This window comes from Geodermatophilus africanus, assembly GCF_900107105.1.
GTDB lineage: Bacteria > Actinomycetota > Actinomycetes > Mycobacteriales > Geodermatophilaceae > Geodermatophilus > Geodermatophilus africanus.
The window spans coordinates 228,831-285,398 of sequence record NZ_FNOT01000001.1; the positions used below are offsets into that span (position 1 = coordinate 228,831).

The 56,568-nt window shown below is 75.8% G+C and carries 54 protein-coding genes and 2 pseudogenes (2 of these 56 running past the window's edge); 28 read left to right on the forward strand and 28 right to left on the reverse strand.

Features of this window, described 5'->3' with window-relative positions; translation table 11 throughout:
• Positions 1-27, reverse strand: partial view of an MFS transporter gene (locus BLW63_RS00990; RefSeq protein ID WP_091150528.1) — the 5' portion only. 1,206 nt of this gene lie to the left of the window's left edge; the window shows 27 of its 1,233 coding nt (coding positions 1-27); it begins with the start codon at positions 25-27; its stop codon lies off the left edge, out of view.
• A 68-nt stretch (positions 28-95) separates the two neighbouring features.
• A complete protein-coding gene (locus BLW63_RS00995) occupies positions 96-707 on the reverse strand; it encodes a hypothetical protein (RefSeq protein WP_139263449.1) in 612 nt (203 codons plus the stop codon).
• 132 nt (positions 708-839) lie between these two features.
• On the opposite strand from BLW63_RS00995, the pseudogene BLW63_RS28825 reads away from it, so the two are divergent.
• Positions 840-1,247: pseudogene (locus BLW63_RS28825) on the forward strand (CG0192-related protein); the annotation flags it as partial.
• A 224-nt stretch (positions 1,248-1,471) separates the two neighbouring features.
• On the opposite strand, the gene BLW63_RS01005 reads toward BLW63_RS28825, so the two are convergent.
• Entirely contained in the window at positions 1,472-2,497 is a 1,026-nt protein-coding gene (locus tag BLW63_RS01005) for an Atu2307/SP_0267 family LLM class monooxygenase (protein WP_091150535.1), read from the reverse strand.
• A 412-nt stretch (positions 2,498-2,909) separates the two neighbouring features.
• Here BLW63_RS01005 and BLW63_RS27200 point away from each other — a divergent pair, with 412 nt between their 5' ends.
• Positions 2,910-5,579, forward strand: coding sequence for an MDR family MFS transporter (locus BLW63_RS27200; RefSeq protein WP_211516953.1), 2,670 nt, complete (start codon positions 2,910-2,912; stop codon positions 5,577-5,579).
• A 207-nt stretch (positions 5,580-5,786) separates the two neighbouring features.
• Entirely contained in the window at positions 5,787-6,719 is a 933-nt protein-coding gene (locus BLW63_RS01020; RefSeq protein ID WP_091150537.1) for an alpha/beta hydrolase, read from the forward strand.
• A gap of 25 nt (positions 6,720-6,744) precedes the next feature.
• Here BLW63_RS01020 and BLW63_RS01025 read toward each other — a convergent pair whose 3' ends face one another.
• Both BLW63_RS01025 and BLW63_RS01030 read right to left on the reverse strand, forming a co-directional pair.
• On the reverse strand, positions 6,745-7,305 hold the full coding sequence (locus BLW63_RS01025; protein ID WP_091150539.1) for a dihydrofolate reductase family protein: 561 nt from the start codon (positions 7,303-7,305) through the stop codon (positions 6,745-6,747).
• A gap of 64 nt (positions 7,306-7,369) precedes the next feature.
• On the reverse strand, positions 7,370-7,765 hold the full coding sequence (locus BLW63_RS01030) for a DUF6221 family protein (protein WP_091150541.1): 396 nt from the start codon (positions 7,763-7,765) through the stop codon (positions 7,370-7,372).
• A 73-nt stretch (positions 7,766-7,838) separates the two neighbouring features.
• Here BLW63_RS01030 and BLW63_RS01035 point away from each other — a divergent pair, with 73 nt between their 5' ends.
• Both BLW63_RS01035 and BLW63_RS01040 read left to right on the forward strand, forming a co-directional pair.
• Positions 7,839-8,534: an ABC transporter ATP-binding protein gene (locus tag BLW63_RS01035; RefSeq protein WP_091150543.1), complete on the forward strand. Its 696-nt coding sequence runs from the start codon at positions 7,839-7,841 to the stop codon at positions 8,532-8,534.
• Between the two features lie 3 nt (positions 8,535-8,537).
• Positions 8,538-10,094 carry a DUF6297 family protein gene (locus BLW63_RS01040; protein WP_091150544.1) on the forward strand — a complete coding sequence of 519 codons (1,557 nt, stop codon included), beginning with the start codon at positions 8,538-8,540 and terminating at the stop codon, positions 10,092-10,094.
• Between the two features lie 10 nt (positions 10,095-10,104).
• On the opposite strand, the gene ggt is transcribed toward BLW63_RS01040, so the two are convergent.
• The gene (ggt, locus tag BLW63_RS01045; RefSeq protein ID WP_091150546.1) at positions 10,105-11,916 is read right to left on the reverse strand and encodes a gamma-glutamyltransferase; all 1,812 of its coding nucleotides are present in this window, start codon (positions 11,914-11,916) and stop codon (positions 10,105-10,107) included.
• Positions 11,917-12,029: 113 nt separating this feature from the next.
• Between ggt and BLW63_RS28420 the strand changes: the two genes are divergently transcribed.
• From BLW63_RS28420 to BLW63_RS01060, 3 genes are read left to right on the forward strand one after another with little or no spacing between them, the layout of a single operon-like run.
• Positions 12,030-12,332 carry an SH3-like domain-containing protein gene (locus tag BLW63_RS28420; protein WP_091150548.1) on the forward strand — a complete coding sequence of 101 codons (303 nt, stop codon included), beginning with the start codon at positions 12,030-12,032 and terminating at the stop codon, positions 12,330-12,332.
• On the forward strand, positions 12,325-12,615 hold the full coding sequence (locus BLW63_RS28425; RefSeq protein WP_091150550.1) for an SH3-like domain-containing protein: 291 nt from the start codon (positions 12,325-12,327) through the stop codon (positions 12,613-12,615). The genes BLW63_RS28420 and BLW63_RS28425 overlap by 8 nt, the downstream gene beginning before the upstream one ends.
• Entirely contained in the window at positions 12,612-13,205 is a 594-nt protein-coding gene (locus BLW63_RS01060) for a nitrile hydratase subunit alpha (protein WP_091150552.1), read from the forward strand. Before BLW63_RS28425 ends, BLW63_RS01060 begins: the two co-directional genes overlap by 4 nt.
• Before the next feature lie 7 nt (positions 13,206-13,212).
• Here the strand turns inward: BLW63_RS01060 and BLW63_RS01065 are convergent, their stop codons facing one another.
• A complete protein-coding gene (locus BLW63_RS01065) occupies positions 13,213-14,769 on the reverse strand; it encodes an acyl--CoA ligase family protein (RefSeq protein WP_091150555.1) in 1,557 nt (518 codons plus the stop codon).
• Positions 14,770-14,913: 144 nt separating this feature from the next.
• Here BLW63_RS01065 and BLW63_RS01070 point away from each other — a divergent pair, with 144 nt between their 5' ends.
• The 3 genes from BLW63_RS01070 to BLW63_RS01080 are packed head-to-tail and all read left to right on the forward strand — an operon-like array spanning position 14,914 to position 17,270.
• On the forward strand, positions 14,914-15,876 hold the full coding sequence (locus BLW63_RS01070; RefSeq protein WP_091150557.1) for an asparaginase: 963 nt from the start codon (positions 14,914-14,916) through the stop codon (positions 15,874-15,876).
• 25 nt (positions 15,877-15,901) lie between these two features.
• On the forward strand, positions 15,902-16,783 hold the full coding sequence (locus BLW63_RS01075; RefSeq protein WP_091150560.1) for a polysaccharide deacetylase family protein: 882 nt from the start codon (positions 15,902-15,904) through the stop codon (positions 16,781-16,783).
• A gap of 4 nt (positions 16,784-16,787) precedes the next feature.
• Positions 16,788-17,270, forward strand: a complete 483-nt coding sequence (locus BLW63_RS01080; protein ID WP_091150562.1) for a hypothetical protein — start codon at positions 16,788-16,790, stop codon at positions 17,268-17,270.
• Positions 17,271-17,353: 83 nt separating this feature from the next.
• Here BLW63_RS01080 and BLW63_RS01085 read toward each other — a convergent pair whose 3' ends face one another.
• Positions 17,354-18,847 carry an HNH endonuclease signature motif containing protein gene (locus BLW63_RS01085; protein WP_091150564.1) on the reverse strand — a complete coding sequence of 498 codons (1,494 nt, stop codon included), beginning with the start codon at positions 18,845-18,847 and terminating at the stop codon, positions 17,354-17,356.
• 459 nt (positions 18,848-19,306) lie between these two features.
• On the opposite strand from BLW63_RS01085, the gene BLW63_RS28430 reads away from it, so the two are divergent.
• The 3 genes from BLW63_RS28430 (at position 19,307) to BLW63_RS01100 (ending at position 22,475) form a co-directional block, all read left to right on the forward strand.
• Positions 19,307-19,438 carry a hypothetical protein gene (locus BLW63_RS28430; protein WP_211516954.1) on the forward strand — a complete coding sequence of 44 codons (132 nt, stop codon included), beginning with the start codon at positions 19,307-19,309 and terminating at the stop codon, positions 19,436-19,438.
• Between the two features lie 456 nt (positions 19,439-19,894).
• A complete protein-coding gene (locus BLW63_RS01095; protein ID WP_244522270.1) occupies positions 19,895-20,929 on the forward strand; it encodes a polysaccharide deacetylase family protein in 1,035 nt (344 codons plus the stop codon).
• A gap of 532 nt (positions 20,930-21,461) precedes the next feature.
• Positions 21,462-22,475 (forward strand): LLM class flavin-dependent oxidoreductase, encoded by a 1,014-nt coding sequence (locus tag BLW63_RS01100; RefSeq protein WP_091150567.1) that lies wholly within the window; start codon positions 21,462-21,464, stop codon positions 22,473-22,475.
• Positions 22,476-22,574: 99 nt separating this feature from the next.
• On the opposite strand, the gene BLW63_RS01105 is transcribed toward BLW63_RS01100, so the two are convergent.
• Entirely contained in the window at positions 22,575-23,198 is a 624-nt protein-coding gene (locus tag BLW63_RS01105) for a hypothetical protein (protein ID WP_091150569.1), read from the reverse strand.
• Positions 23,199-23,397: 199 nt separating this feature from the next.
• On the opposite strand from BLW63_RS01105, the gene BLW63_RS01110 reads away from it, so the two are divergent.
• Positions 23,398-23,970, forward strand: coding sequence for a putative immunity protein (locus BLW63_RS01110; RefSeq protein ID WP_091150571.1), 573 nt, complete (start codon positions 23,398-23,400; stop codon positions 23,968-23,970).
• Here the strand turns inward: BLW63_RS01110 and BLW63_RS01115 are convergent.
• A complete protein-coding gene (locus BLW63_RS01115) occupies positions 23,967-24,458 on the reverse strand; it encodes a copper chaperone PCu(A)C (RefSeq protein WP_139263450.1) in 492 nt (163 codons plus the stop codon). The genes BLW63_RS01110 and BLW63_RS01115 overlap by 4 nt on opposite strands.
• 167 nt (positions 24,459-24,625) lie before the next feature.
• Here BLW63_RS01115 and lysS point away from each other — a divergent pair, with 167 nt between their 5' ends.
• The 3 genes from lysS (at position 24,626) to BLW63_RS01130 (ending at position 30,108) form a co-directional block, all read left to right on the forward strand.
• Positions 24,626-28,024: a lysine--tRNA ligase gene (gene lysS, locus BLW63_RS01120; protein ID WP_170856578.1), complete on the forward strand. Its 3,399-nt coding sequence runs from the start codon at positions 24,626-24,628 to the stop codon at positions 28,022-28,024.
• 16 nt (positions 28,025-28,040) lie between these two features.
• Positions 28,041-29,462 (forward strand): APC family permease, encoded by a 1,422-nt coding sequence (locus BLW63_RS01125; RefSeq protein ID WP_091150577.1) that lies wholly within the window; start codon positions 28,041-28,043, stop codon positions 29,460-29,462.
• A gap of 136 nt (positions 29,463-29,598) precedes the next feature.
• Positions 29,599-30,108, forward strand: coding sequence for an inorganic diphosphatase (locus BLW63_RS01130; RefSeq protein ID WP_091151143.1), 510 nt, complete (start codon positions 29,599-29,601; stop codon positions 30,106-30,108).
• A gap of 9 nt (positions 30,109-30,117) precedes the next feature.
• Here the strand turns inward: BLW63_RS01130 and BLW63_RS01135 are convergent, their stop codons facing one another.
• Positions 30,118-31,017, reverse strand: coding sequence for a LysR family transcriptional regulator ArgP (locus BLW63_RS01135; protein ID WP_091150580.1), 900 nt, complete (start codon positions 31,015-31,017; stop codon positions 30,118-30,120).
• A 72-nt stretch (positions 31,018-31,089) separates the two neighbouring features.
• On the opposite strand from BLW63_RS01135, the gene BLW63_RS01140 reads away from it, so the two are divergent.
• Positions 31,090-31,722, forward strand: coding sequence for a LysE/ArgO family amino acid transporter (locus BLW63_RS01140; RefSeq protein WP_091150582.1), 633 nt, complete (start codon positions 31,090-31,092; stop codon positions 31,720-31,722).
• 76 nt (positions 31,723-31,798) lie between these two features.
• Positions 31,799-32,674, forward strand: coding sequence for an MOSC domain-containing protein (locus tag BLW63_RS27205; protein ID WP_211516955.1), 876 nt, complete (start codon positions 31,799-31,801; stop codon positions 32,672-32,674).
• A gap of 41 nt (positions 32,675-32,715) precedes the next feature.
• On the opposite strand, the gene BLW63_RS01150 is transcribed toward BLW63_RS27205, so the two are convergent.
• The 3 genes from BLW63_RS01150 to BLW63_RS01160 form a co-directional block, all read right to left on the reverse strand.
• Complete coding sequence (locus BLW63_RS01150; protein WP_091150583.1) at positions 32,716-33,573, reverse strand: DMT family transporter; 858 nt, start codon at positions 33,571-33,573, stop codon at positions 32,716-32,718.
• 32 nt (positions 33,574-33,605) lie between these two features.
• The gene (locus BLW63_RS01155) at positions 33,606-35,525 is read right to left on the reverse strand and encodes a glycosyltransferase family 39 protein (protein WP_091150586.1); all 1,920 of its coding nucleotides are present in this window, start codon (positions 35,523-35,525) and stop codon (positions 33,606-33,608) included.
• 73 nt (positions 35,526-35,598) lie between these two features.
• The gene (locus tag BLW63_RS01160) at positions 35,599-36,279 is read right to left on the reverse strand and encodes a CPBP family intramembrane glutamic endopeptidase (protein WP_091150588.1); all 681 of its coding nucleotides are present in this window, start codon (positions 36,277-36,279) and stop codon (positions 35,599-35,601) included.
• Positions 36,280-36,311: 32 nt separating this feature from the next.
• Here BLW63_RS01160 and BLW63_RS01165 point away from each other — a divergent pair, with 32 nt between their 5' ends.
• The 4 genes from BLW63_RS01165 to BLW63_RS01180 all read left to right on the forward strand — a co-directional run bounded on the left by BLW63_RS01165 (position 36,312) and on the right by BLW63_RS01180 (position 39,377).
• Positions 36,312-36,698 (forward strand): hypothetical protein, encoded by a 387-nt coding sequence (locus BLW63_RS01165; protein WP_091150590.1) that lies wholly within the window; start codon positions 36,312-36,314, stop codon positions 36,696-36,698.
• Entirely contained in the window at positions 36,695-36,880 is a 186-nt protein-coding gene (locus BLW63_RS01170; protein WP_091150592.1) for a DUF6186 family protein, read from the forward strand. Before BLW63_RS01165 ends, BLW63_RS01170 begins: the two co-directional genes overlap by 4 nt.
• Positions 36,881-37,010: 130 nt before the next feature.
• Positions 37,011-38,558 (forward strand): alpha-amylase family glycosyl hydrolase, encoded by a 1,548-nt coding sequence (locus tag BLW63_RS01175; protein WP_091150594.1) that lies wholly within the window; start codon positions 37,011-37,013, stop codon positions 38,556-38,558.
• 72 nt (positions 38,559-38,630) lie between these two features.
• Complete coding sequence (locus BLW63_RS01180; protein WP_091150596.1) at positions 38,631-39,377, forward strand: hypothetical protein; 747 nt, start codon at positions 38,631-38,633, stop codon at positions 39,375-39,377.
• Between the two features lies 1 nt (position 39,378).
• Here BLW63_RS01180 and BLW63_RS01185 read toward each other — a convergent pair whose 3' ends face one another.
• Entirely contained in the window at positions 39,379-39,819 is a 441-nt protein-coding gene (locus BLW63_RS01185; protein WP_091150599.1) for a flavodoxin family protein, read from the reverse strand.
• Between the two features lie 414 nt (positions 39,820-40,233).
• On the opposite strand from BLW63_RS01185, the gene BLW63_RS01190 reads away from it, so the two are divergent.
• Positions 40,234-40,836 (forward strand): TMEM175 family protein, encoded by a 603-nt coding sequence (locus tag BLW63_RS01190; RefSeq protein WP_091151146.1) that lies wholly within the window; start codon positions 40,234-40,236, stop codon positions 40,834-40,836.
• Between the two features lie 11 nt (positions 40,837-40,847).
• Here BLW63_RS01190 and BLW63_RS01195 read toward each other — a convergent pair whose 3' ends face one another.
• The 7 genes and pseudogenes from BLW63_RS01195 to BLW63_RS01210 all read right to left on the reverse strand — a co-directional run bounded on the left by BLW63_RS01195 (position 40,848) and on the right by BLW63_RS01210 (position 45,138).
• A complete protein-coding gene (locus BLW63_RS01195; protein WP_170856579.1) occupies positions 40,848-42,059 on the reverse strand; it encodes a low temperature requirement protein A in 1,212 nt (403 codons plus the stop codon).
• A 70-nt stretch (positions 42,060-42,129) separates the two neighbouring features.
• Positions 42,130-42,300, reverse strand: a complete 171-nt coding sequence (locus BLW63_RS26565; protein ID WP_170856580.1) for a hypothetical protein — start codon at positions 42,298-42,300, stop codon at positions 42,130-42,132.
• A 97-nt stretch (positions 42,301-42,397) separates the two neighbouring features.
• Positions 42,398-42,832, reverse strand: coding sequence for a tryptophan 2,3-dioxygenase family protein (locus tag BLW63_RS27210; protein WP_211516957.1), 435 nt, complete (start codon positions 42,830-42,832; stop codon positions 42,398-42,400).
• Positions 42,833-42,927: 95 nt separating this feature from the next.
• Positions 42,928-43,014: pseudogene (locus BLW63_RS28830) on the reverse strand (hypothetical protein); the annotation flags it as partial.
• On the reverse strand, positions 42,999-43,307 hold the full coding sequence (locus BLW63_RS27215) for a tryptophan 2,3-dioxygenase family protein (RefSeq protein WP_211516958.1): 309 nt from the start codon (positions 43,305-43,307) through the stop codon (positions 42,999-43,001). The pseudogene BLW63_RS28830 and the gene BLW63_RS27215, both read right to left, overlap by 16 nt.
• Before the next feature lie 17 nt (positions 43,308-43,324).
• A complete protein-coding gene (locus tag BLW63_RS01205; protein WP_091150603.1) occupies positions 43,325-44,158 on the reverse strand; it encodes an ABC transporter permease in 834 nt (277 codons plus the stop codon).
• Positions 44,155-45,138: an ATP-binding cassette domain-containing protein gene (locus tag BLW63_RS01210; RefSeq protein ID WP_091150605.1), complete on the reverse strand. Its 984-nt coding sequence runs from the start codon at positions 45,136-45,138 to the stop codon at positions 44,155-44,157. The genes BLW63_RS01205 and BLW63_RS01210 overlap by 4 nt, the downstream gene beginning before the upstream one ends.
• Before the next feature lie 453 nt (positions 45,139-45,591).
• On the opposite strand from BLW63_RS01210, the gene BLW63_RS01215 reads away from it, so the two are divergent.
• Positions 45,592-46,563 (forward strand): hypothetical protein, encoded by a 972-nt coding sequence (locus BLW63_RS01215; RefSeq protein ID WP_091150607.1) that lies wholly within the window; start codon positions 45,592-45,594, stop codon positions 46,561-46,563.
• A gap of 429 nt (positions 46,564-46,992) precedes the next feature.
• Here the strand turns inward: BLW63_RS01215 and BLW63_RS01220 are convergent, their stop codons facing one another.
• A complete protein-coding gene (locus BLW63_RS01220; protein WP_091150609.1) occupies positions 46,993-47,382 on the reverse strand; it encodes a hypothetical protein in 390 nt (129 codons plus the stop codon).
• A 230-nt stretch (positions 47,383-47,612) separates the two neighbouring features.
• Positions 47,613-48,647: a YihY/virulence factor BrkB family protein gene (locus tag BLW63_RS01225; RefSeq protein ID WP_244522271.1), complete on the reverse strand. Its 1,035-nt coding sequence runs from the start codon at positions 48,645-48,647 to the stop codon at positions 47,613-47,615.
• Between the two features lie 38 nt (positions 48,648-48,685).
• On the opposite strand from BLW63_RS01225, the gene BLW63_RS01230 reads away from it, so the two are divergent.
• Entirely contained in the window at positions 48,686-49,156 is a 471-nt protein-coding gene (locus BLW63_RS01230) for a heme-degrading domain-containing protein (RefSeq protein ID WP_091150611.1), read from the forward strand.
• Positions 49,157-49,184: 28 nt separating this feature from the next.
• Here the strand turns inward: BLW63_RS01230 and BLW63_RS01235 are convergent, their stop codons facing one another.
• Positions 49,185-49,733 (reverse strand): TIGR03086 family metal-binding protein, encoded by a 549-nt coding sequence (locus tag BLW63_RS01235; RefSeq protein ID WP_091150613.1) that lies wholly within the window; start codon positions 49,731-49,733, stop codon positions 49,185-49,187.
• Positions 49,734-49,770: 37 nt separating this feature from the next.
• Between BLW63_RS01235 and BLW63_RS01240 the strand changes: the two genes are divergently transcribed.
• Positions 49,771-50,607 (forward strand): helix-turn-helix domain-containing protein, encoded by an 837-nt coding sequence (locus BLW63_RS01240; RefSeq protein WP_091150615.1) that lies wholly within the window; start codon positions 49,771-49,773, stop codon positions 50,605-50,607.
• A gap of 72 nt (positions 50,608-50,679) precedes the next feature.
• On the opposite strand, the gene BLW63_RS01245 is transcribed toward BLW63_RS01240, so the two are convergent.
• From BLW63_RS01245 to BLW63_RS01255, 3 genes are all read right to left on the reverse strand, one after another.
• The gene (locus tag BLW63_RS01245; protein ID WP_091150617.1) at positions 50,680-55,242 is read right to left on the reverse strand and encodes a cation-translocating P-type ATPase; all 4,563 of its coding nucleotides are present in this window, start codon (positions 55,240-55,242) and stop codon (positions 50,680-50,682) included.
• A gap of 87 nt (positions 55,243-55,329) precedes the next feature.
• Positions 55,330-56,118 (reverse strand): alpha/beta hydrolase, encoded by a 789-nt coding sequence (locus tag BLW63_RS01250; RefSeq protein WP_091150620.1) that lies wholly within the window; start codon positions 56,116-56,118, stop codon positions 55,330-55,332.
• Positions 56,119-56,120: 2 nt separating this feature from the next.
• A protein-coding gene (locus tag BLW63_RS01255; protein ID WP_170856581.1) for a GDSL-type esterase/lipase family protein crosses the window boundary here: on the reverse strand, positions 56,121-56,568 show its 3' portion. Its footprint extends 272 nt past the window's final position; 448 of the gene's 720 nt are visible here — the last part of the coding sequence; its start codon lies off the right edge, out of view; it ends in the stop codon at positions 56,121-56,123.

The window sequence follows — 56,568 nt, forward strand, 5'->3', positions numbered from 1 at the left end:
CGTGTCCGTCCCTCGCGGTGTGCGCATCGCGCCCACCGCACCACAGGGAGGCGAGGGGCGGAACCCGGGGTCCGGCCGCCGTGGCGGGAGCGCGGTCAGGCCCCCGATCGGGCCGCGGCCGCCCGTACGGCCGGCGTGCCGGCGAGTTCCAGCTGCGCCATCGCCTGCTCGTAGCACTCGTGCAGCAGGACCAGCCGGCCGACCAGCCGGTCCACCCAGGCGGCCGAGGTGCTGACCGGGGTGGGCTCCAGCATCAGGGACCAGAAGAGCCGGTCGACGTCCCGGCCGCAGGCGTGCTCGCGCCACTCCGCCGGGGACGGGTGGTATCCGAGAGCGGCCGTGAAGCGCCGGGAGACCAACGCCCGGAGCTCGCGGACGGCCGCGTCGTGGACGGCGGCGGCGTGCCCGTCCGCCCCGCCCGGCCGGCGCCCGGGGCGGCGCTGTCGCCGGGGCGTGCCCGCCGGCCTGGGGACCACCAGGCCGATGGCGCGGCCGAGCAGCGGCGTCAGCAGGAACCGGTCGCCGTCCGACAGCCGGTCGTTGGCGTGCCGCAGGACCGCGGCCAGTTCGCCGTCCACGCACGCCGGGTGATCGCTGAACGGCTCGCCGGCCAGCAGGGCGGTGTACTCCAGGAAGCACGCCCCGCGCGCCGGGCCGCGGTGCCTGCCCCGGCTGAGCACCGGCATGGCCGCAGGCTGCTGGGACACCGCCACCGCCTCCTCCACCGGCCGTGCCGACGCACCTGGCCCGGGACGCCCCGAGCAGGACGCGCCGCCGTCACCCGGTCGGAGGAGCGTACGGCGGACGGGCGGGCCGCGGCAGACCGTACGGTCGCTCCCATGGCAGTCATCCACCGGGCGACCCTGCGACCGTCGAAGCTCGAGCTCCTGGCGGCGTGGGTGCCCGGTCGGCCGTGGGGCGGCGCGGCCTCGGCCGCCGGGCTCGAACAGGTGGCCGCCTACCGCTTCGACGACCCGGCCGGCGAGGTCGGCGCCGAGACCTTCGTCCTCCGCGCCGGGGACACCCTGCTGCAGGTGCCGCTGAGCTACCGCGGTGCGCCGGTCCCGGAGCTGGCGGAGCACCTGGTCGGGACGACGGAGCACTCGGTGCTCGGCCGCCGGTGGTGCTACGACGCCTGCGCCGACCCGGTGTACGTCGCCGCGCTGGCCGCCGCGGTCCTGACCGGCGCCCCACAGGCCGAGGAGTACGTGGTGGCCGACGGCGGCCGGCAGCGCCGGGAGCCCACCGCCCACGTCACCGGCAGCGGGACGGCGGCCGGCGTCGGGCCCCTCGGCACGCCCACCGCCACCGACACCGCCGACGCGACCACGGTCCGCGCCGGGGACCTGGAGCTGGTGGTGCGGCGCGTGCTGACGCCCTCGGCAGCGGCGGACGGCGCGGTGACGCTCACCGGCACCTGGGCCGGGCAGGACGACCCGGTCCTGCTGGCCACCGCGCGACGCCGCTGACCTCAGGCGGCGACCCGGGGCGCGACCTCGGTGCCCAACAGCTCGATGCCGCGCAGCAGGTCGGCGTGCGCCAGCCGCGGGTTGGTCATCTGGATCGAGACGCGGTCGACCCCGCCCAGCTGCGCGGACACCCGCTGCAGCTTGTCGGCGACGGTGTCCGGGTCGCCCATGAAGAACGCGCCGTCGAGGCCGCTGGTCGCGTCGAACTGCGCCCGCGTCGGCTGGGCGAAGCCGCGCTCGCGGGAGACCTTGGTGAACATCTCGTGCCAGCCGGGGTAGATGGTGTCGGCGGCGGCCCGGGTGCTCCCCGCGACGTAGCCGAAGACGTGCAGCCCCACCTGCAGCCGCTCGGGCGGGTTCCCGGCCTGCGCCCCGGCCCGGCGGTAGAGGTCGACCAGCGGCGCGAACTGCCGCGGCTCGCCGCCGATGATCGCCACCATCAGCGGCAGGCCGAGCAGCCCGGCGCGCACGAACGACTCCGGCGTCCCGCCGACCCCCACCCAGATCGGCAGCGGGTCCTGCAGCGGCCGCGGGTAGACGCCCTGCCCGGTGAGGGCGGGCCGGTGCCGGCCCGACCAGGTCACCGCCTCGGACTCCCGCAGCCGCAGCAGCAGGTCGAGCTTCTCCTCGAACAGCTCGTCGTAGTCCGACAGCGACAGCCCGAAGAGCGGGAAGGCCTCGACGAACGAGCCGCGGCCCACCACCAGGTCGACGCGACCGCGTGAGATGAGGTCCAGGGTGGCGAACTGCTGGAAGACGCGGACCGGGTCGGCGGCGCTGAGCACGGTCACCGCGCTGCCCAGCCGGATCCGGGAGGTCCGCGCGGCGGCGGCACCGAGGATCACCGGCGGCGCCGAGTCGTAGTACTCGGGGCGGTGGTGCTCACCGATGCCGAAGGAGTACAGGCCCACCTCGTCGGCGAGGGCGATCTCCTCGAGCAGGTGGGCCATGCGCTCCTCGGGGCCGACGAGGTGCCCGGTCGAGGGGTCGGTCACTGCTGCGACGAAGCTGTCGACGCCGAGGTGCACGGCTGTCCTCCTGGTGGGTCGGGCCGCCACCGGCGACGGTCCAGCGTTCAACCAGTCAAGCAGGTCCCCCGGCCGCCCTCCCGGTGCCCGTCCGGGAGGCCCGGGCCTGGCCGACCCCGGTGTCCTCACGCAGCGGCGCGGGTAGCGCCCCGTTGCCGGGACGGCGCGCCCGAAGCGGTTGCGCTGCCCTCCCGGCGCTCCCCATGCTGGCGCGGTCCGGCACGACCCGCCCCCGACCAGCGTCCCGACCTGCACGCCGCGAGCGCGCGACCGGGGAGTGCGGGGCCGGACACCGACGGGGGACGGACGCGGCCGCGCCCCGCCGTCCCGGGTCGGCGTCGTCCTCGATCGACCGGTCGCTGCCCGCTCCGTGCGCACGTCCGCGCCCCTGCCCCGTCCCGGGAGTGACCGCATGCACCCCAGCCGCCCCGCCCCAGCCGTGCCCGCCGCGGACGGCGCCTTCACCCACCGGCAGGTGCTGACGGTCCTGGCCGGCCTGATGACGGCGATGTTCCTGGCCGCGCTGGACCAGACCGTGGTGGCGACCGCCGTCCGCACCGTCGCCGACGACCTGCGGGGCTACGACGTGCAGGCCTGGGCCACCACGGCCTTCCTCGTCACCTCGACGATCTCCACCCCGCTCTACGGCAAGCTCTCCGACCTCTACGGACGGCGACCCTTCTACCTGTTCGCCATCTCCGTGTTCGTCCTCGGCTCGGTGCTCTGCGCCCTCGCCGGGTCGATGTACCAGCTGGCGGCCGCCCGGGCGGTGCAGGGGGTGGGCGCCGGCGGTTTGCTGTCGCTGGCCATGGCGATCATCGGCGACCTGGTGTCGCCCCGCGAACGACCGCGCTACCAGGGCTACATCATGGCCGTCTGGGGCAGCGCGAGCGTGCTCGGCCCGGTCGTCGGCGGCTTCCTCGCCGGCCAGGCGTCCCTGCTGGGCATCGACGGGTGGCGGTGGATCTTCCTCGTCAACGTCCCGCTGGGCGCGCTGGCCTTGGCCATCGTCTCCCGGGTGCTGCACCTGCCGCACGAGCGGCGCGAGCACCGCATCGACTGGCCCGGGGCGCTGGCTCTGAGCACCTGCGTCGTGCCGCTGCTCGTCGTCGCCGAGCAGGGCCGCGCCTGGGGCTGGACCTCCCCGGCGACGCTGGCCTGCTGCGCGCTCGGCACCGTCGGGCTCGTGCTGTTCGTCGTGGCCGAACGGGCATACGGGGACGACGCGCTGCTGCCGCTGCGGCTGTTCGGCAACCGCAGCTTCACCGTCACCGCCCTGGGCAGCGTCGTCCTGGGCGCGGGGATGCTGGGCGGTCTGCTGCTGGTCCCCCAGTACCTGCAGATCGTGCACGGCTCGAGCGCCACCGCCGCCGGACTGCAGATGCTCCCGCTGGTCCTGGGGATCATGGTCGGGGCGAGGAGCTCGGGCGTCGTCATCTCCCGGACCGGCCGCTACCGGCAGTTCCCCCTGCTCGGCGTGGCACTGATGGCCGCGGCCCTCGCCGGCCTGTCCCGGGTCGCCGGCGCCGACACGCCGTACTGGCTGTTCGTGCCGTTCCTGGCGGTCTTCGGCGTGGGCGTCGGCTTCACGTTCCAGCCGGTCGTCGTGGCGGTGCAGAGCTCCGTGCCCCCGTGGGAGATCGGGGTGGCGACCTCGTCGGTGACCTTCTTCCGCCAGATGGGCGCCACCGTGGGCACCGCGGCGTTCCTCGCGCTGCTGTTTGCCCGGCTGCCGGGTGCGGTCGACGACGCGGTGCAGGACGCCGTCCGCACCGACCCGGAGCTGGCACCCCGCCTGCAGCCGCTCGAGGGGGTCGGCCGCGACCTGTCCGACACCTCCTTCGTCCAGCAGCTCCCCGACGCGGTCGCCCAGCCGTTCCGGACCGGCTTCGCCGACACGGTGGGGCTGGTGCTGCTCGTCGTCGCCGGCGTGGTCGCCCTGGGCACGGTCGTCTTCCGGTTCCTGCCCCAGCTGACGCTGTCCACCGAGTCGGGCATCGAGGCGCGCCGCAACGCCGCCCGGGCCGCCGGGCCACCGGCAGGTGCGCGAGCCGGCGGGCCGCCCGCGGGTGTGCGGGCTGCGGGGCCGCCGACGGGTACGCGGGCCGGCGGACCGCCGGCAGGTGCGAGGCCCGGCGGGCCGCCGGCCGCAGCGGCCGCCGCCGCGGCGCCTGCCGTCCGGCCGGCGGTGGCCACGCCCCGTCGGCGGCTCGACGTCAGGGAACGCCTCGTGGCCGCCGCTGCCACGCTCGGGATCCTCCTGGGACTCGGCGGGATCGCGTTGGGTTCCGCGGCTCCCACGGCCGACGGGGACACCGCCGTCGGAGCCGGGCCGGCCGGCAACGCGCCCCTGGCGCCAGCTCCGCCTGGCCCGGCACCCGATCCCGGCCCGGCCCCCGATCCCGGCTCGGCGGGGGCCGGCGAGTCGGTCCCGGACGGCGGAGCGGCCGATGAGACGCCGCAGTCGAGGTCGCAGCGGAACGCGGAGCCGGCCGGCGTCGAGACGGCGAGCCCGCCGCGACGCCCGGCGGCGCAGACGACGACGGCCGAACCGCCCGCGGCCCAGACGACGGCGCCCGCGACATCCGACGGGACGAACACCGACACCGACACGGTTGCCGGGAGCGGCAGCGCCGCGGCGAGCCCGTCCCGCACCACGCCGGCCGGCACCGCGGCGCCGTCGCCCACCCCCACGCCGAGCCCGACGCCCAGCCGGACACCCGCACCGACACCGACCCCGACGGTCACGGCGACGCCGAGCGCCACACCGTCGCCGACGCCCACCCCGACACCGTCGCCCACGCCCACCCCGACGCCCACCGCGACACCGACGTCCACACCGACGTCCACACCCACCCCCACGCCTACACCCATCCCGACACCGACGCCGAGCCCCACGCCCACACCCACCCCGACGCCCACGCCGACACCCACCCCGACACCGACGGCCACGCCCTCGTCGACACTGACGCCCACGCCCTCGTCGACCCCGACGCCCACCTCCACGTCGACCCCCACCGACACCGCGGAACCCACGGAGACGGAGACGCCCGCGACCGGAACGAGCACGGCCACCCCCTGACGACACGACAGATCTCGGGCGGCCACCCCCCGGAGGCGCAGCGCGGTCCCGTCGCAGGCGGCACGCGCGGGCACAGCCGTCCGCAGGCCTCGGGCGCCGTCGGCCCGGCCAGCACGCGGACGGTGCGGACACCCGCGTGCCGGAACCGACACGGCCGTCGCTAGGTTGCCGTGGCGCAGCACACGCCCGTATCGACCAGGAGGTCCCGTGCCGGTCGACCCGCACATCGCCGCACTGCTCACCGCGCTGGCCCAGAGCGGCATGCCGCCCATGCACGAGGGAACGGCGGAGGCCGCTCGGGTCCAGTACCTGACGCTGAGCGCCACGCGCTCGCCGGAGTACGTGGTGCCGGTGGCCGCGACCGAGGACAGGTCCGTCCCCGGCGCCGAGGGCGAGCTGCGTGCCCGGGTGTACCGACCCGAGGGCGAGGGGCCCTTCCCCACCGTCGCCTTCTTCCACGGCGGCGGCTGGGTGATCGGTGACCTCGAGACGCACGACGCGACGGTCCGGTCGATCTGCCGCGGCAGCCGGGCGGTCGTCGTCGCGGTCGACTACCGGCTCGCACCCGAGCACCCGTTCCCCGCCGCGGCCGACGACGCCGTCGCCGCCACCCGCTGGATCGCCGCGCACCTCGACGAGTTCGGCGGGGACGACCGGCTGGCCGTGGCCGGCGACAGCGCGGGCGGGAACCTCGCCGCCGTCGTCGCCCAGATGCTGACCGCAGAGGGCACCCCGGTGGTCGCCCAGTTCCTGATCTACCCGGCGGTCGACGCCCTCGGCGACTACCCGTCACGGATCGAGAACGCTCGCGGCTACTTCCTCGAGCAGCCGACCATGGACTGGTTCTACGGCCACTACGCGGGCGCTTGGGACGACGCCAAGGACCCGCGGCTGTCCCCGCTGCACGCCGCCGACCTCTCCGGGCTGCCGCCGGCCGTCGTCGTCACCGCGGAGTACGACCCGCTGCGCGACGAGGGTGAGGCCTACGGCGAGGCGCTGCGGGCCGCGGGTGTGGAGGCCGACGTGCGCCGCTACGACGGGCTGATCCACGGCTTCTTCGCCATGGGCGCGCTGTCCCCGGCCGCGCAGGCCGCCGTCGACGAGAGCTGCACCCTCTTCGGGGAGCCGCTGCACCGCTGAGCACAGGACCCGTGGGCGGCGGGCGTCAGCCCCGGGCGTAGCGCGAGTACGTCACGCCGTTGCGGAAGCCCCGGCACTCGACCAGCCGCAGCCGGTCCGCGGCAGCGCCGTCGGGGAACAGCCGCCGGCCGCGGCCCTGGACGGCGGGGTAGGTGAACAGCCGGTACTCGTCGACCAGCCCGGCGCCGATCAGCGTGTGGCAGAGGGTGATGCTGCCGGTGACGACGATGTCCGCGCCGGGCTGCTGCTTCAGCTCGCGCACCTGCGCCACCGCGTCGCCGTCCAGCACGGTGGTGTGCTGCCAGCCCGGCTCGGTGAGGGTCGAGGAGACGACGTACTTCTGCACCCGGTCCAGGTAGGCGCTGATGCCGGTCGGGTCGTCGGTCCGCCCCGGCCAGTAGCTGCGGAAGTCCTCGAACGTCTGCCGGCCGAGGAGCAGGGCGTCGGCGCGCTCGTCCTGGCGGTGGATCTCCTCGACCAGGTCGGAGTCGTCCACCCCCTCCTGCCCCTGCGGGGAGAACCAGTCGTCGAGCATCTCCACCGCGCCGTCGACGGTCGTGTTCTGCGTGATCGCGAGCGTGCGCACCGTGCCTCCCGGGGTCGCCTTCCGTCGCAGTACCGACCGCTGCGGCGCCCGGAACTCATCGCCGTCAGGGGCGCCAGGCCGGCCGGTAATCGGGGTGGGCGGCGTAGGGCAGCGCGAGCAGCGCCAGGGTGAGCGCGGCCAGCTGGTGCCGGTCGGTGGGCGGGACCGGGAAGTCCAGGCCCGCCGGGCGCGCGCCGAGCAGGTGCAGGTCCGGCCCGGCGTCCCGGCAGGCCAGCACGAGCCGTCGCTTGGCGGCGCACTCGGCGAGCACCCGCGCCGGGTCGTGGTGGGCGACGTGCTCGGCGGCGCCCCGTGGCGCGGTCACGTCGCCGTCCCACGACTGTCGCCCGGTCGCCTGTCCGGCGGCCGCTGCCAGCCGCTGATCCTCGGCGATGCGGGCGAGGAGGAAGCCGTCGAGGTCGGGTTCGAGGTCCGGTTCCAGGCCCGGGTCGGCGTCCACGCGGCCATCCTGCGCCGCGCGGGCGTGCGCCGGTACCGGCTGCGGCCCGCCCGGGTCCTACGGTGGGCGCGACATGCGAAACCCACCCGGATCGGACCTGCTCGTCGCCGGAGGACTCGCCGTCGGGCACGGTGCCGCACCGGTGTGCGCCCCGGTGGACCTGCGGCTGTCCGCCGGGCGCGCCCTGGCCGTCGTCGGCCCGAACGGCTCGGGCAAGTCCACGCTGCTGCGCACGCTCGTCGGCCTGCTCGAGCCGCTGGCCGGCACCGTCACCCTCGCCGGCGCCTCGGTCGACGAGCGGTCGGCGGCCTTCCGGCGTGACGTGGCCGCCGTCCTCGACGACGACTCTTTCTTCGTCTCGCTCACCGGCCGCGAGCACCTGCTGCTGACCGCACGGGGGCACGGCGTGGCCGCCGCCGAGGAGGTCGTGGCCGCCGAGATCGAGGCGTTCGGCCTCGCCGAGCGCGCCGACGCGCTGCCCTCGGCGCTCTCCTCCGGGCAGCGCCGGCGGCTGGCGCTGGCGGCCGCGTTCGTCCGCCCCGCCCGGCTCCTGGTGCTCGACGAGCCCGAGCGCCGGCTCGACGCGGGCATGCGGACGCGGCTGGCCGCGCGGCTGGGCGGGCTGCGGGACGCCGGCACCGCCGTGCTGTTCGCCAGCCACGACGCCGAGCTGGTCGGGACGGTCGCCGACGAGGTCCTCGTGGTGGACGACGACGCCTGCCGGGTGCTGGCCCCCGCCGAGGCCGCCGGCCGGATCGCGGAGCTCTGAGCGGTGGCGGCCGGCACGACGGTGGCGCCGCTGGACGGTGCGGCGGTGCGCCGCTGGACCCGCCGGGCGACGGCGGCCCGGGCGTCCACGACGCTGGGACAGCGGCTGTCCGACGCCTGGGGCGGGCTGGTGTCGGCCGGGGTCGGCCTGGCGGTCGCCGGCGGCGGCCTCGCCTCGCTGCGCGAGCGGATCGCCCTGGCCGGCGCGCCGGTCACCGGGACGGTGCTGCCCGCTCCCCTCACCTCGGCCGCACTGGTGCTGCTCGCGCTGGCCGGCGTGGTCGTCGTCCTGGCCCGGCTGGGGCCGGTCAGCGCCACGCCGGCGGCGGCCGCGTGGTGGCTGCCGCTGCCCGCCGACCGCCGCGGCCTGCTCCGCGGCGAGCTGGTGCGGCTGACCGCGGCCGTCGGCGCGGGGGCCGTGCTGCTCGCGCTGCCGCTGGCCTTCGGGGCCGTCGCCGCGCCGACGGCGGCCTCCGTGCTGGGCGGCCTGGGCTGGGCGGTCGCAGCCGCCGTCGCCGCGGTCGGGGGGACGGTGCTGCTGCAGACCCGTCGTCGCGGCCGCGGACCGGCAGCGGCCGCCGGCGCGGTCGCGGGCGCGGCGGCCGTCGCCCCGGCGGTCGTCGGCACGCTCGCCGCGGCGGGCGGCACGCCGGTCGGTGCCCCTGCCCTCGGCACCCCACCGGCCTGGGCCCTCGCGGCCGCGGCGCTCGCCGCCGCGGCCCTGCTCGTGCAGGCCGACCGCGGCCTGGGCCGGCTGGACGCCGGCCGACTGCTCGCCGGCGGGGTCACCGCGGGCCAGGCGAGCGGCTCGCTGCTCTCCCTGGACACCCGGCAGCTGGGCCGGGCGCTCGCCGGCCGGGACCGTCCGCCCCGCCGCAGCCGCCGCCTCACACCGGTGCGCCGTCCCTGGCAGGCGGTCGTCGCGGCCGACCTCGCCGTGCTCGCCCGCGGCCGGTGGCAGCTCGGCCAGCTCGCCGTCGCCGCCGCCGTGCCGGTCGTCGTGGCCCGCACCGAGGGGTTGGGCGCCCTGCCGCCGCTGGTGTGGGCCGGGTGCCTGGCCGGCTGGGGGCTGGCCGCCACGGCGGCCGGCCGGGCCGCCCGCGAGGCGCACGGCGTGCCGGAGCTCGACCGGCTGTTCGCGCTGTCGGCTGCGGCGGTGGTGCGCAGCCGCGCCGTCGTCCCGGTGCTCGCGACCGGCGTGGTCTGCGCCGTGAGCGGGCTGCTGCTCGGCGTCGGGACGGGTCTCGTCGGCACCTGGGCGCTGCTCGGGCTGGCCGTGGCCCCGGCGTGGGCGGCGGCCTCGCTGCGCGGCGCGACGCGCCCCGACCCGGACTGGTCCGGGCCGGTCGTCTCCACCCCGATGGGCGTGCTGCCGGCCGGGGTCGGCGCCACGCTCGTGCAGGGGGTGGACGTCGGCGTGGCCGGCAGCCTGCCGCTGCTCGCCGCGCTGGGAACGGGTGGCCCCACGCCGCTGCTCGTCGCCGTCCAGGCCGCCTGGTCGCTGCTGCTGGCGGCCGCGGTGCTGGTGCACCTCGGCCGGCGGCGGTCGCCCGGGAGCTGACCCGAGCCGATCAGCCCTCGGCGGGGTCCACCACCCCGGCACTGCCGCCACCGCGCCGCACCGTCTCGGCCGCGGCCAGGAGCCGCCCGTCGGGCAGGAACTCCACGCCGGTGGCGGCCCCGATCTCGTCGACCGACGCGAAGGCGTGCCCGCGGGCGGTCAGCTCGGCGCCGTACGCGTCGAGGAAGGCCGGCTCGGCGTCGGCCGTCGCCGCGTTGCGCTGGCTGGCCCGCGGGGCCGCGATCGCGTCGGCCAGGTCGGTGCCGCGGTCGAGCCGGTCCACCAGCGTCTGCAGCACGGTCGTGATGATGGTGGCCCCACCGGGCGAGCCGAGGGCCAGGAGCGGCTCCCCGTCCTGCAGCACGACCGTCGGCGCCATGCTGCTGCGCGGCCGCTTGCCCGGAGCGGGCAGGTTCGGCTCGGGACGGGTCGGGTCGGCGGGCGCGAAGGTGAAGTCGGTCAGCTCGTTGTTCAGCAGGAACCCGCGGTCGGGGACGGTGATCCCGCTGCCACCGGTCTGCTCGATGGTCAGCGTGTAGCTGGCCACGTTCCCCGCGGCGTCGGCCACGGTGAGGTGCGTGGTGGACGGCCCCTCCGTGCCGCCGTCGCCGGGAAGTGCGGCCGGAGCCGGGCACGGGCCGTACTCGCCGTCCGGGACGCCCGCCGGCAACGGCTTGGGCGCCGCCCGGTCCGGGTCGACCAGACAGGCCCGCTCGGCGGCGAAGCCGTCGGAGAGCAGCTCGGCCAGGGGCACCTGGCTGTAGGCGGGGTCGCCGACGTAGGCGTTGCGGTCGGCGAAGGCCAGCGCGCTGGCCTCCAGGTAGGTGTGCAGGACGTCGACCTCCGGCAGAGCGGCCAGCTCGAAGCCCTGGAGCACGTTCAGGGCCTCGCCGACGGTCGAGCCACCGCTGGACGGCGGCGCCATCCCGTAGACCTCCAGGCCCCGGTACTCGACGCGGGTCGGCGCGCGCAACGGTGCCGTGTACGCGGCCAGGTCGGACTCCTCCAGCAGGCCGGCCGGCACCGGCGCGGCGCCCTCCGCCAGCGGTGGCTCCTGAGCGGTGCGCGCGACCTCCCCGGCCAGCTCACCGGTGTAGAAGGCCTCGACCCCCTTCGCTGCCACCAGCTCGTAGGTGCCCGCGAGGTCGGGATTGCGGAAGACCGAGCCCACCTCGGGCAGCGCGCCGCCGGGGAGGAACAGCTCGGCGGTGGGCGCGAAGCGGCGGAACCGCTCCTCGTTGTCGGCGGTCTGCTGGCGGAACGTCTCGTCGACGACGAAGCCCTCCTCGGCCAGCTCGGTGGCGCCCTCCAGCGCCTCGGCCAGCGAGAGCGTGCCGAACTCGTCGAGCGCGCGCTGCCACGTCAGGGGGGTCCCCGGCGTGCCGACCGACAACCCGCTCGTCACCGCGTCCTCGAAGGGCAGGGGCTCGCCGTCCTCCCCGAGGAAGGCATCGGCCCCCATCGCCTGGGGCGCGGTCTCCCGGCCGTCGACCGTGCTGACCTCCCCGGTGGCGGCGTCGAAGTACACGAAGAACCCGCCGCCCCCGACGCCCGCCGAGTAGGGCTCGGTCACGCCCAGCGCGGCGGCCGCGGCGACCGCCGCGTCGGCGGCGTTGCCGCCCGCGGCCAGCACCTCCAGGCCGACCCGGGTGGCGTCGGGGTCCACCGTCGCGACCGCGCCGCCGGTCCCGACCGCGCGGGGCACCTTGTCCGGCGGCGGGACGGCGTCCTCCCCCGGTGCGGCGGTCGCGGTGCCGGCCGGGGCGGTCCCGACCAGAGCAGCGGCGGTCAGGGCGGTCAGGACGGTGCGTCGACGCAGCACGGGGACTCCTCGGGCGTCGGGACGGTCGCGGTCGCGGGGCCCAGCCTGCTCCGGACCCGGCCGGCCCGCCCGGCGAGCTGGACCCGACAGCCGCGACGGGACAGGATCTCCGGGTGAGCCGCATCAACGACGTCGGCGGCATGGTCGGGTTCCCCGCGATCGCCGAGGAGCCCGACGAGCCGGCCTTCCACGCCGACTGGGAGGCGCACGTGCTGGCGCTGAACGCCGCGCTGATCCGGCGGGGCGTCTACAACCTCGACGAGTTCCGCGACGCGATCGAGCGGATGGAGCCGGCCGCCTACCTGTCGAGCTCGTACTACGAGAAGTGGTTCACGGCCATCACGACGCTGCTGGTCGAGAAGGGGGTGGCGACGCCGGAGGAGCTGGCCGTCCCCGGGACCGACCCCGGTGGCTGACCGGTTCGCCCCCGGTGACGTCGTGCGCACCAGCACCGCCGACCCGGTGTGGCACACCCGGCTGCCGCGGTACGCCCGCGGCGCCGTCGGCCGGGTGGTCGAGCTCGCCGGGCACCACCCGCTGGCCGACGACCGGGCCCGCGGCCGGCCGGGGACGGCCCAGGCCGTCTACCACGTGCGGTTCGCCGCCGCGGACCTGTTCGGCGACGGCGAGCACGACGTGACGGTGGAGCTCTGGGAGGACTACCTGGAGCCGGCCGACGAGCAGGGAGGGACACCATGAGCGGGGACCACCACGGCAGCTCGGCGATCTCCGAGCGGGTCCGGCACGTCGAGGCGCTGCTGGAAGCGCGCGGCCTCGTCGACGAGGGCGAGATCGACCGCAGCATCGACGATTTCCTCGCCGGCGGCTCGCCGGTCAACGGCGCCCGCATCACCGCGCGGGCCTGGGTGGACCCGGGCTTCCGGGACCGGCTCCTCGCCGACGCCAACGCCGCGATCCGGGAGCTCGGGCTGTCGATGGCCGGGGGTCTGCAAGAGCAGCGGCTGAAGGTGGTCGCCAACACCGAGGACGAGCACAACGTCGTGGTCTGCACGCTGTGCTCCTGCTACCCGATCGCGCTGCTGGGCCCCTCCCCGTCCTGGTACAAGAGCGAGGCCTACCGCTCCCGGGTGGTGCGGGACCCGCGCGGGGTGCTGGCGGAGTTCGGCCTCGAGCTGCCCGCCGGGACGCGCATCAGCGTCTGGGACGCCAGCGCCGAGTCGCGGTACATGGTCGTCCCGCGCCGGCCGGAGGGCACCGACGGGAGGCCGGAGGAGGCACTCGCCGCCCTGGTGACCCGCAACGGCCTGATCGGGACCGCCGCCGTCTGACGCGGGGTCAGCCGGCGGACCGCCCGCGCAGCTCGTTCTTCTGCACCTTGCCGGTGGAGGTCTTCGGCAGGTCGCCGTAGACGAACCGCTTGGGCACCTTGAACCCGGCCAGCCGCGACCGCACGAACGCGGCGAGCTCCTCGTCGGTCACCTCGCCCCCGGGCCGCAGCGTCACGTGCGCGACCGGGACCTCCCCCCACTGCTCGTGCGGCTCGGCGACCACGGCGGACTCCAGCACGGCGGGGTGGGCGTCCAGCGCCCGCTCGACCTCGACCGAGGAGATGTTCTCGCCGCCGGAGATGATGATGTCCTTGCTGCGGTCGCGGATCTCGAGGTAGCCGTCCGGGTGGACGACGGCGAGGTCGCCGGTGCGGAACCAGCCCGGTCCACCGTCGGGCCCGGGCAGCGTCGCCTTCGCCGTCGCCTCCTCGTCCTGGTAGTAGCCGAGCATGACGTCGTTGCCGCGGGCCACGATCTCCCCGATCGTCTCGCCGTCGCGGGGGACGTCGGCGCCGTCCTCCCCCACCACCCGCAGCGGCTGCGCGACCACGTTGGCCACGCCCTGCCGGGCCTTGAGCTCGGCCTGCTGCTCCTCCGGGAGGTCGTCCCACTCCGGGTGCCACTGGTTGACCGCGACCGGGCCGTAGGTCTCGGTGAGCCCGTAGAGGTGCGTGACGTCCATGTGCAGCGCGGACATCCGGGCCAGCAGGGTCGGGGTGGGCGGCGCGCCGCCGGTCTGCACCGCCACCCGCGGCGAGACCGGGCCGGCCTCCGCCTCCTCCGCGTTGGCGATCATGGTGAGCACGGTCGGCGCCGCGCTGAAGTGGGTGATGCCCTCGCTGCGCAGCAGCTGCCAGATGCGGGCCGGCTCCACCCGCGGCAGGCACACGTGGGTGGCGCCACCGGCCGACACCGCCCAGGGGAAGCACCAGCCGTCGCAGTGGAACATGGGCAGCGTCCACAGATACTGGCTCGTCGGGCCCAGACCGGTGTGCAGCGCCATCGCCAGCGCCTGCAGGTAGGCGCCCCGGTGGCTGTACATGACGCCCTTGGGCTGGCCGGTCGTGCCGGAGGTGTAGTTGAGCGCCAGCAGCCCCCACTCGTCGTCGCAGGGCCGCGCCAGCGGCTCGGCCGAGGCCAGGAGCTGCTCGTACTCGTCGCCGGCCTGCACGACCGGGATGCCCACTGCCGCCGCGACCTCGGTGGCGGTCGCGGCGAACGCGGCGTCCGCGAGCAGGACGGCGGCGCCGGAGTGCCGCAGGATGTACTCCAGCTCGGCCGCCTTCAACCGCGTGTTGAGCGGGACCAGGACCGCGCCCGCCCACGGCACGCCGTTGTGCGCCTCGAGCATCGTCGAGCTGTTCGTGCAGAGCGCGGCCACCCGGTCCCCGGGCGCGACGCCGCGGGCCGCCAGCGCGCCGGCCAGCCGGCGGGAGCGGTCGGCGAACTCCCGGTAGGTGAGGCGCCGGTCGCCGTCGACCACCGCGGTGCGCTCGGGGAAGACCCGCGCGGAGCGCTCCAGGAATGCGGTCGGGGTCAGCTGGGCCGAACTGAAGGTCGCCACCTGGTCTCCTCGGGGCGCGGGGCGGTCGGTCTCCGGTGGATTGTCAGCACAGGTCTGCCCGGTCGGCTCCCTGAGGTGCGCGGCGCGCGGCGGCGTGGTCACCTGGGTCCGCCCCGCGGGTCCGCGCGAGGACGGGGAGGCATCGTGGCACGGGTCCACCTGCTGGCCACCGGCGGCACGATCGCCAGCCGCCGCACCGACGGCGGGCTGTCGGCCACCACGCCGGCCGCCGAGCTGCTGGCCGCGGTCGGTCCGCTGCCGGGCCTCGAGGTCACCGGCAGCGACCTGACCACGGTGCCGAGCTTCGCGCTGACCGGCGCCGACGTCCGCGGGCTGGTGCACGAGGTGCGCCGGCAGCTGGCGGACGACGTCGACGGCGTCGTCGTCACGCACGGCACGGACACCATGGAGGAGTCGGCGTTCCTCGCCGATCTCGTGCACGACGACCCGCGCCCGGTGGTGTTCACCGGCGCGCAGCGGCCCTTCGACGCGCCGGCCCCCGACGGTCCGGCGAACCTGGCCGACGCGCTCTGGGTGGCCGCCGACCCCGCGGCGCGGGACCTGGGCGTGCTGCTGGCCTTCGACGGCCTGGTCTTCGCCGCCCGCGGGGTGCGCAAGGTCGAGACGCTGCGCAGCGCGGCCTTCGCCGCCCCCGGCCGCGGCCCGGTGCTGCGGGTGGCCAGCGGCGCCGTCGTCCCCCTGGCGCGGCCGCCGCGGCCGCCCGCGCTGCCGCTGGACCTGGCCGCCGAGCTGCCGCGCGTCGACGTCATCGCCTGCGCCCAGGGCTCGGACGACGCCCTGCTCAATGCCGCGGTCGCGGCCGGTGCTGCCGGCGTGGTGCTCGAGGCGTTCGGCGCGGGGAACGTGCCGCCACCGGTCGCCGCGGCCGCGGCCGAGCTGATCGCGGATGGGGTGCCGGTCCTGGTGTGCTCGCGGGTGCCGTCGGGGTCGGTCGCGCCGCTCTACGCCGGGGGCGGGGCGAGCCTGGCGCGGGACGGCGCGCTGTTCGGCGGCGACCTGAGCCCCTGGCAGGGGCGGCTGCTGCTGGCCGCCGCGCTGGCGCTGGACCCGCGGGACCCGGGGCGGGTCCTCGCCGGCCGGCTCTGAACACCGACTCGAGAGGGGAAACGGCGTGGCCAAGGAGATCTTTGTGTCGTTCGGCGTCGACATCGACGCCGTGGCCGGGTGGCTGGGGTCCTACGGCGGGGAGGACTCGCCCGACGACATCTCGCGTGGGCTGTTCGCCGGCGAGGTGGGCGTGCCGCGCATCCTCGAGCTGTTCCGCCGCGAGGGGTTGACCCAGACGTTCTTCTGGCCGGGGCACTCCATCGAGACGTTCCCGGAGCAGTTCGACGCCTGCCTGGCGGCCGGCCACGAGATCGGCGTGCACGGCTACAGCCACGAGAACCCGATCGCGATGACCCGCGAGCAGGAGTCCGCGGTGCTCGACCGGTGCATCGACCTCATCGAGAAGCGGGCCGGACGGCGTCCCACCGGGTACGTCGCGCCGTGGTGGGAGTTCTCCCCCGTCACCAACGAGCTGCTGCTCGAGCGGGGCATCACCTACGACCACTCGCTCATGCACCGCGACTTCGAGCCCTACTACGTCCGCGTCGGCGACAGCTGGACGAAGATCGACTACTCGCAGCCGGCCGACACGTGGATGGAGCCCCTGGTCCGCGGCCGGGAGACCGAGCTGGTGGAGATCCCGGCGAACTGGTACCTCGACGACCTGCCGCCGATGATGTTCGTCAAGACCAGCCCGAACAGCCACGGCTTCGTCAACCCGCGCGACATCGAGCAGATGTGGACCGACCAGTTCGATTGGGTCTACCGCGAGCAGGACTACGCCGCCTTCACGATGACCATCCACCCCGACGTGGCGGGGCGGCCGCAGGTGCTGATGGCCCTCGAGCGGATCATCGCCCACATCAAGGGGCACGACGGTGTCCGCTGGGTGACCTTCGACGAGATCGCGCAGGACTTCCTGCGCCGCTCCCCGCGCCCGGCCTGACCCGGTGTGCGGCGGCTGCGGCACCGGCCGGGTCGCCGCGCCGTGGGAGGACGTGCTGGCCGGGGCCGGTCCCGCGGAACGGGCCGCCCGGGCCGCGGCCGCCGGCCGGCTGCTGACCGGCCGCCGGCGGCGGGTCACCCCGTGGCGCGGCGGCTACCTGCTGGCCACCGCGACCGGGGCGGCGAGGCCGGTGGGCTCGCTCGACGAGCTCTGGGCGGCCTCGGAGCGGCGCGCTCCCGGGGAGCCGCGCTGGGCCCGATCGTCCGTGCCGCCGGGCTGGGACCTGCAGGCGGCCGTCGTCTGGATCTCGGCCGCGGCCCGGGCCGGCACGGTCGCCGCAGCGGAGCTGCCCGGAGGCGTGGTGGAGTTCCGGGACGGCGGCGCGGCACACGTCGTCCCCTCGTGCGGGACGGCGGAGATCGGCGTGCTCGGGCCGGACCCGGAGGCCGCGCTGGCCGACCTCCTCCACTTCACGACGCGGGGGTGACCGCGGTCCACCCGCCGGCGGCCGGCGTCGCGCGGGTGGGCTCATCGACACAGGCACGAGCCGACCCGCGGGACCGCGGTCGATCAGAAGGGCGGCGGATCGTCTCTCGGCGGTGGTGACGACCGCGGGTCGTCCGGCTCCGGTGGGTCGGGTGCCGGTGGCCGCATGCCGGGTGGCCGGGTGGTGCGGGTGACGCCGGAGGGTGTGGTGACGTGCAGGGTGCCGTCGTCGTCCATGGCGAACCGCCAGCCGCGGGCGAGGGTCTTGAGCCGGTGGTGACTCCTGCAGAAGCAGCAGAGGTTGGCGCAGTCGGTCGGCCCGCCGGCGGCGTGCGGGAGGACGTGGTCGCGGTCGGCCCAGCCGGTCCGCTGCCCGCAGTTCGGAAAGCGGCAGGCCCGGTCGCGGGTGGTGAGGAAGGCGTGCTGGGCGGCGGTGGGGGTGTAGGCGCCGGTGGGTGCCGGCCGGTCCAGCACCGGGCACGTGCACTGGCTGTCGGGGTGGTCGGGGCAGCCGCGGCGGGCCAGCCGCGCCAGCTGCTCGGGCGTGACCGTGGCCCGCAGCGTCCCGCCAGCGTCGGTCAGCGCGCAGGTCAGCGTGCCGCCCTCGGGTGCCTGCAGGCCGAGGACACCGAGGCGGGCCAGCAGCTCGCGCAGGTGGCCGGCGGTGATCGGCAGCCCGTTCACCGACCCCGGCGTCGTCGAGGTGCTCTTGAGGGCGTCCAGGGCGGCGGTGATCTGCAGGTGGGCGGTGACGCCCGGCAGGCCGGAGCCAGCGGGGCGGCGCAACAGCAGCGAGCAGATCTCGGCGCGGAGCTGGCCGATCGGGCGGTCGTCGCCGTCGGCCTTGGCCATCTGGGCCAGCTGGTTGATCAGGTCGTAGGCCTCGGCCGCCTCGTCGGCGGGCAAGTCGGCGGCGAGGGTGGCCATGCCCTCCAGATGGGAGGGGTGGGTGCGCACGTCAGCCTGCTGCTCGGCGGTCCTGCGCCGGTTGTCGATCGCATCGGCGTCACGCTCCAGCAGCAGCGCCAGCGCTCGGGCCCGCAGCCGCCCGGTCGACAGGTGTGTGGCCTCCGGCAGGACGATCGCTTCGACGGCCCGAGCGATCTCGGGGGCGGTGTGCTGCAGCACGTCGGCCAGCACCTTCGCCCGCGCCTCGTCCAGGACACCGTCGGCCAGCGCCGCCCAGGTGGCCGGCAAGTTCACCCGGTAGGTCCAGGCCCGCTGGGCCAGGTTCGCCGCGGTGCGGCGGCCGCAGTTGAGCACCACCGCCAACTCGGCGGTGAAGAACTGCGACACCCCGGGCAGCTCGGGCTCCGGCGCCCACGACCCCGTCTTCGCACCCGGCTGGTCCGGCGGCGGGTCGAGGGTGTCGGGGGTGTCGTCGGCCAGCCCCAGCACCAGCTCGGCCTCGTAGGCGGCGTCCATCGCCTTGCGGGCCTGCACCCGCTGCAGCTCCGCCGCCTTCTCCGCACGGGTCAGCGCGCCCACCGGCAACCGGGCAGTGGTCGGCGGGCGCTCCAGCAGCCGGCCGACCAGCGCCGCCTCGATCGGCGTGCGCAAGGCACCGGCTGACCTCATGACCCGAACATACGTACGAGGTACGACAGGTTCCCACCCTCGCGAAGCGGCAGGAGGATGAGCACCGATTCCGCGCATCGCGTGCGCCGCCACGTGTCTCTCTGAGGGCGGCCGCAGAGACATCGGCTACGACTGGGGTGCCAGCTCGCCGAGGCTGCCATGTCGTGCGTTGCGCGATCGCTCGTGCCAGTGAGGTTTCCTCACCGGGATTCGCCATCCACGGATGGGCAAGCGAGGCATCTCTGCGGGTCAGCGCCGTGAGTCGGCCGAGCGCCGAGTGCCTCGGCGGGAGCCTGTCCCGAGGGGCCGCCCTGGAGGTCCCTGACGACTCGCGGCAGGCCTGGCCAGCGGCGTCGATCGCAGCCTTCAACGGGCACGGATCCCTGGTGGGGAACTGTCACGATCGTCGAGCGCACCGATGACCTGACCGGCTTCCAGAGCATCCCCCGCCGCCGGGTCGTGGAACGCACCCTGGCCTGGATCAGCAAGCACCGCCGCTGCGTGCGCGACTACGGGACCCGGCCCGAGCACGCCGAGGCGATGGTCCACCTCGCCATGATCATGACCATGTCCCGCCGGCTGGCCCGGTGAGCGAGTTCCAAGACGCGTTCTGAGACGACACGGCCGACACGCGTCCATGAACAGCCCATCTCGGTGAGGACACCTCGTGACGGGGTTCGCGGACAGTCGTTCAAATGCTCGGCGCGTCGCCACCGGCCGATTCCGGAGCGCGGGAACGATGGGCCCGCGACCTCTTCGTCCACGAGCAGCTGGCCGCGCTGAGGGTGACGGTCGCGGCCGACCTGCGGATGCCGTTCGAGCCCGGTCGAACTCGACCTCCGCACACGCGCCAAGCGGAAGGGGCTCGGCCACATGAGCGGGTTGTCCCGGCGGGAGTTCCTGGAATACGGGGCGGTAGCAGTGCTGGGGGCCGGGCTGGGTCGTGGCTTGACCGGGCACGACCCAGCTGCTGAGAGCAGTGACAGAATCGAGCGGCTCATCGGCGACGGGTCGACCGCCGACACAGGTCCCCAGCCGAACCAGCCAGTGCCCGAGCGGCTGGAGCCAGGACAGACGCCGCCGCAGTTCGTCGTCTTCTCCTGGGACGGAGCCGCCAACCTGGAGACCGGACTGTTCCCGCGGTTCCGCGCGCTGGCGGCCGAGTACGGCGCGGCGATGACCTTCTTCCTCAGCGGCATCTACGCCCTGCCGTCCGAACACCGGATGCGGTACGCCCCGCCACGGCATCCGGTGGGCGCCTCGGACATCACCTTCCTGTCCACCGCCGAGGTCGTCGCCACCATGAGCGAGGTCCGCGCCGCCTGGTTGGACGGTCACGAGATCGGCACCCACTTCAACGGGCACTTCTGCGGGGACAACGGGGTCTCGCTGTGGACGCCGGCCGACTGGGCCGAGGAGATCGCCCAGGCCAAGCGGTTCGTGCAGACCTGGAAGACCACCACCGGGCTGACCGGCCGACCCGACGTGGCGCCGCTCCCCTTCGACTACGAGCGCGAGCTCATCGGCGGCCGCACCCCCTGCCTGCAGGGCCAGGAGGGGCTGCTGCCCACCGCCGCTGCGCTGGGCTGGAAGTACGACGCCAGCTCACCCGGTGGAGTGCAGGTCTGGCCCGACCAGCGGTTGGGCCTGTGGGACTTCCCGCTGCAGGCTGTGCCGTTCCCCGACGCCCCCGCCGGTAAGGCCCGCCACGCCTTGGCGATGGACTACAACATCATGTACAAGCAGACCAACGGCGATACGGACGGCGACCCGGGCATGTACCCGACCTGGCGAGCCCAGGCCCGCGACGCCTATCTCGCGGGCTTCGAACGCGCCTACACCACCAATCGGGCGCCGCTGTTCATCGGCAACCACTTCGAGCAGTGGAACGGCGGCATCTACATGGACGCCGTCGAGGAGGCCCTGCGCCAGATGGCCGAACAGCCTGACGTGCGCCTGGTGTCCTTCCGCCAACTCGTCGCCTGGCTGGAGGTCCAGGACCCGACCACGCTCGCCCGGCTGCGGACACTCTCACCGGGTCAGCCACCTCCCGACGGATGGCGCACCTTCCTGGCGCCCTGATCATGGCTGTGGTGTCCATCAGGGCCCACGATGCCGCGTAGAGATTCTCGCCGGCGGGGTCACAGAAGGGGTCCGGACTCGGTCGGCTGCCGGGACAGCGGTCCACCTCATGAGGAGACGACCCCAACCTGAACCCACCGGACCGAAGTAGCCAGCTGCCGCGTCGCCGAGCCACACGACGTCGAACACGGTCAGCGGTCCGGACTTCGGCGGCAGGTCTGGTCTCCCGAGGCTGAGGGAACCCACGGCCGCGCCGGCGTCCTTGAGAGCCTCGGCGATCCGCTCTTGCCCGAGCGGATAGGTCCAGCCCCTAGGGAGCTTCGCCTTCCGGTACTCGTCCCACCGGTGGGCCCTCGGTTCGACCCCGTGCGCAGGGACGCCGCCGACGGGTGACGACTCGGGCGTCCTCGACCTGAGGTCGGACGCAGGTGCGGGCCGACCCATGCCTCCGGGCCGGCGGCGGGGCGCAGGAGCACGGCACCGCCTCCTGACCGAGGATGGCGCCAGCCCCCCCGCACCGAGGAGCCGCCCCATGCCCGCCCCCGGGACCCCGCTGGACCAGCTCGGTTTCCTGACCATCGGCACCTTCGACCCGGCCGACCCCGGCCCCGGCCACGAGGCGACCCTGGCGATGGTCGAGCTCGGCGAGCGGCTCGGGTTCGACAGCGCGTGGCTACGGCACCGGCACCTGCAGCCGGGCATCTCCTCGCCGGTCGCCGTCCTCGCCGCCCTGACCCAGCGCACCCGGCGGATCGCCCTCGGGACCGCCGTCACGCCGCTGGCGTGGGAGAACCCGCTGCGGCTGGCCGAGGACCTCGCCACCGTCGACGTCCTCTCCGGCGGGCGGCTCAACCCGGGTGTCAGCGTCGGCCCGCCAATGCACTGGGACGACGTGCGAGAGGCCCTCTACCCCGACACCGCCGACCGCGAGGACTTCAGCTACGCACGCGTGGAGCGGCTGCTGCGGTTCGTCCGCGGTGAGCGGGCGTCGACCTTCGTCGGCCGGGAGGGCGTCGTCGAGGAGTGGTCCGACCGCGTGCAGCCGCAGTCACCCGGGCTGGCCGGCCGGATGTGGTACGGCGGGGCCAGCCTGCGCTCGGCGGCCTGGGCCGGTGAGCACGGCATGCACCTCCTGACGTCCAGCGTGGTCAAGGCCGAGGAGGCCGAGGACTTCGCCGAGGTCCAGGCCTCGCACGTGCAGGCCTTCCGGGCCGCCAACCCCACCGGCCGGGTGTCCCAGGGCCTGGTGGTCATCCCCACCGACAGCGCCACCCCCGAGCAGCGGGCGCGCTACGCCGCCTACGTTGAGGCCCGCACCCCGCGGACGACGGCGCCGCAGGGCCCGGCGCGGCTGCTGTTCGCCCGTGACCTGCTGGGCAGCTCCGAGGAGATCGCCGAGGCCCTGTACGCGCACGCCGGCTTCCGCGAGGTCACCGAGGTGGTCTTCGCACTGCCGTTCGACTTCGCGCCGGAGGACTACGTGCAGATTCTCACCGACACCGCGACGAGGCTCGGCCCAGCGCTCGGCTGGCGCTCCGGCGGCTGAGCCCACCGGTCGTTGCGCGCCCGTGGCCCGCTAGGACGGGCGGGACCGGGCCGTGGGCGCGCGGTACCGCGGGGACACCGCCTCAGCGGCGCCCCCACCTCACGCCATCTCGGGGACGTGCAGGTGGGCCATCGCGAGGTCGAACTCGGCGACCTCGGTGATCGTCGAGCCCACCGCCCGGCTGAACTCCTCGCGGAGCGCGGCACCCTGCTCCCGGGTCCGTTCCAGGGTGGTCCGGTCCGCGTAGGTCACGGCCGCCACGCCGCGGGAGCTGAGCCGGTCGACCAGCAGGCTGACGCTGCAGAAGCCGGGGAGGTCCTCGAGTTTCGGCAGCAGGCTCATCCGGAAGGCGTCGACCATCCCGTCGACGTGGCCGGCCGGGATGTCGACCCAGGTGCCCCGGACGCACGCCGCGTCCCCCGCCGGCCGGGCCCGGTGCAGGACGGCGACCTCCCACTCGGCGATGTCGACGGCGTCGGCGCGCAGGACCTCGGCCACCTGCCTCCGCAGCTCGCCGATCTGGTCGGCGCTGGCCCGCATCGCGTCCTGATCGGCCCACGCGGAGGTGAGGATGCACCGCCCCGCCTGGCGGTCGGCCAGCATCGACATCCCGATGCAGCCGTCCATCTGCCGGATCATCGGCCAGAGGTCGCTCCGGGTGAAGGCGATCCCGTCGTCGACCGCGCGCGGGTCGCCGCGGACTGTGGTGGTCCTGGCGTACATGACCCTGCTCCTCCCTGGCGGTGCCGGACGTCACCGCACGGAGGGAAATCTCCTCGCCCGCACCGGGGTCGGCGGCGTCCGAGGTGTCCCGCAAGGTCGGCCGGGGACCGGGCTCGGCGCGTGCGGACCGTGCGCACGCCGCCGGGCACGCATCCGGCGGACCTCCCGCCGGCCGGGTCGGTGGGCGAGGGTGGTACCCGTGGCGAGCAGAACCGGGGAGATCGTCCTGACCACGCAGGAACTCCGGGCGGTCGCCGGGTGTGCCGCGGAGCGTGCGCAGGAGGTCCTGGAGGTCTTCGAGAGCGCACACCCGGGCGACTCCCGGCCGCGCGACGCGGTCGAGGCCGCACGGACGTTCGCCCGGGGCGGCGAGCGCGGGAAGGCCCTGCGCGACACCGCGTGGGCGGCGCTCCGGGCAACCCGGGACGCGGGCGCCACGGCCGCGGGCCACGCCGCGCGAGCCGCGATGGCCGCGGCGTCCGCCGCGTACCTGCACCCACTGGCCGATGCCCACCAGGTCAAGCACGTCCTGGGGGCGGCAGCCCACGCGGCCAGGGCGGCCGAGCTCGCGGCGGGCGGGAATCGGGCTGCCGGCGCCGCGTGCATCGAACGGGCCCGCCGGCGCGCGACCCCGGTCGTCGTCCACGTGCTGAGCCGCTACCCCGCGGCACCGCCGGGCGGAGGGCGGGTCGGGGAGCTGCTCCGCGACCTGGACGAGGCCCTGCGCAGCTCCACCGGCCCGGGGCCCGACGTCCCTGCCGAAGCCCCCTAGTCGACGGGGCCGGGGCCGGGCGCGACCGGCACGTCGAGGGTCACCTCGCCGGCCGTCGCGAACGTGAAGGTGACCGAGACGGTGTCGGTGGGCGCGATCGGGGCGGTCACCCCCTCGACTTGCATCCGCACGGCGCCGCTGACGGCCTCCACCTGGCCGCCGGCCGGTACCTCGATGCCGTCGGCGCTCGGCGCGCCGGCGTCGTCCAAGAGTTGGACCGACCCCGCCGCCGGCGTGCTGACGCCGACGAGCCGGTCGACCTGCTCGGCGTCGTTGGTCAGCACACCCCGCAGCGGTACCGAGGCCCCGGCCTCGACGGTGTCCTCGGCGTCGAGGAAGACGTCGTCGAGCGACACCTCGCCGACGGTGCCGTCGACGCCGGCGACGTCGGGGGTCTCCTCGGCCGTCTCGGCCTCCTGCCCGGCGGCGCAGCCACCCAGGACGAGCAGACCGGCGGCAACCCAGGCGGTGAGCGGAGTCCGTCGCACGGGAGCGCACGATCCCCGGCCCCGCCGGCCCGGCACCAGGGGCGGGGGTCCCTGCCCGACCACACGCTGCGACGGCCGCCCGCCCCTGAGCGCAGCGACCTACCGGGGTGGGGCGACCGGCGTCATCGGGAGGGTCGCCCGCGCCGGGGTCGTCCCATCATGGCGCGGTGGTCAGCGGAACCGACGTGGCCGGGCGCAGCGCGGGACAGCGCGCGCACCGGCTGGCCAAGCTGCAGGCGCTGCGCGACCGGGGCGTCGCCGGCTACCCCTACCGCTGGCCGACGGACGCCACCGCCGCCGGCGTCCGCGCGGCCCACCCGGACCTCGCGGCCGACGTGCGGACGACGGACCGCGTGCGGGTCGCCGGCCGGGTCGAGCTCATCCGTCGGCAGGGCTGGCTGACCTTCGCCACGCTGCGCGACCGCACCGGCGCCATCCAGCTCTACGTCGACAGCTCCGTCCTCGGCGCCGACCGGCACGCCGAGTTCGACGACGTCGACCGCGGCGACTGGGTCGGCGCCGAGGGCACCGTGATGACCACTCGGACCGGCGAGCTGTCAGTGCGCGTCGAGGACTTCGCCGTCCTCGGCAAGGCGCTGCGGGCGCCGCCGGCCGAGCACGCCGGCCTGACCGACGTCGAGACCCGCTACCGGCAGCGCTACGTCGACCTCGAGGTCAACGAGCGTACCCGGCAGGTCTTCCGCATCCGGCACGCCGCGGTGCGGGCGATCCGCCGGCACCTGGAGGACCTCGACTTCACCGAGGTCGAGGGGCCGGTGCTGCAGACCATCCAGGGCGGGGCCAGCGCGCGGCCGTTCGTCACCCACTCGAACGCCCTGGACCTCGACCTCTACCTGAGGATCGCCCTCGAGCTGCACCTCAAACGGCTGATCGTGGGCGGCCTCGAGCGGGTCTTCGAGATCGGCCGGGTGTTCCGCAACGAGGGCGTGGACACCCGGCACAACCCCGAGTTCACCCTGCTGGAGGCCTACCAGGCCTTCGGCGACATCACCGACATGATGGAGCTGACCGAGGGGCTGATCACCGCGGCGGCGCGGGCGGCCCTCGGCGACGACCTCACGGTCCACTACGCGGGGCACGCCATCGACCTGGCCGCGACGCCGTGGCCCCGCAGGCGATTCGCCGACATGATCGCCGACGCCACCGGCGCTCCCATGCACCCGGCCATGCCGGTCGACGAGGCGCGCGCGGTGCTCGACCGGCTGGGCATCCCCTACGAGGCCTCGTGGGGCGCGGGGCGGCTGATGAAGGAGGTCTACGACGAGCGGGTGCAGCACGCGGTCGTGGGGCCGGTGTTCTGCGTCGACTACCCCCGCGAGGTCTCGCCGCTGGCCCGGGTGCACCGCGACGACCCGGCGTACGTCGAGCGCTTCGAGCTGATCGTCGCCGGCTTCGAGCTGTGCAACGCCTACTCCGAGCAGAACGACCCGGTCGAGCAGCTCGCCGCGTTCGAGGCCGAGGCCCGCGCCAAGTCGCACGGGGACCCGGAGGCCGGGGACGTCGACCTCGACTACGTCCGCGCGCTGGAGTGCGGGATGCCCTGCACCGGCGGGCTGGGCATCGGTATCGACCGGCTGGTCATGCTGCTGGCCGGCGTCGACTCGATCCGCGAGGTGATCCTCTTCCCGACGCTGCGGCCCGAGCTGCCCGGCACCGGCCCGGACGGCGCGGTCCGGCCGCTGGTCGCCCCGACCCCGCTCCCCGCCGGCAGCACCGCCGGGTCCGACGGCGCGGGGACGGCGGGCGGCTCGGTCGTCGCGCTGCCCTCGATGGCCCCCTCCTCCGGCCCGGTCCCGGCACCCCCAACGGCGGCGCGCCCGCACCGGCCGGCCGTGCTGGTGCTGGCCGGGCTGACCGCGCTCTCCGGCGTCCTGCAGCTGCTCACCGTGCTGCCCGTGGTGCACGAGCGGCTCGTCGGCCGGGGGACGGCGTTCGGCCCGCTGTGGGTGCCGGTGACCGGCACGGTCGCGTCGGTGGTGGTGGGGCTGCTGCTCCTGCTGCTGTCCGACCAGCTGGCCCGGCGCAAGGCACTGGCCTGGCGGCTGGCGGTGCTGCTGTTCGCGGTCGGCGCGGTCGCGCACGTGGTCAAGGGGCCGCACCCGGTCGCCGTGGCGCTGTGCCTGGCGCTGCTCGCCGGGCTGGTGCGGTGCCGGTCGGCGTTCCGGGCGCCGGCCGACCCGCCGTCCCTGCTGCGCCTGGTGCGGTTCGTCCCGCTGTACCTGACCGGGGTGCTGCTGTTCGGGCTGGCCGCGCTGTGGGCCGAGCGCGGGCGGGTCGACCCGCCGCTCACCCCCCTCGGCGCGCTGCAGACGGTCCTCGCCGGGCTGGTCGGCCTCGACGGCCCCTACACCTACGGCTCACGGTTCTTCGCTGCGTTCTACCCCGCGGCCCTCCTCGCGCTCGGCGTCGTCGGCCTGGTCGCCCTGGCGGTGCTGCTGTTCCGCCCGCTGGCCGCCGCCCGCCGTCCGCACACGGAGGAGGACTGGGCGCACGCCGAGCGGCTGGTGCACACCTACGGCTGGGACACCCTCGCCTACTTCGCCCTGCGCGACGACAAGACGTTCTTCTTCTCCCGGGACGGCGAGGCGTTCGTCGCCTACACCTACCTCGGCGGCTACGCGCTGGTCTCCGGCGACCCGATCGGGGCCCGCGAGTCGGTGCCGCGGGTGCTCGACGAGTTCCTCGCGATGTGCGACGAGCGGGCCTGGACGCCGGCCCTGCTGGCCGCACGTGAGGCGAGCATGCCGCTGTACTCCTCGCGCGGGTTCCGCGCGTTCTACCTGGGCGACGAGGCGGTCATCGACTGCCGCCGGTTCACCCTGGAGGGCCCGGGACGCAAGGGGCTGCGGGCTGCCGTCCGGCGGGTCGGGCGGACCCACCGCTTCCGGCTGGTCGCCGAGGCCGACGCCCCGCCGGCGCTGGTCGACCAGCTCAACGCGATCAGTGCCCGCTGGCGCGGCAAGCACCCCGAGCGCGGCTTCACCATGTCGCTGTCCCAGGACGTCCGCGGCGCCGGCGCCGACCCCGGGTTCCTGCTCTGCGTCGCGCAGGACGCCGACGGCAGGCCCGGGGGCTTCCTGCGCCTGGTGCCCGCCTACGGGCCCTCGTTCGGCTACACGCTGGACCTGATGCGGCACGACCCGGACGCGCCGAACGGGATGACCGAGTTCCTCATCGCCTCCACCGCGACCGCTCTGGGCGCCCGCGGCGTGGCCCGGCTGTCGATGAACTTCGCGATGTGGGGGCGGCTGTTCGCCGACGACGTCCCGTTCACCCTCGCGCAGCGCGCGGCCCGGTGGGCGGTCGGTGCGCTCAACCCGTTCTTCCAGATCGAGTCGCTGCACGACTTCAACGCCCGATTCGATCCGGAGTGGCTGCCGCGGGTCCTGGCCTACCGGCACCGCGCCGACCTGCCGCGGGTGGGTCTGCGCTACGCCGGCGCGGAGGGCTTCCTGGCCCTCCCCGGGCTCGGCGAGCTGCTCGTGCCCAAGGCCGTCGGCGGCGTGCCCTCGCCGTCGGCGCCGGAGCGGCGGTCGGCGGCGTGACTCGGGTGGCCCTCGCTTGACCCGGCCGGGCGCCACGGTCCGCCTCGGCGTCCTGTCCCTGGCCATGGTCAACATCGCCTCGATCGTCAGCGCCCGGAACCTGCCGGTCATGGCCGAGTACGGCTGGTCGATGCTCGCGCTGTTCGCCCTGTCGATCGGGGTGTTCCTGGTGCCGGTGTCGATGGCCGCGGCCGAGCTCGGCACCGCCTGGCCGCGCGAGGGTGGCGTGTACGCCTGGGTCAAGGAGGCCTTCGGCGGGCGCACCGGGGCGCTCGCGGTGTGGTGCGACTACGCCGAGAACGTCGCCTGGTTCCCCACCGTGCTGTCGTTCATCGCCGCCTCGCTGGCCTACGCGTTCGACCCGGCCCTGGCGGACGACCGGTTCTTCCTCGTCGCGGTCATGCTCGTCGTCTTCTGGGGCACCACGGCCGCCGCGCTGGGCGGGGTCCGGACGTCGTCGGTGATCGGCGCGGTCGGCACGGTCGCGGGCTCCATCCTGCCGGCCGTCCTCGTCGTGGCGCTGGGCGCGGCGTTCCTGCTGCGCGGCAACGCCTCCGAGATCCCGTTCTCCGCCGGCGCCCTGGTGCCCGACGTGTCGCTGGGGAACGTGGCGTTCCTCGGCGGGGTCATCCTGCTGTTCACCGGCATGGAGATGGCCGGCTTCCACGCGCGGGAGACCGCCGACCCCGGCCGCACCGTGCCCCGCGCGATCGCGCTGGCCGTCGCGGTGACCGTCGCCTTCTCGGTCCTCGGCTCGCTGTTCATGGCCCTCGTCGTGCCCCAGCGGGAGATCAGCCTGGTGTCCGGGACGATGGAGCTGTTCTCCACCGTGCTGCAGCGGCTCGACATCGGGTGGCTGCTGGCCCCCCTGGCCGTCGTCGTCGCGCTCGGCGGGGTCGCGCACCTGACGCCGTGGGTCCTGGGACCGGCCAAGGGCGTCGGCGCGGTCGCCCGCGAGGGACTGGCCCCGGCGCGGCTGGGCCGGGTGAACGGCAACGACGTCCCGGTGGCGCTGCTCGTCGTGCAGGCGGTCGCGGGATCGGCGTTCGCCCTGCTGTTCGTGCTCGTGCCCAGCGTCAGCACCTCGTACTGGATGCTCTCCGCGGTCACCGCGCAGGTCATCGTGGCCATGTACGCCCTCGTGTTCGCCGCGGTCATCCGGCTGCGGCACACCCAGCCCGACGTCCCCCGCCCGTACCGCATCCCCGGCGGTCTGCCCGGGGTGTGGCTCGTCGGGGGCGTGGGCCTGCTCGGCTGCGTCGTCTCCTTCCTGCTCGGGTTCGTCCCCCCGGCCCAGCTGCAGACCGGCGACCCTGTCCTCTACGTGCTGCTCCTGGCGCTGGCCACGGTGGTGCTCTCGCTGCCGCCGTTCGTCTTCGCCCTCCTGGAGCGGCGCCGCGACGGCCACGGTCGGGCGCGGGCGCTCCAGCAGCGGTGAGCGCTGCGGAGACGCCGGCCCCTCGGGGACGACTCCGCGGGAGTGGCCCGGGTTGACGGGCGACGGGCGCCGGGTCAGGGTCGGTCGGCGAGGCCGGCCCAGCTCGGCTCCGGGATGTCACCGAGGAGGCGTGTCCGTGGAGGTCGACGTGATCGTCGAGGTCCCCAAGGGGTCCCGGAACAAGTACGAGTACGACCAGCAGCTCGGCCGGATCCGGCTCGACCGGATGCTCTTCACCGCCACCGGCTATCCCGGCGACTACGGCTTCGTCCCCGAGACGCTGGCCGAGGACGGCGACCCCATCGACGCCCTCCTGCTGCTGGCCGAGCCGACCTTCCCGGGGTGCCTCGTCCGCGCCCGGGTCATCGCCGTGTTCTGGGTGCACGACAAGCGGGGCCCGGACGCCAAGCTGCTCTGCGTCCCCGCGACCGATCCGCGCCAGCTGCACCTGCAGGAGCTCGAGGACGTGGCGATGCACCAGATCGCCGAGATCTGGCACTTCTTCGAGATCTACGAGGCCCTGGCGCCGGACAAGTCCGCCGAGACCCGCGGCTGGGAGGGCCGCGGGAAGGCCATCGAGGCACTGGAGGACGCGCGGCGCAGGTACACCGAGCAGCTCCCCGCGGCCACCGGCACCGAGGCCTGAGCGGGGCGGTCAGCGCCCGCTCCCCCCGGGCGGGTCCAGGTCGCGGCCGGCGGCGGCCAGCACGGCCTCCCGGACGCGGTCCAGCGTGGCCGAGCGCAGCCGCCACTGCTGCCAGTACAGGACGACGTCCACCGCGGCGGCCGGGTCGAGGGCGACCAGCTGCGCCGCTGGCCCGCGCGCCTGGAGGCCGGGCACCATGCCCCAGCCCAGGCCGAGGGTGACGGCGACGACGTAGTCCGCCGCGGCGGGCACGTAGTGCACCGGCGGGGCGACGTCGGGACCGGCCTGGGCATGCAGGTAGCGGTGCTGCAGGTCGTCCCTGCGGTCGAAGACGACGACCGGCGCCCGGGCGAGCGCCTCGGCGGTGGGGCCGGCCGGGAACCAGCGCCGCACGAAGTCGCGGGTGGCCATCGGCCGGTAGGACATGCCGCCCAGCCGGGTGGAGGTGCAGCCGGGCACCGGCTCGGCGTCCGCGGTCACCGCCGCCATGACGGTGCCGGCGCGCAGTAGGGCGCTGGTGTGCTCCTGGTCCTCGCGGTACAGGTCGAAGCAGACGTCCCCGGCCAGCGGCGCCAGCGCGGGCAGCACCCAGGTGGTCATGGAGTCGGCGTTGACCGCGATGGGCAGCGTAAGCACCCCCTCGGGCGTCGGGTCGCCGCCGAGCTCGCGGACGACGTCGGCGGTGAGCAGGTCGACCTGCCGGGCCAGCCGCAGCACCGCCTGCCCGGACTCGGTGACCTGCACCGGCTTCGTCCGCACCAGCAGGATCCGGCCGGTCGCGACCTCCAGCGCGCGCAGCCGCTGGCTGATCGCCGAGGGCGTGACGTGCAGCGCCCGGGCGGCGGCCTCCAGCGTGCCGCCGCGGACGGTGGCGTCCAGCGCGCGCAGCTGCGCCACGTCGAGGTCCATGGACAGGAAGGCTAATGACGCATCAGGATCCTTAGCTGGACGCTCGGAAGACGGGTTCCTACCGTCGACGGCGTGCTGACCACCCCCGCGCTGCTCGCCGTCGCCTCCGGGCTCGCGCTGGGCCTGGGGCTGATCGTCGCCATCGGCGCCCAGAACGCGTTCGTGCTGCGGCAGGGCCTCCGCCTCGAGCACGTGGCCGCGGTGGTGGCGGTGTGCGCCCTGTCCGACCTCGCGCTGATCATGGCCGGGGTGCTGGGCGCCGGCGCGGCGCTGTCGCGGGTGCCGTGGCTCGTCCCGGTGGTCTGCTTCGCCGGGGCGGCGTTCCTGCTCGGCTACGGCGTGCTGGCCGCGCGGCGGGCGCTGCGTCCGGGCGCGCTGCTGCCCGACGCCGCGGGGACCCGCGCCGGCCTCGCGGCCACCGTCGCCACCTGCCTGGCGCTGACCTGGCTCAACCCGCACGTCTACCTGGACACGGTGGTGCTGCTCGGCTCGATGGCCTCGACCTTCGGCGCCCACCGGTGGCAGTTCGCCGCCGGCGCCGGTCTCGGCAGCGTGCTCTGGTTCACCGCCCTCGGCTACGGTGCCCGGCTGCTCCGGCCGGTGTTCGCCCGCCCCGCGGCCTGGCGCGTCCTCGACGGCGGCATCGCCGTCGTCATGACCGCCCTCGCCGCCTCCCTGGCCGTCCGCGGCGTCAGCGGGGCCTGACCCCGACGGCGGCGTGGAGCAGGTGTGAGATCCCGGTACCGCGGTCAGCGGTTCCCGACCGACCCCTGGAGGACCCGTGATCGACGTCGAGCTCCCGTCCGGACCCGCCTCGGGTGCGCGCACCCGGGGGTTCGCCGCCTGCCTGGCGTCGGCCACCGAGGTGCCGGTGACCGACCTGCCGCTGCCCGAGGAGGACCTGGCGCACGCACTGGGCGCCTGGCGGACCTGGCTGGCCGAGCACGGGTCAGGGCTGGTGCCCATCGCCGACCCCGTGCGCTTCCAGTGGCCGGGGTGGTGGATCGCCGTCGTGGCGCGGCCGGCCGGGGCGGAGGTGGCCGTGCTCGCGTTCGGCACGCCACCCGGTGTCGTGCTCAGTCCCCAGGCGCCGGACCTGCTGGGTCGGGCCACCGCGGACCTGCCCATCCGTGCGGCCTACGCCGTCGCCTCCCTCGACCCGGTGCTCCGCCGGCGACCGGTCGGAGCGGACCTGCGCGGCACCGTCGAGGGCCTGGCCGTGGCACCGGCCGCCGAGGCGCCGATGCAGCTGCTCGACGTCGCGCAGGCCGCCGCCGGGCGCGGCCTCGAGGGCGACCGCTACGCCTTGGGAGCCGGCACGTTCACCCCACGCGCCGGCCGGCGTCCCGGCTACGACCTGACCCTGATCGCCGCCGAGGTGCTCGACGAGCTGGCCGCGGCCGGGCAGGACCTGGACTTCGCCGGCACCCGGCGCAACGTCCTCACCCGCGGCGTCGACGTCGACGCGCTGGTCGGCCGGCGCTTCCACATCGGGGACGTGCTGTGCGAGGGGCGCCGGCTGTGCGAGCCCTGCGTCCACCTCGACCGGCTCAGCGGCCCGGGGCTGCTGCGGCCGCTCATCCACCGCGGCGGGCTACGCGCCGACGTCCTCACCGACGGGGAGATCCGGCTGGGGGCGCCGGTCGTCTCCGTCTGACCGGGCGGGTCGCCGCGGCCCGAGGCCTCCCTGCGCCGTCCTCACCCGGGGACCGGTGCGGCGCCCCGGGCCGCGGTCCGGGCCAGCGCCACGGTCGCGACGGCCATGACGACGACGAGGACGCCGACCAGCGCCCACTCCACCCCGTCGGCGCGCAGCCGCTCGCCGAGCACCCCCACCCCCAGCGCGACTGCGACCACCGGCTCGCCCACGGTCACCGCGGGCAGCGAGGCCTCCAGGGCGCCGGACTGGTAGGCCGACTGCTGCAGCAGCGTGCCGCCGCCCATCGCCGCGGCCAGCAGCCAGGTCTCCCAGCTCGTCAACAGCACGGGCAGGCCGTCGTCGATCAGGCTCACCACGCCCTTGGTCAGCGCCGCCCCGACGCCGTAGGCCACGCCCGCGGCCACGGCGAGCAGCACCGCCCGTGCCGTCCCCCGGCGGACCGCCGCGGCGGCCAGGCAACCGCCGACCAGCACGCCGAGCCCGACCCACGCCGGCAGCCACGGCCGCCAGCCGACCCGGTCGACGCCCGCCGTCGGCTCCCCCACCACGGCGAAGACCGCCAGCGCCAGCACCAGCAGCGCCGCCCAGACCCAGTCCGCCCGGCGCAGCCGACGGCCGCCCCAGCGGGCGCCCAGGGGCAGCGCGACCAGCAGCGTGGTGACCAGCAGCGGCTGCACCAGCAGCAGCGAGCCCAGGCCCAGCGCCGCCGCCTGTGCCGCGAACCCCGCGGTGTCGCACAGCGTCCCGGCCCACCACCGGGGGCTGCGCGCCAGGGCGAGCACCAGCCGGCCGCCGCGGGCGTCGGGGACGTCGGCGGCCGAGCGCTGCTGCACCGCCGAGGCCACGGCGAACAGGACGGCGGCGAGCAGCGCGAGCGCCGCGGCCAGGCCGTCCACCGCGCCATGCTCCCGGGCCGCGTCCGCCCCGGCTACCCCCCGCGGACCTCCTCGACCGGGTGGCCGGCCGCGGCCACCCGCCACCCGCCCCCGGGTGCGCGCGCCCAGCCCTGGCCCGGCCTGAGCAGCTCCACCGCGTGACCGCCGTCGACGGCCCGGTGGGCCACCCGGCGCTCCCAGCGCGGGCCGGGCGAGGTCCGCCCGGGCTCCCGCGACTCCAGCCCGACGGCCATCACGCCGTCGCCGGGCAGCGGTACCGCCGCCGGGTCGGTCGACGCCGCGCCGGGTGCGGCGACGGTCCAGGTCACCTCGTGCACCCGGCCGCGGGACGACGCCTCGTCCAGCGTCTGCTCGTACGTCCGGTCCCCCGCCCGGAGGTACGCGACGGCCACCGGGTGGTCGGTGGGGTTGGTCATCCGCAGGCGCAGCGTCACCGCTGGCCCGGCGTCCACCCCGAGCCGCTCGAGGGTCAGCGGTCCACCGGAGACCCGGCCCGGCGGCACGTCCTCCGACAGCCGGTGGAGGGTGCGGTCGGGGAAACGGGCCGCCACCGCCAGGTCGGCCGCGCCGCGCTGCTCGGCGTAGAGCACCGGCTGCTGCAGCGACGGGTCGTTCTCCAGGAAGGGCGTGCCACTCCGGAAACCGAGGTCGCCGCGCCGCGGGAGGAAGAGCACCGCGTCGTCGAGGTCCGCGGCCGTGACGGCCCGCTGCACCGTCCGGTAGTAGTCGGTGACGGCCCGGTTGCCGGCCACCGCGTCCGGCAGCGACAGTCCGGTGAGGGCGGTCATCGCCACGACGAGGACGGCGGTCAGCGGGCGTGACCACCCTGCCGCCCGCCGTCCCACCCAGGTCAGGCCGGCGGCCCCGAACACGGCGAGCGGCACCACCACCGGCAGGTGGTAGAAGGGCCCGAAGAGCGCCAGCCCGTCCCACAGCGTGCTCATCGCGTAGGGACCCCAGAACGGCAGGTAGCCCAGCGGCACCACCACCGCCAGCGCGGCGACCGCCCAGCGCCCCGCGCCGCGCGTCCGGACCAGCCCGAGGACGGCGAGGGTCACGAGGACCACGCCGCCGAACACCCACGCCGGCGTCCCGCGCGCGTTGGCCAGCAGCCCCGTGACCCCGTCGGCGGGCGTGAACGGCACGGTGGACCGCGGGAAGACGCCGCGGTCGCCGAAGCCGAAGGTGTCCTGCGGGCCGGTCACGGTGAACGGCAGCCGCAACGGCCCGCCCACGACGACGGCGTTGTAGACCAGCGTCAGGGCCAGCACCGGCACGGCGCCCGCGGCGACCCGCAGCACCAGACCCGGGCGGGACAGGCCGCCCCGGTCCCGCACCAGCAGGACGGCGAGCGCGAACGGCGCGACGGTGAGCAGCGCGTCGAAGGGCCGGGCGAAGGCCGCGACGCCGGCCACTGCGCCCGCGGCGACCAGCCGGGGTGTGGAGCCCAGCCGCGCTCCCGACAGCAGCAGGACGGCCGCACCCAGGCCCAAGGCCAGGGAGAACAGGTAGGGCAGGAAGGTGCCGCTCTGCACCACGACCACGGGCGACAGCGCGAACAGCGCACCGGCGGTCAGGGCGACGGCCCGGTCGCGCAGCACCTCGGCAGCCAGCAGCGCGACGAGCACCGCGGCCGCCGCGGCGCTGACCGCCAGCGCCGCCCGCGGCGAGCCGGTGAGCAGGTCGCCGGCAGCGATCACGCCCGGCCACGGCGGCGTGTACTTCAGCACGACCCGGTCGCCGACCACCGCCGAGGCCCAGGGTCGGAACGCGTCGGAGTCGGCGGGGAGGGTGACCGCGCCGGTCTGGAGCAGCCGGGCCATGGCGACGTAGACCGAGTCGTCGCGGTTGAGCGAGTAGAGCGGAAAAAGCGCGGCGTTGGTCAGCACGGCCAGGGCCCCGGCGACGACCGCCAGGACGGCGAGCGCCGCCCGCCACCTCCCCGTCGTCATCCCGCGCGAGTGTAGGGACGACCCGTCCCGAGGCTCACGCCGAGCGTTCGAGGCGTGAGGAGGACGGGGTGCTTCACCGGGACGCCGCCGCTCCGGCCAGCACCCCGAGCGAGTTGGTGGCCAGGTGCAGCAGGGCCGGCGCGAGCAGGCTGCCGCTGCGCAGCCGCAGCTCCGCGAACAGGACGCCGGCCGCCGCGGTGCCCAGACAGGCCAGCAGCACCGCACCGGTGCGCGCCAGCGGCCCCTCGGCCAGGTCGTTGGCCGACAACGCCGCGAGCGTGGGGCGGACGTGCCAGATGCCGAACAGGGCGGCGGAGGCCGCGGTCGCACCGCGCCGGGGTAGCAGTCGGCCCAGCGTCGCCAGCAGCACCCCGCGGAAGGCGACCTCCTCCCACAGGACGGTCCCGAGCGGGATCCGGACCAGCGCCTGCGCGGCGAGTTCCCCGCCGTCGAGGCCGGCCACGCGGGCGTCGCCGAGCAGCGGCCGGAGGGCCGGGACCGCCAGCGCCGTCCCGTAGCCGGCCGCCACCACCGCGGCGCACGAGCCGCCCCACCGCGCTCCCGCGGCGAGCCGCCGGCGGTCGAGCCCCAGCTCGCCCCAGGACAGCCCGCTCGCGCGGGCGGCGGCGAGCAGCACCGCCGTCGCCGCGACGTTGGCCACGACGTAGGAGGCGGGCCGGCCCGGGAGCCGGTGCACCACCAGGTTGTTCCAGGCGCCGAGCGCCGGCACCAGCACCGCGGCGAGGACCAGCACCCTCCCGCGGCCCGTTGCGCCACCATGCACGGATGCGGTGTTCCCGCTCCGCGCGCCGGCTCACCACCGTGGCGGCGGCCGCGGCCTGCGCCGCCGCGGTGGCCGTCTCCGGCGAGCTGTCCCCGGGCGCCCTGCTCGCCGTGGCCGCCGCCGGCGCCGTCGTCACGGCCGTCGGCCTGGCCCGGCGGGCGGGCGCGGCGGCGGCGCCGGTCGGCCGGCGTGGGCTGCCCTGGCTCGGCTGGCTGGCCGCGGCCCTCGCCTGGGAGGTGGTCACCCTGGCCGACGACGACCTGCCCACGCTCAGCGACCTCGCCGACCCGCTCCTCGCCGACCCCGTCCTGCGCGGCGCCGCGGTGCTCGGCTGGCTCGCGGTCGGCGGCTGGCTGGTCACCCGTCCCGGTCCCCGGCGGCAGGAGTGAGCGGCGCCGCCGGGTTCGCCGTCCTGCTGGCCGCCGCCCTCGCGCTGGAGGTCGCCGGCCGCCGCGGCACGGGACCGGCGACCGTCGCCGACGCGGTCGGGGCCGCCATGCGGACGACGCCGGGGCGGGTCGCGGTGCTGCTCGCCTGGGTGTGGCTCGGGGTGCACGTCCTCGCCCGCTGACCGGGTGCCCGCGGCGGTACCTCCCCCGCCACGACTCGGCGGCGGCCCGTACGGGTAGGGCGAGCCCGACCGTCGCCCCGTCCCCGGAGGTCGCCATGGCCGACCCGGCCCTCGCCCCCGAGGCGCACCCGTGAGCGAGTGGTGGCGGCGCGGCGCGGTCTACCAAGTCTACCCGCGCTCGTTCGCCGACTCCGACGGCGACGGCGTGGGTGACCTGCGCGGCCTGCGGGCCCACCTGGACCACCTCGTCGAGCTGTCGGTCGCGGCGGTCTGGCTCTCGCCGGTGTTCCCCTCCCCGATGGCCGACTTCGGCTACGACGTCGCCGACCACTGCGACGTCGACCCGCTGTTCGGCACGCTCGCCGACCTCGACGACCTGGTCGCCGACTGCCACGCGCGAGGCATCCGCGTGGTCCTGGACTGGGTGCCCAACCACACCTCCGACCAGCACCCGTGGTTCCGCGCCTCGCGGTCCTCGCGCGAGGACCCCAGGCGGGACTGGTACGTCTGGCGGGACGGCGCCCCCGACGGCGGGCCGCCCAACGACTGGCGCTCGGAGTTCGCCGCGGTCGGCCCGGCCTGGACGTACGACGAGCCGACCGGCCAGTGGTACCTGCACTCCTACACCCCGCAGCAGCCGGACCTGGACTGGGAGAACCCGGAGGTCGAGGCCGCGATGCACGACACGATCCGGTTCTGGCTGGCCCGCGGCGTCGACGGGCTGCGGATCGACGCGCTGCAGCGGCTGGCCAAGGACCCGCTGCTGCGCAGCAACGCCGGCTCCGACCGCCGGCACGACCAGGACTGGAGGACCGCGCACGAGCGGCTGCGCGGCATCCGCCGGGTGGTCGACGAGTTCCCCGACCGGATGGTCGTCGGCGAGGTGTACCTGCTCGACCTGCGCCGCGTGCTGGCCTACCTCGCCGGCGGCGACCAGCTGCACCTGGCGCACAACTTCGTCTTCGTCCACCTGCCGTGGGACGCCGGCGCCTTCCGCACCGCCATCGAGGAGTTCGAGGCGCAGGCCGAGCCCGAGGCCTGGCCGGCGTGGTTCCTCGGCAACCACGACCACCCCCGCATCGCCACCCGCTACGACGACGGCGGGCACGGCCCGGCGCGGGCACGGGCGGTCGCGCTGCTGCTGACCGCGCTGCGCGGCACGCCGTTCCTCTACCAGGGCGACGAGCTGGGGCTGCCCGACGCCGTCGTCCCGCCGGACCGGGTGGTCGACGTCGACGGCCGCGACCCCGAGCGGGCGCCGATCCCCTGGCGGCCGCCGTCCGTCGCCGGCCCCGGCGCCGGGTTCACCACGGGCGAGCCCTGGCTGCCGCTGGTCGCCGACGCCGAGCGGCTGTGCGTCGAGCGCCAGGCTGCCGACCCGGCCTCCACGCTGTCGCTGGTGCGCCGGCTCGCCGCGCTGCGCACGGCCTCCCCCGCCCTGCAGGCCGGCCGGCAGCGCATGCTCGACGCCGCGCCCGGCGTGCTGGCCTGGCTGCGGGAGGACGGCGACGAGCGGCTGCTGGCCGCCGTCAATCTCGGCCTCGAGCCGCGGACCCTCGCCCCGGACGAGGAGGCCACCCTGCTCGTCTCCACCGACCCCGCCCGGCCGTCCTCGGCGGTGCGCGACCTGGTGCTGCAGCCGGACGAGGCCGTCCTGCTGCGCCTGCACGGCGGCTGACCCGCTTGTCGGCGGACCGCCCGCGGCACCACCATCGGCGCCGGCCGAGGCCGCGGGCGCGGAGGGGGCGGGGTGGACGTCGATCTCGAGATCCTGCCCGGCCTGTCCGACCGCCGGGCCGTGGTCGGCTGGATGGTGCTGGCGTTCCTGGTGACCTTCCTGGTCACCCGGTTCATCACCCGGGCCATCCGCACCGGCCGAGGGCCGTTCCGCGACGCGAGCGTCGGCGGCGTGCACGTGCACCACGAGGTCTACGGCATCTTCCTGCTGCTCGGGACGGGCACCCTGGAGTTCACCTACCGGCCGGGGCCGCCGTGGGTGCAGCTGCTGGCCGTGCTGTTCGGCGCCGGTGCCGCCCTGACCCTCGACGAGTTCGCGCTGTGGCTGCACCTCGAGGACGTCTACTGGAGCCGGCAGGGTCGCAGCTCGATCGACGCCGTGCTCGTGGCGCTCGTCGTCGGTGGGCTGCTCCTGGTCGGCGCCAACCCGTTCGACGCGGACGACGCCGGCAGCGGCTTGGTGTTGTGGATAACGGTGGGGGTCAACCTGCTGTTCGCCCTGGCCGCGATCGCCAAGGGCCGGGTGGTGCTGGGCGTCATCGGCGTCTTCGTCCCGCTCGTCGCGCTCGTCGGTGCGGTGCGGCTGGCCCGGCCCGGGTCGTTCTGGGCGCACCGCTGGTACCGGTCGGGCTCGCACCGGCGGGCCCGCGCCGAGGCCCGCTTCCCCGCCGGCCGCCGGACCCGCTGGGACGCGCTGGTCGACCTGTTCACCGTGGTGCCGCCGCGGCACGCGCCCGCGGCGCCCGCCCCGCCGTCGTGAGCTACAGCTGCACCGCGACCGTGGCCGCGAGCTCGCGGGCGGCCTCGAGGTCGGCCAGGCCGGGGGCGCCGGTGAGGCTCAGCGGCGCGGCGACCTGCTTCCAGCGCAGCGCCCCGGTGATCCGCTCGATGCTGCGCAGCGCGCCCGCGGTGTCGTCGTTGCCGTGCACGTAGACGCCGTAGGGCAGCCCGCCGGTGGCGTCCAGGCACGGGTAGTAGACGGTGTCGAAGAAGTGCTTGAGGGCCCCGGACATGTAGCCGATGTTGGCCGGCGTCCCGAGCAGGACGCCGTCGGCAGCGAGCAGGTCCGCGGCCCCCGCCGACAGGGCCGGCCGCACCTCCAGCTCGACCTCCTCGACCATCGCCACGCCCTCGCGCACCGCCTCCAGCACCGCCTGGAGGGACGGCGAGGGCGTGTGGTGGACGACGAGCAGCCGGGGCACCCAGGCATCCTCCCCCGGCCGGCCACGGCCGCCGGGCCCCGTACACCTCCGCGGCGTGGTCGGAGACGACGAGGTGGCCCTCGCCGGCCAGCCAGTGCGCCGTGCGCCGTGCGCCGTGCGCCGTGCGCCGTGGCAGCATCGCGGCCAGCACCCGGCCCAGCCCGACGGACACCTGCCAGTCCCGCCGGTCGACCGGGCCGGGCCGGGCCTGCGGGGAGCGCGGGACCGCCGCCGGCCGCAGCGTCAGCGGGGTCACCCGCCGTCCCGGCTGCGGGTCCGACCGGCCGAAGCCCGGCCGGTCGGGGACGACGAACCGCACCCCCAGCGGCGGTGGTCCTCGGGGTCCTCGACGTGGCGCTCCAGCTGGGGCTCCGACCGCACCACCCCGGGGCGGTCACCCCTAGCCTGCGGCGGGTGCGCACCGACCGGGGACTGGACCGGCTGATCACGTTCCTCGACGCCGTCGTGGCGATCGCGATCACGCTGCTGGTGCTGCCGCTGGTCGACGTCATCCCGGACGAGGGCGCGACCGTCGACCTCGGTGACCTGCTCGCCGAGGAGGCCGGCCGGTTCGGCGCCTTCGCGCTGAGCTTCGCGGTCATCGCGCAGCAGTGGCTCGTGCACCACCGGATCGTCGAGCGGGTCGGCTCCTACGACATGCCGTTCGTGCTGGTGAACCTGCTCTGGACGCTGACGATCGTGCTGCTGCCCTTCGCCACCGAGGTGGCAGCGGTGTACGGCGACTCCCGGCTCGCGATCGGGATCTACATCGGGACCATGACGCTGAGCTCGGCCTGCCTGACCCTGCTCACCCTCTTCCTCGTCCGGCACCCGTCCCTGCGCCGTCACGGCGCCGACCCGGCGGAGGACGACCTGCCGGGTGCGCTCCTGGTCACGGGCACCTTCGTGCTGGCCCTCGTCGTGGGCGTCGCCGTCCCCGCGATCGGTTACCTGGCGCTGTTGCTGCTCTTCCTGCCCGACCGGGTGCGCCGGCTGCTCGCCCGCCGGGCGGGCTGAGCCGCCCGGCCTCAGACCTCCTCGACGGCCACCCGCCCGGTGGACCGTTCGACCAGCCCGACGACCACCACGGCCATGACGACCGCGGCCAGCCCGCCGACCACGACGGCCGCCGGCAGCTCCAGCGCGACGTCCACGGCGGCGACCGCGGCCGCGACCACCGGCCACCACAACCCGCGTCGCGCCCCCTTCTTGGACATCCCCGCCTCGGTGAAGGACACCGACAGCAGGTAGACGACCACCCCGCCGGCCAGCACCAGCCGGGTGCCGGTCGGCACCTCGCCCTCACCGCTCTGCACGACGGCCAGCTCCAGCCCCGCGCCGACGGTGGCCAGCGCCAGCGTCAGCGGCAGCTGCCCGAAGACGTACACGTCGTGGGCGTGGTCGCTGCGCTCCCCGCCCACCTCGCTGAGCAGCTGCTTGGCGCGGGCCCCGGCCAGGTCGAAGTAGCTCCACCACAGCGCCGCGGCCAGCACGAAGCCGAGCGCCGCGACCAGCAGTCCCGAGCCGGTCCAGTGGGCGTCGTGCAGCCCGTGGGCGATGCCGGCCACCGACTCACCGAGCACCAGGATCACGAAGAGCGCGAACCGCTCGGGCAGGTGCTCGACGTGGAGCGGGACGTCGGCCGACGACCGGGTGGCCAGCAGCGGCACCAGCACCTCGACCAGGACGGCGGCGGCCCACAGGGCGAAGCCGATCGGCCGCGGCACCGCGAGGGACACCGCCCACAGCAGCGCCCCGACGGCGGTGCCGGTCATGTACAGCCGGGCGATCGGCCGGGCACCGGGCACGTGCCGGTACGCGCGGAGGTACTGCAGCAGCAGCATGGCCCGCAACACCAGCTGGCAGCCCACGAAGATGCCGAAGTAGGCGCCGGTCGCCTCGGTGGCGGTGGCCGCCATCCCGACGACGGCCGCCATGCTGCCGAGCTTGAGCAGCCGGTAGACGACGTCGTCGTGGTCGAACCGGTTGGCGTAGAGGGTGGAACCGACCCACGCCCACCAGACGGTCGTGAACAGGCCGGCGAACACCAGCTCCCCGTGCCAGGTGACGTCGGCACGGAAGTCGATGGCCAGCTCCGCGACGACGAGGACGAACGCCAGGTCGAAGAAGAGCTCCAGGCGGGAGGCCGAGCGCTCGTCGTCGGTGCGCAGCTCCGGCGCGCGGACCAGGCCGCCCGTCAGGGCGCCGAGGACGGATCGGGGCGAGCTGCGGTCGGCCACGACGCTCCCGGGGTCGAGGGGGTGCGCGCTCCCGTACCCCGGCCGCGGAGTGGCCACGCCGGAGCGCCGTTCAGCGCCGGAAGTCGTGCGCCTCGTCGTAGCCGTAGTCCCCCGCGGCGTCGTCGCGGCGCTCCTCCGCTGGGGTCTGGCGGGTCTCGCCCACGGGCGGGGGCCCGCCCGTCACCTCGTGCGCCATGTCGTAGGAGAGGTCACCGGTCGGTTCGCGCGGGTCGGGCTCCATGTCGGCTCCTCCTCGCCGGGTGCGTCGGGGCCCATGCTCGCCCGGTCGCCGGGAGGGGCACAAGGGGACCGGGTGGTCCGCCGGTGCGGGCCGGGGGTCAGCCCGGCTCCCTGCTGGGCGCGCCTCCCGGGCTCCTCGCACCGGTGCCGATGACGGTGCAGACGGCGTAGGGCTCGGGGAAGGAGCTGAGGTCGAGGGCCCGGCGCAGGAAGTCCGCCCCCGAGGAGCCGCTGGTCCCGGTCCTCGCGCCGATGGTCCGCTGCACCGTGCGCAGGTGGCGGAACCGCCACCGCTGCCGGTTGTCCTCGACGTCGACCAGGCTCTCGCAGGCCTCGTAGACGCCCCACGGCGTGTCCTCGGACTCGTAGACCTCGCGGAGGACGGGCACGAGGTCCGGCTGGTGGGTCCACGGCTGGCGCACGTCCCGCTCCAGGACGGCGGCGGGCACCGCGAGGCCGAGCCGGGCGAGCAGCCGGAGGAATTCGTCGTAGACGGTCGGCGTCTCGAGCAGCCCGGCCAGCAGGTCGCGCACGGCGGGCTCCGGTCGAACACCGCGAGCATGCCGGGGTGCTTGTTGCCGAGGACGAACTCGACCGCGCGGTACTGGTGGGACTGGAAGCCCGACGCGTTGCCGAGGGCACCGCGGAACTGGGCGTACTCGCGCGGGGTCAGGGTGGCCAGCACCGACCACTGCTCGATCAGCGTCCGCTCCACGTTCTTGACCCGGGCCAGGCCTTGAGCGCGGGGGCCAGCTCGTCGCTCGCCAGGTGGTGGCAGGCGGCCCGCAGCTCGTGCAGCACGAGCTTGAGCCACAGCTCGCTGGTCTGGTGCTGGACGATGAACAGCAGCTCGTCGTGGTGCTCGGGGCGGCTGCGCGGGTGCTGGGCGGCCGGCAGGTGGTCCAGGTCCAGGTAGCCGGCGTAGGTCATCGCGCCGCCGAGGTCGGTGCGGATCGAGCCCTCCAGCGGCCGCACCGAGCTCGACGGATCCGGGTCCGACGGCGCCACGGCCGTCACCGTAGCCCTCAGCGGCTGCGGTAGAGGCGGGTCGTGACCGGGAGGAACACCGCGGTCAGCGCCGCGGCCACGGCCAGGGAGACGGCGATCGCGGTGCCGTCCGGAGTGCCGGCCATGAGCGAGCGCGACGCCGTGGCCAGCACCGAGATCGGGTTGACGTCGACGAACGCCTGCAGCGGGCCGGGCAGCGTGGCCGGGTCGACGAACACGTTGGACATGAAGGTCAGCGGGAACAGCACCATGAACCCGCCGTTCAGGACCGCGCTCGGGGAGCGCAGCACCAGGCCGAGCGCCGAGTACACCCACGACAGCCCGAACGAGAAGACGACCACGAGGCCGAGCGCCAGCAGCGCGCCGACCACTCCGCCCTCCGGCCGGTACCCGAGGACGACGCCCAGCACGAGGATCACCGTGCCGGCGACCACGTACCGGACGCTGTCGCCCAGCAGGGCCCCCAGCAGCGGCGCCGGCCGCCAGATGGGCAGTGACCGGAACCGGTCGACGACGCCCTTGGTGAGGTCGGTGTTGAGCGCGACGCCGGAGTAGACGGTGGTGAACACGACCGACATGACCAGGATGCCGGGCAGCACGTACTGCAGGTAGGCGCCGGTCGAGCCGGCGAGGGCACCACCGAACAGGTAGGTGAACATCAGCACGAACAGCACCGGCGTGATGGTGACGTCGATCAGCTGCTCGGGGACGTGCTTGACCTTGAGCATGCCGCGCCAGCCGAAGGTCAGCGCGGTCGACAGCGGCCGGGGCCTGGGCGGACGCGCCGTGGAGGCGATCGCCCGGCGGACCGCGGCGGTGTCGGTGGTGCCCGGGGTGGTGGTGGCGGTCATGACGCCTGCTCCTCGCGGGTCGCGTCGGGCGGCTCCTCGGCCGCGTGGCCGGTGAGGCCCAGGAACACCTCGTCCAGGCTGGGCTGGCCGAGGGAGAACTCGGCGATGCCGAGGCCGGCGCGGCCCAGCTCGCCCACCCCGAGCGCGGCGAGCCCGGCGTCGGGGCAGACCGCCGAGAGCGCGGCCGGGTCCGGCTCCAGCACCACGCTGCCGACCGCGGCCTCGAGGATGCGGGCGGCCGCCGCCCGCTGGGTCGGGTCGAGCAGCCGGACGTGCAGCGCGCCGGTGCCCACCGAGGCCTTGAGCTGGCCCGGGGTGCCCTCGGCGATGACCCGGCCGTGGTCGATGACCACGATCCCGTCGGCGAGCTGGTCGGCCTCCTCCAGGTACTGGGTGCAGAGCAGCACCGTCGTCCCCTCGGCCACCAGCGCCCGGACGATCTCCCAGACCTGACCGCGCGAGCGCGGGTCGAGCCCGGTCGTGGGCTCGTCGAGGAAGGCCAGCTGGGGAGTGACGACGATGCTCGCGGCGATGTCCAGCCGCCGGCGCATGCCGCCGGAGTAGTGCTTGACCAGCTTGCCGGCGGCGTCGGCGATGCCGAAGGCCTCGAGCAGCTCGTCGGCCCGGGCGCGGGCGGCGGCCCGGCGGTGGCCCAGCAACCGCCCGATCAGGACGAGGTTCTCCCGGCCGGTGAGCTCCTCGTCGACCGAGGCCAGCTGGCCGGTGAGGCTGACCAGGCCGCGCACGGCGTCGCCCTCGGCGACCACGTCGTGGCCGAGGACGCGGGCGCTGCCGGCGTCGGGCGGGACGATCGTGGCCAGCATCCGGATCGTCGTGGTCTTGCCCGCGCCGTTGGGCCCGAGCATGCCGTAGATCGTGCCGGCGGGGACGGCGAGGTCGATGCCGGCCACGGCCCGGGTGTCCCCGAACGACTTGGCCAACCCCGTCGCCTCGATGGCGAGCGTGCTCCCTGCGGTCATCCCGACCCCCTCGAGCGCTGTGCGGCGCAGCCTGCCCCGTCCCTACGACGAAATGTGCGCGCCGGAGTCATCGGACCGCCACCGGATTTCCTGCCGGCGATCGTTGGACCTCGAGTGCAGTCGAGGTCAAGCGTTGGCTTGGCTCCCCAGGGACGGTGCGGTACAGAACAGGGGTGGCGGTGGCGCCGGCCGGCCGGCCGGTGCAGGTCGACCCTCCTGCACCGGTTCGTGCCAGGCCGGATGCGCTCCCCCCGGAGGTGCAGGAGCTGCACCTGCGAGCTGGCGACGTCGGCGAGCAGGGCCTCGTTGACCGAATGCGGGAGCGCGGCCTGGAGATCCGCGCCGGTCTCGCTGTCGGCGCCGTCATCAGCGCGATCACGGAGACGCGGGGCACCGACGGCCGAACGGCTCGAGCAACAGTTCCCGGCAGAGCGATGGGGGGAGGAGGAACGCGTGGTCGGCGACCTCGGGAACGGACTGGCCTTCTTGGACGCCACCAGCGGGACACCACTGCACGAACTCTTCTGCAACGTCGACCTGCCGGACTGCCCCATACAGGAGACGGCTCACCAGGCGGGGCTGCAACTGCTGTGCGTCGCACGGACCCTGTCGTGCCTCTACCTCTCCAGTGAGCGACAGCCGGCGATGGCGGCGATGGCGGCGATGGACGTACTACACGACCAGGTGATGAGCACCGGGCTGTTGATCCCGCGGGGTATCCCCGATGTACAAGGCGGCTCCATCCCCGATGTACGAGGCGGCTCCGCCGAGCAGGCTCTCTGCAATCTGCGCATCCTGGTGAACGGCTGGGGCTACCGGCTCTTCTCGGTGACCGTCGAGCAGCGAGCCACGGCGGTAGCGGCGATCGGCATCCGCGACCGTGCCACGTGCGTGCCGGTCAACACACGGTTCTCCGAAGCCATGGAGCAGGTCGTCCGACTGCTGGCGACCCTCGCGACCAGTCGCGATGACCGAGCGCTGCGTTGGGTCCGTCCGGCCGTTCAGGTCGCCTCCCTGAGGGCCGCCGGAGCCCTCGAAGGAGCCGTGACGGGCGAGACGTTGTCGACCCTGGGCCTCTGGAAGCGGCAGTCCGAGTATGCGAACCGGGTACTGAGCAGGAGGAGCGGGCTGCACGTGCTTCTCGGCGTGGTCGATGCCGACCCGGGTCCGGCACCCGCCATCCGTCGGCTCCTCCCGGGCGTCCCGTTCGACCCTTCGGCACTGGGCGAGGAGTGGCGGGCGCTCGACACGGTGTTCTGCCTCGTCACATCGATCCTGGAGTCGGGCGACGCCACGGACGTAGTGTTCGATGACGCCGCCGGCGCCGCGGTGAGGCTGCTCGTCCTGAGGGGCCGCTTCCGCCCTCGCTCCATCGGCGTGGGGCCTCCGGAACGAGCCGGTGAGCAGGCGGGATCCTGGATCTGAGCGGGGTTGCCGGAGGACGGGTCCCTGACGACGGATCACGGCGGACGTGGTGATGCCGTCGGGGACCACCCGAGCCGGTCATGGCTCCGGTCGAGCCGCCTTCCCTAGGGCGAGGCGGCTCAGCTGGTGCGTCGAGCTGCGCCTGGCGTCCACCACGGCAGCTGGACCGGTCGAGCAGGTGGTCGACCTGACGGGCGGGTCAGCGCTCGAGGCAGCAGATGACGTCGATCTCGCAGTGCCCCTGATGCGATGAAGGAGCGGGGCCTCCGCTCCTTCATCGCATCAGGCGGTCGGACGGCGTGTGTGCTCAGCTCCCGGCGCGGCCGGTGGCGACGTCGTCCTGCTCGGTTCACCGCCATGCCCGGATCGGCGAGGACTCCGACGGCCTGCACGCGAACATGCGGGGCTCCCCCGTCATGAGCGCGGCACTCAGGGCAGCGTCACCGAGTAGAACAACGAGACCTCTTGCACGCCGATCAGCGAGCCCGCCGGCGCCGGGGAGCCGTCCACCGAGCTCAGGGTCACGGTCAGCTCATTGCCCTTCGGCCTGAGGAGTCCCTCGCGGATGGTCTCCGTCCACCCCCGCTTGCCGGTCTCGAAGAAGAAGTCGGCTCCGATCGGACTGTTGTTGAGTTTCAGGTCCACCCTGATGCTCTCGTCCTTCTTCATGAATGGCCTCAGCCGGCAGATCAGGACCGAGGGGAGGTTCTCGTCCTCGTCGAGAGCGTCGAAGCACGGAAAGGTCTGCTGCGGGGCTGCGGCCTCCACGAGGAGCTCGTTGTCCTGGACGACGACGTAGGCAGCGACTGTGGTCGGCATGAGGGTCTCCCGATTCCGGACCCCGCGCGGTGCGGAGCCTCTGCGACCCCTCGGGGGCCTACTCGACAGAGGCAGCGCGACTCCCGCTGATACCGCGCCGAACCCGGGTCCCCCCCCCGGTCGTCCGCGATGGCGCCCGTGGTGTCGACCCGCCCCCGAGGAGTGCCTCTCCCCTCGGGCTGAGCATTCGCGAGGGCCACGAACTCGGTCGTCTGAGGGGGATCGAGCGGCTACGCCTCTTCGCGCGGGCGCTGGGCCTCGCCTGCCGCTTCGGCGTCCTCCCCTGTCTCGGCGTCCGCCCCCCCACCGAAGTGGACGTCCACCTGTTGGTGCTTCACCGCCCGCTGGGCGCGCGCCGCATCGGCGAACACCCGCTCGTCGCCCTCGGTCAGGTCCTTGTGGTCGACGAAGGGGGTCAGCAGCGCCCGGGGGTACAGGTGGTCCACCCGGACGGCGTCGATCTCCACGCACAGCATCAGCGCGACCGCGGCCAGGTAGATGAACGCGAACAGACCGAGGACCAGGGCGAACACCGCGTCGACGGCGCTGGCGTTGGCCACCACGCGGGCGACGTAGACGCCGCCGAAGGACTGCAGCAGCTGCCACAGCACCGCTGCGGCCAGGGCACCGGGGAGCACCTGCCGGGTGGTCAGCCGGCGGACGGTGGTGATGCGGAAGCCGAGCACGAAGACCGCGGCGTTGGCCAGCACCGAGGCGACCGTCAGCAGCACGGTCAGCCACCCGCTGAAGCCGCCGTAGGCCGCCGCGCCGCTGCCGAGGGCGGAGAGGACGGTGCTGGCCAGCACGAGCAGGCCCAGGGTGCACAGCAGCAGCAGGCTGCGCCCGCGGGAGGTGATCGGGTCCGGCCGGCTGTGCCGCGGCACCGCCCACACCGTGTTCATCGCGTGCTGGATCGCCTGGCCCATGCCGAGGGCCCCGTAGAGGGCGACCAGCCCGCCGACGACGAGCCCGGTGACCCCGCCGCCGAGGCCCTCCGGCCGGGCCAGCTGCGGCCCGATCACCGGGAACTCCGCCAACGCCGAGTCCAGCAGCCGCTGCTGCAGCTCCGGGTCCCCGGCCAGCACCAGGCCCAGCACGGTGGCGAGCAGGAGCAGGGTCGGGAAGAGCGACAGGAAGCCGTAGTAGGTGATCAGCGCCGCGAGGAAGTGGCCGTCGTCGTCCATGAACTTGTAGAGCACCGCGATGGGGAAGCCGGCCGCCGGGTGCCGGCGCTGGAACCGGTCGACCCGCTGGGTCCACCTCATGGCCGACAGCCTGCCGCCTCAGGCGGTAGGAAGGGGACATGGCCGACTCCTCCCCGTCCCTCGCCGAGCTCGCCGCCGAGGAGGAGGAGCTGCAGTTCGGCAGCTTCACCAACGACGACGCCTGGGACCTCGGCGCGGCGCTGGTGGCGGCCGCCCGGCGGGACGGCGCCCCGGTGGCGGTCGACGTCAGCCGGCACGGCCACCAGCTCTTCCACGCCTCGCTCCCGGGGACCAGCCCGGACAACGACTCCTGGATCCAGCGCAAGACCCGCGTGGTGCAGCGCTTCGGGCACAGCAGCCTGCACGTCCGGCAGGCCTCGATCGAGCGGGGGACGACGTTCGAGGCGGAGTTCGGCCTCGACCCCGCCCTCTACGCGGCCCACGGCGGGGCGTTTCCCGTCGCCGTCCGCTCGGTGGGCCCGGTCGGCGCCGTCGTCGTCTCCGGGCTGCCGCAGCTCGAGGACCACCGCATGGTGGTCGCCGCCATCCGGGCGCACCTGGGCCGGTGACCCCCTCGGCTCGCCCCGACCGGCGGAGTCAGCCGCGTCCCAGCCGGGCCAGCACCCGGGTCGTGCGGTCGGCGTCCGCCGGCGGCTCGGTCCCGGGCCGGCAGATGCCCTCCGTGTAGAGCGCGTCCCCGAACGCGTCCGCCCCGGACTCCACGCGGTCCAGCTCGATGTCGGTGAGCGCGGGGTCCCCGCCGACCGACCGGGCGACGTCCCAGCGGTGCACCACCATGTCCCAGACGTAGAACTGCTCGAGGGTCGCGCCGACCGTCGTCGGCCCGAAGAAGCCCTCGTACGCCTGCTCCGCGACGGCCGGGTCGGCGACCGCCGCCGCGACCCGCGCGGCGTGCGCGCGCCAGGCCGCGGCCGGGCCGGCGTCGACGTCCGGCTCCTGACCGAGGTCGACGCCGCGGCCGGTGAGGAACTCGCGCTGGGTCTGCACGAGGTGCCGGACGACCTCGCGCACGGTCCACCCCTCGCAGGTCGAGGGCCGGTCCCACGCGTCGGTCGGGACGGCGTCGAGGACGGCGGTCAGCGGGCGGTCGGCCGTGGTGTAGGCGGCGGCGATGGGGGTCGTCATGGCCGGGACGATAGGAGCCGGGCAGGGTGGGGTCTTGATGGAACCCGACACCGCCCCGCGCCCCCTGGACTCCGTCGAACGCGCCCACCTGCGCGCCCCCGGCGACGCCTCGCACGTCATGTACCGCTACGAGGCGGCGCCGGGGTTCGCCGGCCTGCTGCAGCGGTTCTGGATCCCGGTCTGGTCCGTGCCGCCCAGCAGGGAGGCGCCGCAGCACGTGCTGCAGTACCCGGTCACCCTGCTCGTGGTCTCCGGCGACTACGCCCGCTTCTACGGCGTCGTGTCCGGCCTGTCGACCACCACGCTGACCGGCGACGGCTGGGCGGTCGGGGTCATGTGCGCCCCGGCCGCCGGCGCGCTCGTCGCCCGCGGGTCGGTCGCCCCGTACACCGACCGGCACGTCCCGCTGACCGAGGTGCTGGGCGACGACGGCGACCGGCTGACCGCACGCGTGCGGGCGGCGATGGCCGGCGACCCGACGTCCCCCGCTGCGCACCGGACGGCGATGGACGCCTTCGGTGACGCGCTGCGCCCGCTGCTGCCCGTCGACGCCGAGGGCGAGCTGGTCAACCGGGTGGTGGCCTTCGTGGAGGGCGACCGCGAGGTGACCCGGGTGGCCCGGGTCTGCGACGCCTTCGGCCTGTCCGAACGGGCGTTGCAGCGGCTCGTGCAGCGCCGGCTCGGGCTGACGCCGAAGTGGCTGATCCAGCGCCGCCGGCTGCAGGAGGCCGCCGAGCGGCTGCGCGTCGGGGGCACGACCCTCGCCGAGGTGTCGGCGCTGCTCGGCTACGCCGACCAGCCGCACTTCAGCCGCGACTTCTCCCGGGTCACCGGGATGACGCCGGGCGCCTTCGCCGCCCGCTACACCGGCTGACCCCGCCACCTCTCGTGCACACATGGTGGTCTGCGCGGCCCGGAGACCACGACGTGTGCACACGACGGCCGGTCAGGACGCCGGCGCGGGCTCCAGCTCGGGCCGCGGCTGCCGCGCGGGTCCCGGCCCCGCCGGCGGCACCCCGCGCACCCGCGCCACCAGCGCCGGCACGACCTCGGCCCCGGCGGTGCCCGCCGCCGCGCAGCCGAGCACGACCAGCCAGGCCAGCGGGTCCAGCGGCGTGCAGCCGAAGAAGCGGCTGAGACCCGGCGTCTGGACGACGGCGGCGAGGACGGCGAGCGAGCCCGCGGCGGTGACCAGCACCAGCGGGCTGCGCCGGCCGGCCCACGCGGTCTGCCCGAGTTGGGTCGTGATGAGCGCGGCCAGGCCCATCGTCCCGGCCCGGCCGCGGAACCCGGTGAGCCGCCCGACGGTCCAGGCCGCGGTCGCGCCGGCGGTGGTGGCCGCCCCGCGGACCAGCACCATCCGCCGCACCTCCTGGGCGAAGCCGCGCCGCGGCCCGGCCTCGAGCACCGCGGCCAGCGGGTGCCCGGCCAGCGGGCCGTCGTCGCCGCCCGGGGCGGTGCCCCGCGGCGCGGCCACGGCGACGGCCAGCGCAGGGAACATGTCGGTGAGCAGGTTGACCAGCAGCAGCTGCCGGGTGTTCAGCGGCGCCCGCCCGCCGAAGGCGGTGCCGAGCACGGTGAACGCCACCTCGCCGGCGTTGCCGCCGACGAGCACCGAGACGGCGTCCTGCACCCGTGCCCACATCGCCCGGCCCTCGGCGACGGCGTCGACCAGCCGGGTGAGGTCCAGGTCGGTGAGGACCAGGTCGGCGGCGGCGCGGGCAGCCGGCGACTCGGCACCGGAGACGCCCACGCCGACGTCGGCCAGCCGGATCGCGGCGGCGTCGTTCACCCCGTCGCCGGTCATCGCCAGGGTCGCCCCGGCACGGCGCAGCGCGGCGACCAGCGACACCTTCTGCTCCGGTGACAGCCGGGCGAACACCGCGGTCTCGCGCACCATGCGGGCCCGCTCGGCATCCGGGGCGCGGGCGAACTCCGCGCCGGTCACCACGCGGTCGGCGCCGGGGACGCCGGCCTGGGCGGCGATCGCGCGGGCAGTCCCGGGGTGGTCGCCGGTGGCGACGACCACCCGGACGCCGGCGGCCCGCAGCTGCTCGACGGCCGCGACCGAGGACTCCCGCACCGTGTCGGCCAGCCCGACCAGCCCGCGCAGTGTGAGGTCGGCGGCGGCCTCCTCGAGGTCGTCGGCGCCGTCGTGCGCGCGGTCGGCGACGGCCAGCACCCGCAGCCCCTCGGCGGCTAGCTCCTGCACCCGTCCGGTGAGGTCCCCGGCGTCCCGGCACCGGGCGGCGACCACCTCGGGCGCGCCCTTGACCACGAGCCGGCCGTCGCGCACGGCCGCGGAGAAGCCCCGGCCGGCGGCGAACGGCAGGCTCTCCCCCGCATCGCCGTCGGGGCACACGCCGCGCTCCTCGGCCGCCTCGACGACCGCCCGGTCGGTCTCGTGCGCCTGGTCGTCGCCGTTGCCGACACCGGCCGCGACCAGCTGCAGCAGCCCCTCCTCGTCGAGCTCCCCGTCCAGCGGGATGAGGCGGGCGACGCGCAGCCGGTTCTCCGTCAGCGTCCCGGTCTTGTCGAAGCAGACGGTGTCCACCCGGCCCAGCGCCTCGAGCACCCGCGCGCTGCGGACGACGGCACCCCGCCGGGACAGCCGCCGCGCCGCGGCCTGCTGCGCCACCGTCGCGACCAGCGGCAGCCCCTCGGGCACCGCGGCGACCGCGACGGCCACGCCGTCCCGCACCGCGTCGCGCAGCGGGCGGCGCCACAGGACGCCGAGGCCGGCGACCACGGCACCGCCGGCCAGCGTCATGGGGAGCACCTGGCGGGTCAGCTCGCCCAGCCGCGCCTGGACGCCGGCCGGGGGCGCCGCGCCGCCGGCCGCCCGCGCCGCACGCCCGGCCTGGGTGGCCTCCCCCACCGCCACGACCACGGCGCGCCCGCGACCGGCGACCACCGTGGTGCCGTCGAAGAGCATGCAGCTGCGGTCGGCGACCTCGGCCCCCGGCGTCGCCGGCACCGACTTGCCCACCGACAGCGACTCCCCGGTCAGGTTCGACTCGTCGACCTCCAGGTCGACCGCCTCCAGCAACCGGGCGTCGCAGGCCAGCACGTCGCCGGGCTCGACCTGCACCACGTCGCCGACGCGCAGCGCGCTGCCGGGCACGTCCTCCCGGCCGCCGTCGGTCTCCCGGTGGACGACGACGTCCTGCTCCAGCAGCAGCGACTCCAGCGCCGTCTCCGCCCGCAGCCGCTGCAGGCCGCTCACCAGCGAGTTGGCCACGGTGACGCTGCCGACCAGGACCGCGTCGGTCGCCTCGCCGAGCATCGCCGTGGCCGCGGCGCCCGTGCCGAGGACCGGGGTGAGCGGATCGGCCAGCTCGGCGGCGACGGTGCGGACGAACCGGGACGGCCCGCGCACCGTCGGGTGCGCCCGGAGCCGGCGGAACCTGACCGGCCGGGCGTCCTCCGGAGCGGGCAGCTCGGCCAGCCGGTGCACCACCTCGTCGGGGTCCAGCGCGTGCCAGGGGGTGTGCACCGTCGGCGGCGGCACCGGTCGGCCCGCGGCACGGACGGCGGCCCAGGTGCCACCCAGCATCGCGACGGTCGTGGCGGTCTTGCCGGGCGAGGTCGCCTTCTGCTGCCCGTACCGCTCGCTGCCGACGGCGGCCAGCAGCGCGCCCAGGACGTTGCCGGTGAGCGCCGCCTGCACCGAGCGCCGGCTGACCGTGCGGGCCGCCGCCGTCGCCGCGACCACCCGGCAGGCGTCGGTCAGTCCCGGGCCGGTCACCAGGTCGGCGCCCCACGCGGGCGAGCAGCCGGGCCGGACGGGCGCGACGGACACGTCGGCGGCCAGCAGCGCGGGGCCGTCGGTGTCGCTGACCACGAGGACGCCGCGCCCGTCGTCCTGGAGCCGCCGCACCGTGTCCACCAGCGGCTCGTCCGCGGGGGCCACCTCGTCGGCGGCCGCGGCCACCTCCCGCGTGCCGGCGTGCGCGGTCAGCACCAGCCGGGTGCCGGCCGCGGCGGCCACGGCGAGCAGCGCCTCGGCGTGCGGGTCCAGCTCGCGGGCGACGGTCGCCGTGCCGACCTGGCGGCGGCCCTGGTACAGCGCCCGGACCTCGGCCCCGGGTGCGTCGTCGGTGCAGGTGGCCGGTCCGAGCCGCAGGCCGTCCTCCGGCTCGTCACCCTCGAGAGCCCCGACCAGCCGCGCGGCGGCCGACCAGACGCGGGCGTCGTCCCACCCCTCGGCGTCTGCGATGGCCTCGAGCACCACCGGCGGTCCGGTGCACAGCGCGTCGCCGTCCACGACGACGGTGTCGACCCGGTCCAGCCGGCGGTAGGCCGAGCCGTCCATCGGCAGCACGTCGCGGCGGCACAGCAGCAGGTCCAGCGTCGTGGCGAACGCCGCCCGCCCGTGGAAGGCGGCCTTCGGGTTCAGCGCCTTGAGCAGGTCGGCCGAGCGGCCGGGGCGCCCGGTGAGCCCGAGCAGGCCGAGCGCGGCGGCCAGCTCGGTGGGGGCCAGCCGCTCGGTGTAGGTCTCGACCGGGCCGGGCGGCAGGGGGCGCGGCCGCGGTCCCGGAGGCGTCAGGGGCTCCCGCTCGCCGTCGTCCGGCTCGGGGCGGCACAGCTCCCACTCGCGGCGCCGCCACACCTGCCGGTGGGCGCGCATCTCCAGGACCTCCTGGAACGCGGCGGCGGCGTTGAGCGCGGGCACGGTGGGGCTCTGCGTGAGCGCGTGCAGCAGGGCGCTGACCCCGGAGAAGGTGAGTTCGGTGCCGGTCGGGCCCACCCGCCGGTACAGCGCCCGCTTGAGCCACGTCTGGGACTCCAGCAGCGCGACGGCGAGGGTCGCGTGCCGGGTGAGCGCCGGGACCGGCGTCAGCCTGGCCGCGTAGGCGACGCCGACGGCCGCGAGGTCGATCCCGGTCGCGGCGAGCGCCGCGAGCAGCGGCTCCAGGTCGGCGGGGTGGTCCTCCCGCGCCGGGAACTGCCCCGTCCCGCCGCGGGCCTTCTCGATGGCGGTCACCGTGCCGACGAGGTCCTCGACGGTGACCTGCCGCTCGTCGAAGGCGACCAGGACCCGGCCGACGACGTCGTTGACGGTCGCCCACTCCACGCCCTCGAGCCGCTCGAGGTGCCGGCGCAGCGCGGAACGGACCTCCGGGGTCTCCTGCGCATCCGGCGCCAGCAGCTCGACCTGCACCCGGCCCCGGTCGGCCCAGACCCGGCGGGTGTGCCGCGCCGGCGGCGGCTCGACCATCCCGCGCGCGGTGTCCAGCAGGTCGTGCAGATGACCGTCGGGCAGCGGGTCGGCGCCGGTGACGAGGGTGCCGACGGCGCGGGTGCCGGTGACCGCGGCGGCGTGGGCCAGGGACAGCGAGGCGCGGGCGCCCCGGCGGGCGACGGACGCGGTCTCCCCCACGAGCCCAGCAGTGCCGCCCACGAGCCCGGCGGTGACGCCGGCCCCGGCCACGACACCGGCAGCAGCCAGCCCGGCGGCCGCGCCGAGCGCGCTGCGGGCCGCACCGAACCGGCGCAGAAGGGCCATCGGCTCCCCCGGAACTCGAACCCCGGAAGCTGGGTGGTTGCGGACGCTACGCCCGTCGGGGCGCGAGCGCGCCCCGCGCCGTCGCCGTCACCCCGCGAGCCAGTCCACCGCCTCCCCCGCCACCTCGGGTGGGACGACGTGGCCGCCGGCGAACTCGCGGTAAGTGACGTCGTGGCCGTCCTCGCGCAGCGCCGGCACGATGCGCCGGCTGGTCCCCTCGACCGGCAGGACGTCGTCGGCGTCGCCGTGCGAGACGAACACCGCCGCCCGCCCCTCTCGCGCCGAGCCGGGGACGAAGCCCGGGGAGAACGCGACCACCCGGCCGAACAGGTCGCCGTTGGCGAGGCCCAGTCCCAGCGCGTAGGAGGCGCCGTCGGAGAACCCGGCCACCGCGACGCGCGCCGGGTCGACCGCGACGGTCGCGAACAGCCGCTCGAGGGCCCGGTCGAGCAGGGCGGCGTCCTCGCCGAACCGGCCGGTGACCGCGTCCCACGTCGACCCGCGGGAAGCCGGCGCCAGGACCAGCAGACCCCGCGCCGCGGCCGGCCCGCCGAGGACCCCGAGACCCGCCTCGGCGTCCCCGCCGGCGCCGTGCAGGGCGACGACGAGCGGCGCCGGGCCGACCGTCCCGATCCCGGGGGGCACCTGCAGCAGCGGCGGCCGCTCGACCCCCAGGTCCACCGGCTGCGTCCCCGCCGCCGGCGGCGCGGCGGGAGTCCCCGGCTGCGGGCGGGCGGTCAGGCGGGCGGCCGCGTCCGTGCTCCCGGGCGCCCCCGGCAGCGCCGGCCCGCAGCCGGCGAGGACGCCGGCACCGGCGAGCGCCCCGGCGGCGCGCAGCAGGCGACGGCGGGTCCACGGGGACCCCGGGGCGGCCACCGTCAGCCGCCGCCGTGCAGGGCCGCCCAGAAGGCCGCGCGGACGCCGTCGGCACCCCAGGCGTTGGGCTCGATGAGGGAGCAGAACCAGAGGTCGCGCTGCTCCGGCCGGGCGTCGGGTCGCCGCGGGTCCCCGGCCACCAGCCCGTGGCCGCGGAAGCGCTCGGCGATCTCGGCCACCGCGGCGCCGTGCCGGGCGGCGGCCTCGCGCAGGGCGTCGTTGAGCTCCCCGATCAGCGCCACGGCGTCCGGCCAGGGCGGCAGGCCGAGCCGCGCCGCGTTCCCGGTGCCGTCGCTGGGGTCGTACACGGTGCCCACGACGACCCGGCCGCCCGGGGCCAGGACGGCGCCGATCGCGGCCAGCGCCGGGTCGAGCGCGGCCGCGACCCGGGCGACGACCGCACGGGCCGCCGCGGTGTCCCCGTACGCGCCGAGCAGGTCGTTGCCGCCG

Bases quoted from the DNA above. Each gene is read 5' to 3' on its own strand.
- BLW63_RS01235 (WP_091150613.1), bottom strand. From the start codon at position 49,733: ATGACGACCCCCATCGCCGCCGCCTACACCACGGCCGACCGCCCGCTG.
- BLW63_RS01060 (WP_091150552.1), top strand. From the start codon at position 12,612: ATGAGCGGGGACCACCACGGCAGCTCGGCGATCTCCGAGCGGGTCCGG.
- BLW63_RS01100 (WP_091150567.1), top strand. From the start codon at position 21,462: ATGCCCGCCCCCGGGACCCCGCTGGACCAGCTCGGTTTCCTGACCATC.
- BLW63_RS01155 (WP_091150586.1), bottom strand. From the start codon at position 35,525: ATGACGACGGGGAGGTGGCGGGCGGCGCTCGCCGTCCTGGCGGTCGTC.
- BLW63_RS01210 (WP_091150605.1), bottom strand. From the start codon at position 45,138: ATGACCGCAGGGAGCACGCTCGCCATCGAGGCGACGGGGTTGGCCAAG.
- BLW63_RS01135 (WP_091150580.1), bottom strand. From the start codon at position 31,017: ATGGACCTCGACGTGGCGCAGCTGCGCGCGCTGGACGCCACCGTCCGC.
- BLW63_RS01240 (WP_091150615.1), top strand. From the start codon at position 49,771: ATGGAACCCGACACCGCCCCGCGCCCCCTGGACTCCGTCGAACGCGCC.
- BLW63_RS01220 (WP_091150609.1), bottom strand. From the start codon at position 47,382: ATGCCGACCACAGTCGCTGCCTACGTCGTCGTCCAGGACAACGAGCTC.
- BLW63_RS01245 (WP_091150617.1), bottom strand. From the start codon at position 55,242: ATGGCCCTTCTGCGCCGGTTCGGTGCGGCCCGCAGCGCGCTCGGCGCG.
- BLW63_RS01205 (WP_091150603.1), bottom strand. From the start codon at position 44,158: ATGACCGCCACCACCACCCCGGGCACCACCGACACCGCCGCGGTCCGC.
- BLW63_RS01165 (WP_091150590.1), top strand. From the start codon at position 36,312: ATGCGGTGTTCCCGCTCCGCGCGCCGGCTCACCACCGTGGCGGCGGCC.
- BLW63_RS01225 (WP_244522271.1), bottom strand. From the start codon at position 48,647: ATGAGGTGGACCCAGCGGGTCGACCGGTTCCAGCGCCGGCACCCGGCG.
- BLW63_RS01105 (WP_091150569.1), bottom strand. From the start codon at position 23,198: ATGTACGCCAGGACCACCACAGTCCGCGGCGACCCGCGCGCGGTCGAC.
- BLW63_RS01230 (WP_091150611.1), top strand. From the start codon at position 48,686: ATGGCCGACTCCTCCCCGTCCCTCGCCGAGCTCGCCGCCGAGGAGGAG.
- BLW63_RS01035 (WP_091150543.1), top strand. From the start codon at position 7,839: ATGCGAAACCCACCCGGATCGGACCTGCTCGTCGCCGGAGGACTCGCC.
- BLW63_RS27200 (WP_211516953.1), top strand. From the start codon at position 2,910: ATGCACCCCAGCCGCCCCGCCCCAGCCGTGCCCGCCGCGGACGGCGCC.
- BLW63_RS01085 (WP_091150564.1), bottom strand. From the start codon at position 18,847: ATGAGGTCAGCCGGTGCCTTGCGCACGCCGATCGAGGCGGCGCTGGTC.
- BLW63_RS26565 (WP_170856580.1), bottom strand. From the start codon at position 42,300: ATGGAGCCCGACCCGCGCGAACCGACCGGTGACCTCTCCTACGACATG.